A 57,671-nucleotide genomic window follows, 5' to 3' on the forward strand; every position below is an offset into this window, starting at 1 on the left:
ATACAAAGATGAGGATTAATATAGTGAAGAGGTGTCAATCATCGTTAAACCATGTTAAAGGTTAGAGTTGAGGGCAAAGAAAAAGGACAGATTGAGAAACCTGTCCTTACCCTTAATCAGTTCGTTAACTAAATCCAAAATCTATGAAAAAAAATCTACAGTACAAAGATGAGGATTAATATAGTGAAGAGGTGTCAATCATCGTTAAACCATGTTAAAGGTTTAGAGTTGAGGGTAAAGAAAAAGGACAGATTGAAAAATCTGTCCTTACCCTTAAATCAGCTAACTAAATCCAATTTTATGAAAAATCCTTGATGCAAAAGTCGCAATAATATTTGAGATATTACAAATTGATGCAGTTAAGAATTGTTAAATATCAAATTAAAAGAATTCTTGCCGTAATAATTATAGTTGACTTCGTTTCTAAACAAATGCCCGTTGATAGTATCTGTTTAATTAAAACTTCAAAGTAATCAGGCTTTATGAATATTGTATTATTTTTGTAACAACCTATCCACAATCAAGAAGTAAGCTCATTAACCTCAATTTGTATTAAAGCATTTATATCTATGTACAGAAGTATTCGCTTTTTTTTGCTTTTCACCCTCTTTTGTAGTCATATAATTACTACCGCTCAGTTATCGAATTATACCACTACCAACATCACCACAAATGATGGGCTGGCTGATAACAATATACACTGTATATTGCAAGATTCATATGGTTTTATGTGGTTTGGTTCTGAAGAGGGTTTGCACCGTTACGATGGATATAGTGTTGAAGTCTATAGAAATGAGCCGAACAACAGCAATTCAATAGCTGCTAATATTGTAAGAGCTTTATATGAAGATGCTTATGGGCGTCTGTGGATTGGTACTGACGGAGGCGGTATCAGTATTTTTGATTTGCAAAAAGAGATTTTTATTGATGTGCAGGATGATGAGAATTTTAGATTGACATCAAATGAGGTGTTTTGCTTTGCTCCATCGCGCGATAATCATCTTTGGGTAGGCACAAAAAACGGACTGAATCATATTGCTATTGGTGCTGATAATGACAAGCCGATAGTGAGTGTTACTCACTATTTGCATGATCCGGAAGATGAAAAAAGTCTAATTTATCCACATGTGTATTCGGTATTGGAGGATGCCAATGGTACCCTTTGGGCCGGAACGACCGAAGGCGGATTGAGTCGCTTAGACGCTGGTTCAACTCAGTTCATAAACTATTACGCCGAAGAAAAGACAGGGGCCATCAGTAGTCCGGCTATTATGAGTATTTATGAAGACAGGCGAGGCGATTTATGGTTTGGAACCTGGGCACATGGGCTCAACTATTTTGACAGGGAAAATGATTCGTTTATAACGTTCCTCCATAATCCTAAGGATTCAACCTCTATCAGTCACAACAACGTTTATTCTTTGTGCGAAGATGAGGATGGTTATCTGTGGGTTGGTACCTACGATGGCGGTATCAATCAGTTGGTAAGAGGAGAATCTGTAAAGCAGAGCATTTTTATGCGCTTCAAGGAGCGTGAAGATGCACTAAAAAGCTTATTCAAGAATAAAGTGAAGGTGATCTATCCCGATAATCAAGGGAACGTATGGGCTGGAACGCTCGGAGGTGGTGTTATTGAAATGTCAAAGAAGCGAGACAACTTCATTCAAATAAAGAATGAGCAATACACCTATCATCCCGATGAGCTTAATCGCATTAATCAAATTGTTTTGAGTGATGCCGAGGAATTGATGCTGGCTACCAAAAGTGGCCTCTATGAAGTCAACAAATTACCCAATAACAGTTTTGAATTTGCTGAAGTTCTGGCCGATTCAACGAAATCGCCTAACCTGTTTAAGAAAAATATAACGGCTGTATATAAAAATGCCAATGGTCATTTATGGGTAGGAACCGAAGGAGAGGGCCTAATGCATATTGTATTGGAAGATGGAGTGCTGACATCATTCAAGCAATATACTTTGTACAAGCCGGCACCTCATAAAATTAATGGTAATCACATACTTAATATTTTCGAATGGAATGGGCTCCTTTGGGTAATTACCAATAATGGCATTAATATTTTTGATAATAACCATCAGCAGTTTGTGTATGAAAAGCCAGATGGGGGAGCGCTATTTGATGTAGGCGAGCAGTTTATGGCGCATTATATTGATGAGCAAAACAGGCTGTGGGTAGGCACTGAGTTTGAAGGATTATACTGTTTCTCCATTGAAGGTAACCTTAAAGGAGGCAAGCTTCTGTATCACTTCAATGAAGACTCGAAGGATATTGCTTTGGCCGATCGTCAGGTCCTGGTAATTGATGGCGCCGGCAATGGCGATATCTGGGTGGGGACAGCCAAAGGTTTGCACCGTATCAATCCTGATAAAGGAACGAATGTGGTGTATAAGGAAAAAGATGGATTACCATCATCGGCAGTAAGTCAGATATACCAGGGGGCTGATCAAACTTTGTGGCTGGGTACCTTGCAGGGACTGGCACGCTTCAGTACCGAACTGGGGGTTATTACACCATATTTTATGCCTGGTGGTTTCCTAAGTAACTATTTTACCCCTGGCAAAACAGTGATGCTGGGTGATGGTTTGGTGGCTATGCCAACTTATGATGGCATATGGGCTTTTTATCCCGATAGCGTGCATCGTAATCCATACGTGGCCAAACCGGTTATCAGAAAAATTAGTTTGTCGGGTAAGGAGATTAAGCCTAATGTAGAGGTTAACAACCGAATAATATTGAATCAGGCAATTGCTTTAACTCGCGAGATAGTGCTGAGGCACAATGAGAACGTGATTCAGATTGAGTTTGCTGCCCTTTCGTATTTTGAGCAGAATAAAAACAGCTACATGTACAAGCTGGATGGATTGGAGGAAGAGTGGAATGTAACCAATGCCGACCATCGGTCTGTAATATACTCTAATTTGTCGCCTAATACCTATACTTTCAGGTTAAAAGCCGCCAACAATGACGGTGAGTGGAATCCGGAGGAAGCAGTATTAACCATTATTATCAGACCACCATTTTATAAAACATGGTATGCGTATCTGAGCTATTTTGTATTACTTATTGCAGGTTTTGTATTTACCCAGCGTTTGATTGTTTTAAGGGTTAAAGAGCGTGAACGACTGAAGCGCGAGAAAATGGCACGGGAAAAGGAAACCCTGATGCATCAGATGAAAATTCGTTTCTTCACCAATATTTCTCATGAATTCAGAACACCCCTGACACTCATTAACGGTCCTTTGCAAGAGATGCTGGAACATGACAGCACCCTGTCTGCCGCTACGCGCAGTCAGCTGAACCTGATGAAGAACAATACCGACAGGCTCTTACGTTTGATTAATCAGCTGATGGACTTCAGGAAGGTAACGCAGGGCAATATGCATCTCAGCATCCGCCAGCGGAACATCACCAGTTTTATTAAGCGCATTGCCGAATCGTTCCAGGGCATTGCCGATCAGAAGCATATACACTTTGATTGCCATATCGATTCAAAACCATTAATGGTGTGGTTTGATTCAGAGAAGCTGGAGACCATAATATTCAATTTACTGAGTAATGCCTTTAAATACACTCCAACAGGCGGTCATATCAAAATAGAAATGTTGCAGATGAAGAATAAACAGCTGCAACTGAAGGTGAGTGATACAGGCAGTGGCGTACCTGATAAGGATAAGGAGCGGATATTTGAGCGTTTCTTCCAATCGGATCAAAATCAAAGCATTGGAGGAGCAGGTACCGGAGTTGGATTATCGTTGGTGAAAGAGCTGGTTGACATGCATAAAGGAGCCATATGGATTGAGGATAACGAACCGGTTGGTACAGTGTTCATCATTGATTTATGCGTAGATAAAACCATGTTTAATGCTGATGAAATCATTGAAGAATCGCAACAACAAGATACAACTGACTATAGAACTGAGGATGTAAAAACAGAGGTGGCTCAACCTATTGTAAACGAGACTGGTGATAAGCCTAAGGTGCTGGTGGTAGAAGATCAAAGTGACCTGCGTGCCCACTTGTGTAATGTGTTAAAAATGCACTACCGTGTGGATGAGGCAGCCAATGGGGTGGAAGGTCTTGAAAAAGCCTCATCATCCTTACCCGATATTATTATTACCGATGTGATGATGCCTGAAATGGATGGATTCACCTTCTGTGGCAAGTTGCGTAAGAATGTTATTACCAGTCATATCCCGATTATCATGCTGACGGCACTGGATAATGTTGACTCGAAGCGTGAAGGGCTGGAGACCGGTGCCGATGCTTATGTGGTGAAGCCATTTGATAAGCAGTTGCTGGTATCGCAGATTCAGAACCTGCTAACTAATCGTCAATTGTTGAAAGCACGCTTTAAGGAGCAATGGGATTTTGTGGAGGAAATTGCCACCACGTCAACAGACCAGCAGTTTGTTAACCGGGCTATCCAAACAGTGGAAGAGAATATGGCCGATGCTAATTTTAACGTATCGGAGCTGGTGAAGAAGATGAATGTGAGCCGCACACTGCTGCATATGAAGCTGCGTGAGCTGACTGGCCAAAGTACCAGTGAGTTTATTCGCACCATTCGCCTGAAGCAAGCTGCCAAGCTGCTGAAACAAGGTGAACTGAATGTGTCGGAAGTCACCTATCAGGTGGGCTTTAACGATCCTAAATACTTCTCAAAAAGCTTCAAGAGCCTGTTTGGTGTAACTCCAACCCTCTTTCAGAAAGGGGACGCATCGGGTGGCGAATTAACAAAATAAGCTAAAAGGATCGCATCTTAGAGTCTAGTCTTTAAGGTGCGATCCTTTTTGTAATACCGATTACGAATTAAAACGATTGATTAAAAACCAATCTGTGATGCTATTTCGGCATTAACCCATGATATAAGCAAAATGCTTTATCAATCATTTTGTTATTCATTTGGTATAATACCATTAAGTCAATGGACTAATTCTATTTCTCGCTATACACTTCTTTCTCATAGTAGCGGCAAAAGGCCTTTAAACCACAGCGCGTACATTTAGGTTTGCGGGCAATGCAAACATAGCGACCGTGTAGTATCAGCCAGTGGTGGGCGATGGGTAATAATTCCTCGGGGAAATACTTGACCAGCTGCTTCTCAGTATCCAATGGCGTTTTGGAGTTAGTGGTTAAGCCAATGCGGGCTGCCACCCTAAATACATGCGTATCTACGGCCATGGCAGGTTTTTCATATACCACCGAGGCTATTACATTGGCTGTTTTACGGCCAACGCCAGGCAGCTTCTGCAGTTCTTTTATATCATCGGGCACCACTCCCTTAAAATCTTCAATCAGCATTTGAGCCATGCCTACCAGGTGCTTACTTTTATTGTTGGGGTAGCTGCACGAGCGGATCAACTCAAATATTTCTTCGGGCGTGGCCAAGGCCATATCTTCTGGTTTAGGGTAGCGTTCAAAAATAGCCGGTGTTAGCAAGTTCACGCGTTTATCGGTGCACTGAGCTGACAGGATAACGGCCACCAGGAGCTCATACGGATTGGTGTAATGTAATTCTGTTTCGGCAACCGGCATGTGTTCCTGAAAGTAATCAATGACTTTATTGTAGCGTTCTTTCTTTAGCATGTTCAGATTGATTTTGAATAGCAGTAAAGTTATCTTTTTCTGTTCATCCCCCCAAGGGCGCGGAGATATCCCTTTGGGGATATTGGCCGTTCTTAAGGATATCATATTCATCTCCAGGGTCAGCAACATTATCCCCACGGTCATAAAGATGATCCCTTGGGTCAGAAGCATCCTGACCAAGGTCATATGGATGATCCCATAGGTCAGAAGCATCCTGACCGAGGTCAGCAACATTATCCCCACGGTCATATGGATGATCCCATAGGTCAGAAGCATCCTGACCAAGGTCAGCAACATTATCCCCACGGTCATAAAGATGATCCCTTAGGTCAGAAGCATTCTGACCAAGGTCAGCAAATTATCCTCTAAAGATTCATCAGTTTAAGGCCAAAATAGATGGTGCGTGGGCGAGCAGGGCCATACACATAGTTACTGTCGCGGTTTTTACCCTTGTCAAAATCATCCTGATAGGCATTAAACAGGTTCTGAACACCGCCAAACAACTCAAGGCCAACGCCTACATATCGCCAATCAAGTGCATAGCTCAGTTTGATGTTGGTCTCCATAAAGGGGTCTGATTTAACCAGTTCATCGTTAATAGGATTACCTGTTTCATCACCCTCACCAGCTCCAAAGTGGGGTACCAGCATTGAGCCGGTGTAAACGCCAGACAAAGCGGCTTTAATGCCCCACACCGGGTTGTAGGTGAGTGTGTAATAGCCATACTGCTCTGGTGTGCGCAGGTAATCTTTAGTGCCTTCAATGCTTTCCGACCATTCTACCACCTCGTCGTATTTGCTCGACTGGATGGTGTAGCCAGCTTCGAGTTGCCATAGTTTATTATAATTGGCGCGTCCTTCAAGAGTTATCCCTTTCACAGTTGAGTTGCTGCCATTGCGTTTCTCAAGTATCACATTGCCTTGGCTATCCGTCCCGTTTTCTTCCAGAATAAAGGCATCATAAAGGGTAGTGTGAAAGCCTTCAAGCGTAAATCCCCAGATGTATTTCTCGGTTGGTTTATCGTAGTTAATGGATGCCGTCCAGCTTTGTGAGCGCTCCTCTTCCAGGTCATCGGCCAGCTGTATGCGTTGGATACCACCACCTGCAAAGGCAATGTGCATATCTGAGTCGAAGGCCTGTGGTGCTCTGAAGCCCGTTGACCAGCTACCTCGCAACTGCATGCCGTTTTGTTTATACAACAGCGATACGCGCGGACTGAATATGAGTTTGTCCACCATGTTGTGCTTATCGGTTCTGACACCGGTTAGTAAGTTCCATTTTTTAGCCAACTCCCAGTCACTTTGGATATAGGCACCCACGTTACGTGTGGTTTGGTCTAGCAGATAGTCATATGCCTTTATCTCATCCACCACCATATCATAGTTGTATTCACTGCCAAAAGTGAGGTTGTTCTTGCCACCCAAAAAGTCGGGTAGCATATGATTGAGCTGTACACCTCCCATATAGGTTTCATTTTCTGTTAAGCCGTAGGGCGGGTTCTCCAGGTGTTCCTGATAACCCGGTTCATCAGCTTCCGGTTTAATGCCTGTATAGTGGTCGCGGTCGGTTTTTTGCCCGGCTACGTATATGTCCAGCGACGACAGGTTGTCGTTAAATGAGAAGCTGTAATCTAATCCACCCATCAACACATTATGCGTACGTTCCTCTGTTTGCTCAGCCAGAAAGGCAGGCAAATCTTCGCGGTCGCCACCCCGGCGATACTCATACATGCTCGAGAAGCTGGCTTCCAGCTTATGGTTAGGGGCCGGCAACAGGAAAGATGTGAAACCAAAGGAATTGTTCTTCAGCTTTGGTAGTTCGCTAAAGCCGTCGCCGTTATGATCGTATGATTCGCGGTTGCGATTGGTGGCAAAAAGGGTTAACCCGGCATTTTTACGATCCGATAGAATTCCCGCATTGGCAAATACCTGGCTGTCGTTGGCATCGCCGTTGATGACCGATTGTGTAGTGGATGCCGAAAAACTGCTCGACTCAGGTACTTTGGTTATTACATTCACAGTGCCTCCAACAGCCCCGGCGCCATAAAGTGCTGAGCCGCCGCCACGCACTACTTCAATGCGCTCTATCATGTTGGTCGGTATTTGCTCCAAACCATACAAACCAGTGAGTGGACTGAATACCGGGCGGCTGTTGATCAGAATTTGAGAATAAGCACCACCCAGACCGTTCATGCGCAGTTGCGTGTAGTTACAAGTCTGACAATCTGTTTCCATGCGCAGACCCGGCTGAAAAGCTAAGCCTTCTGATAAGGTGCCTGCCTGCAGCATCTCCAGCTTCTTCCCTTCCATCACGTTCACCACTACGGCCGATTCGGTTTTGCGCTTAAAGGTTTTGGTGCCGGTAATAACAATGTCATCCAGCGACATGACCTGCTCTTCCAGTATAAAATTGATTTCCTGCGACTGGCCTTTGGTGATGTTCACCTTTTTTTCAACCGGCTTATAGCCCATGAGGCTGGCCACTAGTATATGTTCGCCTTCAGGCAGGTTAGTCAGCATGTAATGACCGGATAGGTCCGTCATAGTGCCGTATTGTGTATCTTTTAAGTAGACGCTGACAAAAGGGAGGTGTTCGCCTTCGGCTTGTACATCTCCAAATATATTGGCGTCTGTTTTTTGAGCCTGAATAATAATATTTGAAAGCAGAATTAAGAATAGTAGGTTTAAAAACTTTTTCATTGATAAGATAATTGATAATTACGATTACCAATTATCAACGCTGTAGCCCATGAAAAGTTTAGTAGGTGACAAGAATCAGATTAACAATGATTGATTGTCAAAAAACCTTCTATGCGATTTCATCAAAGCATGAGCCAGCCTATTGTTGAATAGGCACAGCCATCATAAGAACATTAGTAAACTTACCGCCATCACAGCCATGCCGGCAAACAGTCCATAGATAGATAAATGATGCTCACCATATTCGCGTGCCGATGGCAGCAGCTCATCCAGACTAATAAATACCATGATGCCTGCTACTCCGGCAAATATTACTCCAAATGTGAGGGGAGTCATAAAAGGCATCAGTATGAGGTAGCCGATAAGCGCTCCAATGGGTTCTGACAGACCGGAGAGGAAGCTTAAACGGAATGCCTTACGGCGACTGCCGGTGGCATAGAAAACAGGTACCGACACAGCGATACCTTCAGGAATATTGTGAATGGCAATGGCCACAGCAATGGCAATACCCAGGTTGGGATCCTGCAAGGCGGCCGTGAAAGTGGCCAGACCCTCGGGAAAGTTGTGGATACCAATGGCCAGGGCCGTAAATAGTCCCATACGCATCAGTTTTTTATCCTTAATAGCTTTGGGCTGATCTCCCATTTCTTCAATGGAGTGCAGTTCGTGCGGGTTCTCTGCCGAAGGGATAAATTTATCGATTAGGGCGATAAACAAAACGCCCCCAAAAAAGGCAATAACCGTGTACCAGGTACCGGGCATCTCACCATAGGCCTCTACCATGGTGTCTTTGGCCTTCATAAATATTTCAACAAATGAAACATAAATCATTACACCAGCCGAAAAACCAAGTGACAAGGCCAAAAAGCGTGTGTTGGTGCGCTTGGCAAAAAAAGCCATGGCACTGCCAATGCCCGTGCTGAGACCGGCAAACAAGGTTAAACCAAATGCGAAAAGTATAGTGTTAAAATCTAAATTATCCATAGTAAGTGAACGCTAATCGCAGCTGTGTTTACGGCTGCCTATTAAATTTGGCGAAAGTTAATAGTTATTTATGAATTGTATGAAAATAGCTGCGAATACAATGGAATATCGCATTAAAATATTCGATAATTAAAGCAAGTCAGTATAATTTTTTATACATTGCATTTCGTAATTTTTTAACCTAAATCAATATGAAGGAATTAGTTCCATATGTAAACCTAGAAACCGTTAAGGGTACTAGCGGTAAAATAGAACAATTTATTGTGCGAACGGTATCTTACCTGCCTGATGACAGCACCATTACAAAAAGCGGCGAAGGCGAAGTAGCCGATAATGTATACTACCGGCCATTAACCATCACCTACACTGGTACATCTTCTACATTTAAAACTTTTGATGTTGATTTTACCATCAACCGCAAAGATGTTGGTTTGCTGGAGCGCGGAGTGAATGTAAAGCTTAAAAGTGCTGTTGTAGTTGCGCAATCTGCAGATGTGGCGATGTTGAGTGATGATGATGATGGACAAGGGCAAGTAGTAGAATATGATGATCTGACAATGCCATAGTTAAATTGAGAAAAAAATTATTTATGAAAGCAGTCAAATTTATATTTATAAATATATTATCAGGCTGCTTTTTTATTTTTTTAAGTGGCATAAGCAATATTAATAATACAGAGGCCATTCAGTCAGTTGAGTCACTAAAAGAAATAATTAATGATTCTAATATTTCATGTGATTCAATAAGTAATTGGATATTAGTCTGTAATGGCGAATTGGATAGAGATGAACTGGCTACTTGTTTGGTTGAATATGGGAAAAAATTGTATAATGACGCTTGTTTCTATAAGGCCGATTCTATCTTTAACATTGCATTGAACAACTTAATTGATGATGATTTACAGAAGTTAGCCTCCATTTATTTTTGGAAAGGAAAAGTAGCGTCAAAGATAGATAAAAGTGAGAGTGTTCTGGATTTTTTCAATTCTGCAGCAAATTATTATAAACGATTGGAGAATTGCAAAGGAATTGTTTTTTCGTATTTAGAGAGTGGAATTTTTTTTTCTAAACAAAAGAATTACACAGTTGCTTATATGCAATTCGATAATGCTCTTTCGTTTGCACTCGCTGAAAACAATCAATTATTTATAAATCTATGCTATCTAAATTATGGACATTGCAAATTAGAGCAATTCAAGTATAATGAAGCATTGAAATACTACAACAAGGTTGATGTAGAAAAAGCTATATCAAAGAAGAGTCTTGCTATCTTGTATAACAATTTATCGCATATCTATATAAAAAAGAATAATTATAAGATTGCAGAACACTATCTAATACAAAGTATAAAAATTAAAGAATCTTTAGGTGATGTTTATGGAGTCTTTCATTCTAAGCTTAATTTGATTAATTTTTACATCAAGTCTGGCAAGATACAGAAGGCAGAACTTATTGGTAAAGAAATCGGTGAGCTTAAAGTTAAGTTGAGCAATGATCAAAAACTAGATTCGATTTATACTTTTGCTGAATTAAGACTCAAGACTGGTCATACAAATGATGGTATCAAGCTATTAAATAGGTTTTATCAGTTAAAAGATTCTCTTTCTAATATCACTTTCTCAGACAAGCTTATAGATATGCAGAAAAGCTTTGAATTAAAAGAGAAAGATCAGGAAATTGCCTTGTTACATAAAGAAGATGCCTTAAATCAGGCTCGCCTCAAGACTAAAAACGTATTAATAGCCGTAATTGGTAGTTTTCTATTGATACTTATATTGGTTGGTTATTTAATCAATCGGCAGCGCAAGGAGTTGGCACAGTCGCGCCGCAGGCTGTTGCGTCAAAAGGAAGATATTACCGGCATGAACGAGCAGCTGCGTGTATCCAACCTGGCTAAGGATCGTATTTTATCGGTCATTGGTCACGACTTACGCGGGCCAGTAGGTGGTTTAAAAGAACTCATAGAGCTTTACATGGAGTTGCCGGAGTATGAGCCCAACGATATTAAGAACCTTTTGAAAGCAGCACGCGAATCATCTACCAGTACCTACCACCTGCTCGAAAACCTGCTGAGTTGGGCCAACTCACAGCGCGGAGACATTGTGTTTAACCCGGTAGCTACGCCATTGGCGCCACTTATTAAGCAAAGCGTACAGTTGTTAGATCGTTCGATTAACGTGCGCAATGTTCGCTTCGAATACGACATTCCTAAAGCATTGGTGATTCAGGTGGATATGAATATGCTGCGCACCATCATCCGCAATCTGGTATCCAACGCCCTTAAGTATTCGCCTGATAATGGTTTAATCAAAATTATGGTGATTGAAGACGGTAAACAGGTTAAGTTCTGCATTTGCGACGAGGGCAAGGGTATGACAGCCGATGAAACCAAGAGCATCTTTAAAAAGAAAGAGACTTACTTTATTGGCTCTGAATTAACGGCTAAGGGAACCGGGCTCGGACTGATTCTTTGCAAGGAATTTGTGGAGCGGCACGGAGGTGTCATCTGGATTAATTCCAAAGAAGGTGTTGGTACCCAGGTATGGTTTAGTATTCCACAAAAAGGTGTTTCTACCACTAAGGTGAATGAGTTGCAATCTTCAGCTGCTCAATAACACGTCTTCACATATTAAAATATTTTGTATTTTGATGCGACAAAAACAGGCTGATAGATCTTATTGGCTCAAACGGGTTTTCTTATGGCATCAAAATATGGTTACCTTCTACTGATTCTTACCTTTTGGTATATTGTTCCGGTATCGCATGCTACAGAGCAGGATTCGCTTAGCACCTTATACCTGCAAGCTAAACAGGAAGCCGAACTATTTGTGAAAAGCTTTGGAAAGAATGTAACGTTTAAGCATCAGTTGGACTCATTAGAAGCCAAAGTACAATCGGCAGATGGTACTAGAAACGGGGCCTACTATATTCAATTCGCCAAGAAGTATATTAAGCACACAGAGGTTATTGATTCAATCCTATTGATGGCCGAAAAGCACTTAAGAGCAAGTAACTGTCAAAGAGGTCTCGGTGAAGCTCTTTTTTACAAGGGAGTAAGGGCCCTTGATACGCAAAAGGTGGAAGAAGCACTTGGTATATTCAATGAAGCAGCCCATATTTTTAAATTAGCCAACAGTCCGGAAGGAGAGGTGTATTGCATCACCCGCGTGGCTAATTACCACTCCAAATCACGTAACTATCAACTAGCCGAAAAATATTATAAAGAACTTTTGAAGCGAACCGAAGAGCTGGGCGATGTGAATTTATCAGAGATGGCTTATTTAAATGTGGCCAACTTTTATAATCAGCAAGGCAAAACAGATGAAGCCATTAGCTATTACTCTTTATTGGAAAAGAGCCTGGAAAAAAGTAATAACAAAAAGCGATATAAGCCGCTCTATAATAATTTAGGCGTTATTTATATTTACAAGAAAGACTGGGCTAAGGCGAAGGAGTATCTGCATAAATCCATAGCCATTAAGCAAGAAGAGGGTGATTCGCTGGGGATTTTTTCAAGCTACCAGAACTTATTCAGAATTAGTGTGCAAACAAGACAGTTAGATGAGGCGACTCATTATTCTTCGTTGATGTTAGATTTGGCTCAAAAACTGAATGTCCCACCTAACCAGATGCTTGCGTTTAATTATAACAATACGCAGTACCTTATATTGGCAGGTGAGCCTGAAAAGGCCCTCAATCAGTTTGACGAATATGTAGCGGTTAAAGATTCGATCAATAAAGCTGCCTTTTCTGATAAGTTGTTGCAAATTGAGCAGGGTTATGAGATAGAAAAGCGTGATCAGGCAATAGCCCTGTTGCAGCAAAAAGATGAATTGCAGCAGGAAAAGCTGGGCAACCTCAAGGTGGTAATTGCCATTGTTGCTTCGTTTGTAATTATCCTTCTTTTTAATGGTTTCTATATGAAGCGGCAATGGATGAAGCTGAATGAGGCTGATAAACGCCTTAAAGAGAAGCAGCAGCAGATATTGACGATTAATAAGCGGCTGGAATCATTGAATAATTCTAAAGACCGAATATTATCAGTTATTGGGCACGATTTGAGGGGGCCGGTTGGCGGACTAAAGGAACTGGTTGAGTTATATATGGAGCTGCCTGAGTTGGAGCCGCAGGATATCACTAATTTGCTAAATACGGCACGAGAGTCATCCAGTAGTGCTTATTATTTATTGGAGAACCTCTTAACCTGGGCCAATTCACAGCGTGGTGAAATAACTTATAAACCGCTGCTAACGCCTGTATTGCCGGTAATCACAAAAACCATTGAGCTGCTCGACCAATCTATTAATAGCAAGGGCATACGTTTTGACATCAATATTGAGTCTTCTTTATCGTTGAAGATTGATATTAATATGTTTAGAACAATAATCCGTAATCTGGTCTCAAACTCAATTAAACATTCACCTACCAATAGCTTGATTGAGATAAACACGGAAGTTCTTAAAAATGGAGTGCAGTTCTCCATTATTGATCAGGGGCATGGCATGACAGCCAGCGAAGTACAGCAGTTGTTTACTAAGAAAGAAGCCTATTATATCAGTTCAGATGTGTCAGCCAAGGGCACTGGATTAGGGCTCATTTTGTGTAAGGAGTTTGTGGAGCGACATGGTGGTAGCATTTGGGTGCAATCAGAGGAGGGAATTGGTACACGAGTGCATTTTGTTATACCGGCAGGTCAGGTAACATATAATCCTAAAGTCTCAAAAGAAATATATTACTCAGACTGATAGTTATTATTGGTTTGAAGCTATGAAGAAAGGCCTTTTTCTAAAGGCCCTTAATCATTTTACCACAATAATTGCTTCTCTCCATCTAATCCGGCTCTATAATAATGATCGTCTTCTATCAGCAACAATTCACCATTCTCTCCCTTTTTTATTGAGGTGTCAGCTGCCAATATGCGCTTGTCAAACAATACCTCAATCTGTTCCATGGAAGTGTGTCCCACCACGATGTGATTCGCCTCAAAATGATTTAAAATTGAGTCGATGTGGATATTAGTCAGAGTGGTGTCTTTAAAGTAGCCACGGTACCAGATGGGACCATTTGAACGTGCAAGGATCGATAGATGCTCATTGGCGCGAATGCTGTCGCGGTGATTGTCTATTATCTGTTCTGCAAAGGTGGTATTGATAGCTTTGATACTTAAATTATGCCTGACCATCTCCATTGATAAGCCTGCATGGTTAAATACAATATCATTGATTTTAAGCACCACCGGGCAGGCTCTTAGCCATTCGCCCATCAGGGTTTGAGGGCCAAAAAGCTGGTCGTAGCTATGATGGCTTACTTGCTCTACTGCAGTATATTTCTCATTGATGTAGCGTAGGTCGGTATTTAAAACCATTACATCATGGTTGCCCAACAGGTAGTGTACCCTTCCGCCTGCTTGATGGGCTTGTTCGCTTAGCTTGATTATGTGCCACAAGGTTTCGGTTACTTTATCGCCCCGGTCAAAGGCATCGCCAATAATCACCAGGTGACCTTTAGCGAAATTCCAATTGCCTGTTGCGTCGATGATGTGGTTGGCTTTAAGCAGTCTGATGAACAGATCGTACTGGCCATGAATATCACTAAGTACAGCTATGTTTTCAACATTGGAAAATTGGGCGGGTACATCTGTTAGCAAAGTAGTCAGCTCATCGATATTGAATGTGTAATCCACATCGGAATGAATGCGTATATCATCGGATGCCAGCAGAGTGTGGGTGTAAGCAGAGTCGTTAATGACCCATTTTACCTGAGCATCCTCCTTACTCAGGAAGATATAGGGGCCGTCGCTGATGCCGGTTGTGTTTTGTAAATTTACTTCTAATGCAGGCTTGGAAGCTTTTGGCCAGAACTTGACGGTAAGCACAATGGCTGATGCAACTATGGCTACGATGATAAGCCTAATGCGTGTTGTTTTGCTCATGGATAAATAAATTTTTCAACTAAAATACAATCAATGTTTCAAATAGTTAAGCTTTAAAGGGCATAGAAAGCTGAAGGCAGAGTGTTTGAGCAACTAAAAAATGCCGAAGAAGCGCGTCACACTATTGCTTCTTCGGCACATAATCCTTGTTATGCAGGCATTAATTAACTAAACCTTTAGAAAAATATGACTCTACTGTCCACCTGTATACGGTGCATAACCCGGATTTTGCTGGTCTCTGATGTTTGGATTAGCCTCCATTTCGTTCATTGGAATGGGGTAAACCACCTGAGGCTGCGTATAATCGATATAGGCCACATCATTACTTACGTTACCTTCAGCTTCGCGTTGGAACGGAATGGCTCGGCGGAAATGATCCCAAAATGTATGTCCTTCCAACACCAGTTCTTTGCGGCGTTCTTTTAAAATATCAGCAATCAACAAATCAGTGGTTGCCGGTGCTGTGTACTCAATATTGGTGCGGGCTTCATACACGTGATTCATGTATTCAGCGGCCTTTGCCATATTTGTACCTTGCTCCGCATAGGCTTCGGCCAGCGTAAGATACACCTCGGGCAGGCGCACCATGTAGATGTTATGCACCGAGTGATTGCCGTCACCAATGTATTTGCGGATACCGGTATCGTCGCCCAGTTCATTATCACAAATCAGGTATTGACGCACGTCGCCATCTACTTCGTTTAATACTTCTCTCAGGTACACATTACCTCCGTAACCGGCGTAACCAATTTTGTCATCGGCAATTTTCCCATCATTAGGATCGCCCGGAATATCAATGGTTGGATTACGCGTCAGGTGATTGAGTGAATTAGACCCCAGATTATCGGCCAACGAATACTGAAGTTCCCAGATGCTTTCGCTGTTATAAGCACTATAGTACGAACTTGTATAGCTGTCGTAAGCTAACATAGAAGTTCCACCAAGTGCTTTTTCTCCGGTAGCAATGGCATTATCCCATTGGCCCATGTATAAGTAGGTACGGGCAAGTAGTGCATTAACAGCCTGATAAGAAATAGTTCCGTCACTGGCTGAGATGCCGTTTAGCAATTGAGCCGCTTCATTCAGATCACTTAGTATTTGTACATAGCAATCGATTGCTTCCTCACGTGCAGGCGGATCAATAGATGCAGCACTATTATCTTCCTGAGATAGTAATAAAGGTACTCCCCATTTATACATATCGTGGTAGTTATCGCCACTTGCGATGGAGAAGGTGGGTGGATAAGCAAATAAACGCATTAAATCGAAGTAGGCTAAGCCTCTAAGGGCCAAGGCTTCTCCCTTTAATCGTTTAAGCTCGTTAGCTTCACCTTCTGCATTATCGATATTAGATAGCATTTTGTTACAAAGGAAGATGGAGCTGTAAATTTTTTCCCAGGCAGCATCGGCATAAGCATCTAATGTAGATGATTCGCGATAGCCATTTTCCTCCTGGAAGCGGTTACCCGTATCTTCCACATAAAAATCAGGTCCTTTGGAACCTTCAAAGGCATACATCAATCTACCATAATAGTCTTCATGAGAGATTTCATTGTAGATACCATTCAAAGCTTGCTGAGCCCCTTCTGTATCGGTAAACATGTCAAGGTCAGGTATCGATGTAAGAGGTTCCTTGTCAAGTACATCATCGCACCCGGCGAATAGGGCCATCACTAATGTGAATATTAATATTTTATTTTTCATGTTGTTGCGTATTAAAAGTTAAGCTTTACACCAAACGTATAGGTTGTAGCGGTTGGATACTGGTCGGCGTCTCTGAATCCACTTAAGGAAATTTCAGGATCAAAACCATCTAATTCAGTGGCTACCCATAAGTTTTCTGCTTGGGCAAATACACTTGCGCTGCGTAACTTCAGCTTTTGAGTGATTGACACAGGAATGGTGTATTGTAGTTTTATATTTTTAAGCTTCAGGTAGTCACCTTTGTATACATACCTTGATGAACGGTAGCGGTTCCAGGTGCCTGATGAGTTAACACGGATAGGGTTTGTTCCACTCGTATTGTCGGGTGTCCATCGGTCCAGCTGGCTACGTTCGATGCCTCTGTAGTCGCGGTAACCATCGTTTTTAGTGGCGGTTCTTCCGGTATAATCCATCACATGGTGGCCCATGCCATAGGTAAACAGGAAGCTCAGATCAAGACCTTTCCAGCTGAATGAAGACGAAATACCTCCGGTTACTTTAGGCAATGCTGTACCAAGGATGCGGCGTTCTGCGTCATCGTAGTCTTTTACAATTATTTCATTGCCGTCTTCATCACGGCCATACCATTGCTGTTCGCCTGTTTCATGGTCGATGCCAGCCCACTCGGGCATGTACCAGCTGTAGTAGCTTTCGCCGTTGCGCTGAATTTGCGTAGAGCCAATAATATCGTTATCCAGTCCTGAGAATCTGTTTTTAAGTGTGGCTGCGTTTACATTAATATTCCAATTGAAATCAGAATTGCGAATAATATCAGCATTCACATCCACCTCGATTCCCTGGTTAGTTAAACTGGCGTTAGAATTGATTAGCATAGATGAGAAACCAGCTGTTCCTGAAATAGGCAGGTCTTGCAACAGGTTCTTGGTTTCGCGGTTGTAATATTCCAGGTTGAAATTGATACGGTTAAACCAACGCGATTCAAAACCAATGTTATACACCTGGTTTTCCTCCCAAGTCAAGTCGTTGTTGGCAATGCTGGGCGGAGTAGCTCCCGGGGTTTCTTTGTAGTCATAACCAAATGAATAAACCGATTGCCAGGCATACAATTCAGAAGGAAGCGTACCGTTGGTACCGATACTGGCTTTCAGCTTCAGATTATCGAGGAACGAAACATCGCTTAAGAATGCTTCATCTGAAATGCGCCATGCCCCGGATAATGACCAGAAGCTGCCACGGCGGTTTTCTGGAGAAAAACGCGATGACTCATCAGTTCTGAATGATGCTGATGCATAATATTTACCATTGTACACATAGTTAACTTGCGACAGGATGGAAAACATGCCATATTCATGGCCTGAACCAAAAACACTCTCAGGCGTTGCCGCAGCACTTAAATAAGGTGTTTTGTTGGTCGGGAAATTAATACCCGTTGCGCCTGTATATTGGTAGCGTAAATCTTCCACTTCGGTACCAGCATAAGCTGTTATACTATGCACATCGTTAAACGTTTTGTTGAAATTAAGTAAGGTGGTGTTACTAATTTTCCTGCTACGGGCATCGCGCTCATAAAGCGAACCGTTGTCCGACTTACCATCTCCGAAATCTTTGTTATACCAATTACGACGACGGGCATGCGTGTAATCAAGGTTCGTCCGGCTGTTAACATTTAACCAATCTGTAAAATTCAGCTGAATCCAGCCTGAAGTAATGATCTTTGTTTGAGGGCGCAGGTAATAGTTTTCATTAGCTACTGCCACCGGGTTTTGGTTATTGTTAACCCCTTTTGGCAGGCTCAGGTTGTAAGAGCCATCTTCGAGATAAACCGGTGCAACGGGTGCAATGGCCAGTGCAGTATATTGTGGCATGGCATAACCATAGGCATTGGCACGTGGTCCGCTCTGGTCGCTGTATGACACCATACTGTTAATGCCCCAATGGAATAAGGCGCCTTTAGGTTTGGATGATAGGTTAGTTCTTAGTGAGTAACGCTCCAGTCCACTGCCAATGATAATACCTTCCTGATTGAAGTACTCCAGTGATGCATAGTAGTTAAAATGGTTATTACCGCCATTGGTTGATACATTGTATTTCTGGAATGGGGCCACACGGGTTACTTCATCATACCAGTTGGTATTGGCCAGTTTATTGTAGTCAGCACCCGGATTACCATCCTCATCAAAGAATTCATCGTAATAATCATCGTTGTTTGGACTGTATATTGCAAAGTGACTGTTAAACTGTTCTTTGGCATAGTTCTGCCATTCGTAGAAATTGCGTCCACTCACTTGGTAACCTTCCTTATCAGCATACAGATTCTTTATCTCACTAAAGAAATCATCGTAACCGGTTTTGCGTCTTACCTGATAGTGCATTTCGCCTTCCAGCCATAATTCCATGTACTCATCTTTATTTACCAAATCTGGTTTGCTGGCATTAAATAGTTGCGATACACCCATTTGTACATCTACACTGTATTGTGGTTTGTCGGTATTTCGGCCCTGCTTGGTGGTGATAACAATCACACCGTTGGCTCCCCTTGAACCATATAATGATGCTGATGCCGCATCTTTTAAGATGGTCATCGATTTAATGTCGGACGGGTTAATGGAGTTAAGGGGGTTGGTTGCATAGTCAGAGCTTCCGGACATGTTTGATACATCCATAATAACGCCATCAATCACATACAACGGTGCATTGGAGGCATTCATTGAACTGATACCTCTTAAACGAACGGTATTCATAGCACCGGGCTGACCAGTTCCTGTAACAATAGTACCGGGCGAGTTACCTCTTAATACATCCTGGAATGAGGCCACCGGGCGTTCCTCAATTTTTTTGGCGCTTACAACAGCTGCCGAGCCGGTATAAGCTTCTTTGGTAATGGTGCCGTAACCTGTTACAACTACTTCTTCTAGTCCTATCTGTTCTTCTAGTAGTGTTATGTTGACTTGCGCACGACCGGCTATTTGTACTTCCTGATCTTCAAAACCTATGAAGGAGAACATCAGCGAGGCATCAGCATTATCAACGGTGATGGTGTAGCTGCCGTCAATACCTGTTATCACCCCGTTTTGCGGATTCGATTTGTCATAAACATTGACACCAGGTAAAGGTTCGCCATTGGCATCTACTACCTGACCTGTAACAGTCATTCGCTGTTGCACTACAGTTGTTTTGGCTGTATTGGTTACTTTGGTAATAACTACGTTGTTTTCAATGATGGTAAAGGTGTAATCAGCCTCGTTAAGTACTTGAGTCAATACCTCATGAATATCCTGGTTAGTAGCATTTACCGAATAGGTTTTGTTCTGATCAATTTGATCGTCTTTATACAAAAATCCCAAGTCGGTATTGGCTTCAATTTCTTTGAATATCTCGAGAAGCGTGGCGTTTTTTAAGCGTAATGTCAGCTTTTTGTTTTGACTTAATCCAGTTGCTGATACCGATAAGCCAAATGCGACCATCAGAACGAACATGATTTTCATGATGCGTAGAATTTTTCCAATGCCAAGGTGATCCCACCTGGGCTCTGTTTGCTTTTTTTTCATAAATTTGTGATGTTATTATTAAACATTATGAAACTGTTGGAGCAGTTTCGTAAAATCTTAAGCAGTAGCCGCTTCCACCTGGCTGCTGCTTTTTTAGTGGATCATTATTTCTTTCTTGTTTTTAGATGCGTTAATACTGTATTTAATACCTGCCGGATAGGTAATGATATCCAGCACGTGCTCAATCGAGGTGCTTTTCTGTATAACTCCCGTAAAGCGTTCCTGCTTTAGCTTATCTTCTTTAAAAGTGATGGTAACACCATACCAATTTTCCAAATCCCTGGCAATATCACTTAATGTTTTATTAACAAACTCAAACTTTTCTTCGGTCCATTTGCCTGTATAAGTAGTGTCAATAGTGTTAATCGTATAAGTGCCATCATTGATGGAATAACTCAGTTTTTGACCAGGTGCTAACACCTGGCTCAGTAGATGCGCACTATCTTTTACAGCTATTTCTCCATCAATCAGGGTCGCAGTTATTTCATTATCGTTGTTATAGTTACGTACGGTAAAACGGGTGCCCAGATCTTCGATAATTAAGTTGCGGACATTCACTATAAAGCGGCGCTTATCGTCGTGGATTATATCAAATAATGCTTCTCCAGTCAGGTTTACTTCCACTGAATTATCAGCAATGCTTACTATATCAATAGAACTATTGGAGTTGAGCCAGATGATGGAACCATCAGCTAATACAAAACTGTTTATACTGCCTTGTCCGGCTTCGAAATGCATAACCTGATTAGTAATGGGCTTACTTTTATCGGAAATATGCCACAAGGCATATGAAGCAGCAAAAGCAATTATAATGGCTGCAGCATAACCTGCAATTTGCTTAATAAATTTAGAACCAATACTTGGTTTCTGATACCTGTTTTTGAATTGTGAATAACGTTGTTCAAGCTGCTCATCAGAGAGTTGCGGCTGGCTACCAGAAAGGGACCATGTTCTTTTCAGGTCTTTATAAGTTGCCAACAGTTCAGGCGATTGTACGATTTCGTCCCAAACCTGCTTTTCTTTGTCGGTCGGCAGTTGTTTGGTTATTAGCTGCCAAATGGTGTTTTTATCCATTGTGTTTCTCTTCTTCGTTAACTAAGACAGGTAGCGGATTAAATACCCTACATTCAATTACAAATTTAACTGATGATTTCTTCAAATGAGCATCTATATGACTGTAGTCGTTTGTTGTTCAAGTATACACTGTTACTTTAATTAGCAAATTCTACTGTATTTTAGTAAAGTTTCCATCTTATTTATGCGAATTTTTTTGCCTATAAAGTCAATAATCTGAATGTCTTTGAATTCAGCTAACATACGAACAGCAGACTCTGGTGCCGCACTAATCAGACCTGCAAAGTCTTTTCGTGAGATAGATATATTAAGAAGGCGGTCTTCGTCTAATCCAAATGTGTTTTTAAGGTATAGCAAACCAGTGGCTACCCTGCCTCTAATCTGTTTTTGAGTAAGGTTAACAATAGAATGTTGGGTTTGATCTAATTCGCCGCATGCATGCCTAATCAGCTTTAGCGAAACTTGCGAATTGGAGTACAAAATATTTAGTAAGCAGTCTTTATTAATAAGTCCAATCTTGGCTTTAGTGATGGTTTTTGTAGTAGTGCAGGCTAGTTCGTTGGTCATAATTGAGCGGAAACCTAAAATTTCGCCTGCTTTGGCATAGCGGATAATTACATTTCTTCCCCTGGGACCCATTTTTGATTGTTGTATAATGCCATCTAATAACAATGTTAAACTGCTTATGTGGCAATATTCTTCATATAAAGTTGTATTTACATTTACTTCTCTGCAAATAATATTCTCGGTCAGGTAATCTAATTCTTCCGTTGTTAATGAATTAAAGATATTAAATGACTGAAGCGCAGTTGCTGATAAATCCATGTGTTTCATAGCATTTACAATTCATTGAATAACAAGTTAAGGAATGACTTCATCTGAATATAAAGACAGGTAAACGAGATAACACCCTACATTAAGGCATTAGATATTAATTGACTAGAGTAAACCCAGTAGAATACACAAGGGAAGATAGTCTTTCAGATGGATACGCAGATGTTTAAGTGCACGGGTTATATTTGCTTCCACGGCCTTGATTGAGATATGCAGGCTATCGGCTATTTCTTTATTTTTTAGGTTTTTGAACCGGCTCAGTTCAAATACGCGCCGGCACTGTTCAGGCATTTGTTCAAGTGCTTGGTATAGCAGCCGTTCAATTTCATCGAATGTGACTTCAGAAATTTCCATGTGCCCCAGTATATCTATATCTATTTTATACTGATGTAGCTGGTGGTTGTTGTAGTTTAATTTATGAGATTCTTTTTCCAGGTGATTCAGGCACTTATTTTTAAGGGTGGTGTATAGCCATGCTTTAATAGAACCGGGGGTGTTGCCTGAAAGGTTTTCTTTGTACATCCATAAAGCCAGAAAGGTTTCCTGTACCAGGTTCTCTGCGTCGGCATTTTTGTCAATGTATTGGTTGGCAAAAAAATTGAGCGAGCTATAATATGCATTATACACTTGTTCGAAAGTTGCTTCGTGCCCCGATTTTAAGAGGCCCATATCTATATCAAGCGAATACTGCATTTCAGATACTTTCCTTTTTGGATTCTATGTAGATGGATGAAATATTTTGAAAGACGTAAAAATAAACAGCGCAATTGAAAATGCAAATTATGAGATATGTCAATTTTAATAACTTCTGTTGATTTTTCTTTTTCTTTTGGTCAATTGAACCTGAAATATTAGCAGATTATCATTAATTTTAGGTGCAACACACGTACCTTAAATATTACAGTGATGAAAAATAAATCAGAACTGATCGATAGTATCATTAAGCTATTAAATGATAACCTAAGTGTTTATATTCAGCGAGGTAGTAACCGAATAGTCGCTTTCCCCGAAACTGAGGAGAAAATAGACTTTATGGATTTTGATGATCAGGATTATGAGTTACTGTATGCTGAAATAGAAGAAAATCCGGATAGCTACTTTAAAATAGAACCTCTTACATCCCGCGAATTATTTAACCTGATGATGGATTTTGCGACTGAGCAGGAAAGGGTTGACAGTGTTAGGTTGGTGAAGGCCTTGCGTACCCGCACGCCTATTGAGCAGTTTCAGGTTGAAATACGGAAAATAGGAAGTGACATGGAAGCCGCATGGCAAACCTATTACAATGATCAGTTGCGGACCATCTTACGAGGAAGGTTTTGCAAAGCTCGCATACATATGATATCCGAAAATTGCAATTAGACTTATATTAGCTTTCGAAATAAAATAATACGAAAGAAATCAATTTTAAATAATAAGAATACGACAGCTTTCTGTTTAAAGTGTATATTTGCCACATCAATAAACTAAAACAAAACTATTGAATATGGCAAGTACTAATACTCATAACCAGAAAAGCTTTCTGGTGCCTATAACGATTATTGGGCTAATGTTCTTTGCAATCGGGTTTGCATTGGGCATTAACAGTTATTTAATTCCTTTATTAAACTCGGCTCTTGAGATCAGCTCCACAGAATCTTACCTGGTTCTGGCTGCCACTTTCTCGGCCTTCCTATTGTTTGGCTATCCGGCCTCTTTGGTAATTGGTAAGATTGGGTATAAAAATACCATGGCATTATCTTTCTTAATGTTTGCAGTGGGTTTCTATCTGTTTATTCCATCTGCTAACAACGAGAGCTTAGCCTTATTCCTTGTGGCTTCTTTTATCAGTGGTATGGGAAATACTTTTCTACAAGCTTCCGTAAATCCTTATATTACTATACTTGGCCCCATCGAGAGTGCTGCTAAACGAATGAGTATAATGGGTATAGCCAATAAGCTGGCTTGGCCAATCGCTCCTTTGTTTTTGGCGCTTGTCATTGGAAAAGAAGTAGATATGGTGCAATTGACGGATATCAACCTGCCTTTTATGATCATCATTGGTGTATTCTTGCTTTTAGGCCTATTAGCACTATTAGCTCCACTGCCGGAGGTAAAGGCAGCTGGCGAAGATGATGAAAATGGTGAAGATTGTCCGTATGCAGCCAGCAAAACTTCTGTTTGGCAGTTTCCACACCTTCTATTGGGCGTTCTGGCTCTGTTTTTATATGTTGGGGTAGAAACCATATCACTGGGTACACTGGTCGATTACGCTACTACACTTGGCCTGGCAAATGCCGAATATTATGCCTGGATTGCACCAATTGGAATGGTCATTGGATATATTTGTGGAGCTCTGTTAATTCCAAAGTATATTAGTCAGGATAAGGCTTTGCGCATTTGTGCCTACCTGGCCTTGTTTGGGTCTGTGATGACCGTAGTGGTGCCCGAACAATATTCCATTTATTTTATTGCTTTTATGGCATTAGGATGCTCGTTAATGTGGCCGGCATTATGGCCCCTGGCGATGACTGAGTTGGGTAAATTTACCAAGGCGGGATCTTCATTGATGGTTATTGCCATTGTTGGTGGAGCTTTGATACCAACAGCTTTTGCCTCATTGAAAGATGTATTTGGCGCTCAAAATGCTTATATGATTTGCATTCCTTGCTTTTTGTTCATTTTGTACTATGGCATAAAAGGACATAAAATCAGAACATAGATTAATACAAGCTAATGTATATGGAAGGGTGTTCGTAAGAGCACCCTTTTCTGTTACCGATAACTGTTCATTAGTTGAATGGCCTGACTTCTGTAGGATGTTCCAAACAAATTCAGATGGTTGAGTACATGATACAGGAGGTAGATATTTTCACGGTACTGATAGCCTTCTTTTAGTGGATAAGTATTGAAATAGCTGCTATAGAACTCAGCACTAAAACCTCCGAAGAGCTTTGTCATGGCCAGGTCCGCTTCCCGGTGTCCGTAATAGACGGCCGGATCAATTAATACTGGTTCACCATTGGGGTCAACCATGTAATTGCCTCCCCATAAATCACCGTGTAAAAGACAAGGCTTTTCCTCGCTGCCATCAAGTATTGCAGGCAGCCTTTTTTCGATGATATGGAACCCATCTCTCATATGTTCATCTGCATAGCCCTTTTGTTCGGCCAATTGATATTGATAGAGCAAGCGGTGATTAAAATAAAACTCCATCCAGCTTGTAGATACCGTGTTTATTTGAGGCGTTGAACCAATGTAGTTATCTTCAAAAAAACCAAATTGAACATTGGTGTATTGGTGGAGGTGGGCAAATGCCGCACCAAATGCAGTAAAGAAGCTATTTTCTTTATTACCTGGTTCTATGGCTTCAAGTAAAAGAAAGTTATTAGTAACCATAATAACCTCCGGTACAACAAAAGCCTTCGCTTTGCGGAGCTCAATCAGGCCATTGGCTTCTTTTTGAAATAGGTCGCCTTCAAAGCCTTGTTTTAAAAAGTACTTGCGACCGTCATTGGTTGTAATGATCGAGGTTTGGGCAATGCAACCACCACCAGTAGTTTCTTGACTGGTGATGCTGCACTGCAATTGATCTTCTATTTGCTGAATAATTGAATTATTCATGGCTTTGAATATGTTCCAATAAACCTTCGCAAGCATCTTCAAGCAAGTCAAGCACCAGCTCAAAACCAGCTGCTCCGCCGTAATACGGATCAGGTACAGAATCGTGTTGATGTCGTGTGCAGTAATCGGTCATTTTACTAATCTTCTTTGCCAGTTGCTCGTTGGGCGCTAACTGGTACAGATCATCAATATTTTGGTTGTCCATACCAATTATATAGTCAAAGTGCTCGAAATCAGCAGGACTCTTAACCTGCCGGCTAATGCTTGTCAGATGAATATCTCTGTTGAGTGCATGCCTTTGCATCCGTTGATCAGCGGGCTCGCCAGCATGGTATCCAGTGATGCCAGCCGAATCAATCTCGAAAAGTTCTTCTATTCCTTTGGCTTTAATCAAGCTGTTCATTACCGCCTCAGCACTCGGGCTCCTGCATATGTTACCCAGACAAACAAAGAGTATCTTGGTCCTATCCATTAGAAAGTTAATTTGAATTAAAAAAGTGAATTTGCAACAAACAATATAAACAAACCAATAAACTTGTTGTTTTTCTTAGTGAAAAGTGATTTTTTTACGCTTCCTTTTGAATTAATAGGAAACGACTATTAAAATAGAATTGCCTGGACAATTAATATAAAGTAATGAACTTTCAATATGAGAAATTTTAGAACAGCCTTCGTAGCCCTATTGGTATTGGCTTGTTTCACAGCTAATGCTCAGGAAGATTATAAAGATCTTCATGCTAAATATGAGTATACCATTGAGAATACTCATGAAGTTTTAACCATTAACTACGATGATATTCGCTTTAAAAAGCGTCCTAAAAATATTATTCTTTTTATTGGCGATGGCATGGGTGTATCTCAGGTTTTTGCCGGAATTACAGCTAACAACGGTTTAAATATGGAATTGATGCCATATATTGGATTCAGTAAAACACAAAGTGCAGATAACTATGTAACTGATTCAGCTGCCGGGGGAACAGCCTTATCGACTGGTACAAGAACCTATAATGGCGCCATTGGAGTGGATGTTAATGGTGAAAATCTCACTACAATTCTGGAGTATTCAGAAAGGAATGGTAAAGCAACCGGGTTAGTTTCTACATCGGCAATAACACACGCTACCCCTGCTTCTTTTATAGCACATCAGCCAAAAAGAAGCATGTATGAGGAGATTGCGGCAGACTTTCTTAATACGGATATTGACGTGTTTATTGGTGGCGGTGGTGATTTCTTTACCAAGCGCACCGACGGAAGAAACTTAGTGCTTGAACTCAACCAAAAAGGCTATAGGGTAGGTTACAATGTTGAAGAGGTGGACAACTTCACAAGTGGTAAACTGGCTGTATTAACTGCCGTTGGTCATAATGCGGGGTATCGCGACAGAGGCGAAATGCTTACAAAATCAACAGCTAAGGCTATTGAAGTTCTTGATAATGCTGATAGCAAAGGCTTTTTTCTGATGGTGGAAGGTAGCCAGATTGACTGGGGAGGTCACCAAAATGATGCTTCATATGTGACCGGAGAAGTGCTGGATATGGATAAGGCACTGGCTGAAGCGCTTAAGTTTGCAATGGAAGATCGTCGAACTTTAGTGATTGTAACCGCTGACCATGAAACAGGTGGAATGTCGGTATTAAATGGTGATCCTAACAAGGGACATGTTAAAACAGGTTTTACTACCGGTGATCATAGTCCTGTGATGGTACCAGTTTTTGCTTTTGGTGCCGGGGCTGAGCAGTTTTCAGGAGTTTATAATAACACGGAGATTTTTGAGAAAATGTATAAGCTCTTTAAGTTTAAAGAAGCCGATAAAGACTAGTTCTTACTAGCTAATAAAATAGAAAGGTGCCCAATTAGGCACCTTTTTTTATATGTTCATCTTAATTGTTAAAAAATGTTGCCTCTTAGAATAAATTTCTATTTTTACACAGGCAATAAAGTTTAAAAGTGAATCAAACCATAGGACCTCAGATCAATAGCGGCAATATTGAGAGGCATAAGGACGTATATGAGTATTTGTTTAATACCTATTACTCGTGCCTGTGCGCATATGCCTTGCGCTATGTTGAACGAAAAGAGTATGCTGAAGACGTTGTGTCGGATACGTTTTATAAGATGTGGCAGAAAGGTGATATTTCTATAAAAACGTCACTGCAGGGTTACCTTTTTCAGGCAGTTTATAACAACTGCATGTATTTCATTCGCCAGCAAAATAGCGAACAGCAGAAACATCTGGAAATTCAAAAGGAATTTGAGAATACTGCTTCAGGTAAGTTATTAGGTGAATTTACAGACGAGGATAGTTTGATACTAAAAGAGATTGAGGAGGCCATTGAAAAGGCTATCAATGACTTGCCTCAGCAGGCTAGAACTGTTTTTATTCTCAAGCGTCACCAGGGATTGAAAAACAAGGAAATTGCCAAACAGCTGGATATTTCGGTTAAAACAGTGGAGATGCATATGACCCGGGCACTTGCTTTCCTGCGTGATGAGTTGAAGGGGTATTGTCCTGTTATTGTGGCTTTTTATCTTTCAGTTATTCAGTAGTTTATTGTTTTATTTCAAAAAATTAAAAAAAACATACAGGGTTTTTGTGTGCTGGTGCATTATATAGTAAAAGGCACACTCAATGGACCATCATTATAAAGAATCATTAGCCATAAAGTACTTATCTGGTGAGGCAAGCATCACTGAGCTTGAAGAGCTTAAAGCATTGCTGAAGAGTGATGCTGCTTTTAAAAAGCAGTTTGTGGAGTTGCGCGATATATGGAATGTGGCTCATCCAAATGAATATAATAGTCATAAGGCCTTTTTAAGATTTAAGGACCGCATTAAGCAGTCCGAAATCAGGGAGAAAAAGTCAACATCATTCCAATGGCTGAAATATGCCGCAGTTGCTGCTCTTATAGCTATTTCATTATTAGTGGGTAAAATGTTTTTGCCAAGCCCTCAAGAGGAGCTAAAATACTACACCTTTCAAACTATAGCCGGAGAGCGTCAAAAAGTTCAATTGCCAGATGGTACTATCGTCTGGTTAAGTGGTCAGACGGAGCTTACCTATACTTCTGCATTTAACGACATGAACAGAATCGTCAATTTAAATGGTGAGGCGTTTTTTGATGTGAAGCATAACGCTCATAAACCTTTTGAAGTGTATTCGGGCAATCATGTGGTAAAGGTATTGGGAACGCGTTTTAAGTTGGAAGCGCGTGCCGATGCGTCCATAGTAACAACAGTGCTGGAAGAAGGTAAAGTACAAATAACCATACCCGAGCGACAGCTAAGATGCGTTCTATTGCCAGGGCAAAAATCGGTTTATGACAAAAGGCTTAAAGAATTGCGAAAAAGGATTGAGCCGGATATGGAGAAATATACGGCCATTACCCGGGGGCAGTTGGTATTTAAAGATGAACCGTTGCACGTACTGTCAGAACGTCTCGAAGATTGGTTCGGTGTTACCATAACAGTTGATTCTGCTATTCAAGACTTGCGATTCACCGGCACATTCGAAAATGAAAGTATTGAGGATGTTCTGAATATTCTTTCAATGTCCAATGGGATAAAGTTTACACGAACTAATGAAGCTATTAATATAACCCTTAATTAGATAAGGCCTATGTAATAAAAACTAAAAACCGGAAAGTGCTGCCACACCATCCGGTCTTATTAAAAGTTAAATCCTGTTTAAGTTTAACCTAAACATTACAAATCTATGAAATTAAAATTGGATCGTCATGCCATTTTCGAAAAGAGTGGGGTGATAAAACTGTACCGAATTATGAGACTTACATGCCTACTGCTTGTCATTGGTTTACTGCAAGTTTCGGCTAATGGTTTTTCACAAAAGAAAACCATTACCATTTCTTCAGCAAAAATTGAATTAGCTCAGCTTTTCAAAGAGGTTGAAAACAAGACTGAGTATAAATTCTTTTTTAATAATGATGATGTAGATGCCAGCCTGACCACCAAAGTCAATGCTGCAGATGCCGATGTTTATCATGTGCTCGATGAGGCCTTTAAAGACTTGCCATACGCCTATAAAGTGTTGGATAATAATCTGATATTTGTACATAGTCTTAATAGAAATCAAGAATCTTTACAGCAGACAATACGTGTGACAGGTAAAGTGACTGACGAATTAGGAGAGCCTTTGCCAGGTGTAAATGTGTTTGAAAAAACCTCACCCACAAATGGTGTGATCACTGGTTTTGATGGCACTTATAGTATTGAATTATCTAATCCTGATGCTGTAATCGTCTTCTCTTACATTGGCTTCGAAAAGCAGGAAGTGAATGCAGCAGGGCGAACTAGCCTGAATGTGACGCTGGTGACTGAAAGTGAGCAGCTGGATGATGTAGTTGTCGTTGGTTACGGCGTACAACGCCGCGAAGCTCTAACAAGTTCTGTTTCCACAGTTAAGGGCGATGAGCTTCAGCGTGTTTCTACCTCGAGCTTCGATAAAGCGCTTCAAGGTAACACAGCTGGTGTAGTGGTGAGCAGTGCTGTTGGTAACCCGGGTAGTTATGCCGAAGTTGTAATCAGGGGAAGTGGTAGTATTAATGCTTCAAATTCACCTTTGTACATTGTTGACGGAGTGCCTGTATTGACTGGGCGTGTTGGCGACTGGGCTGATGATAGCCGCTCTAACTTTTTGAGCTCGTTGAACAGTAACGATATCGAAAATGTGACGATTATGAAAGATGCTGCCGCTACAGCTATCTATGGTTCCCGTGCAAGTAATGGAGTTATCATCATTACCACAAAAAGTGGTAAAAGTGGTAAAACAAAAGTGAATGTTAATGTCGAGAAAGGTGTATCAACATTGACTAACGCCAAAAATAAGAATGCCAACAGCGAGGATTTGGTTCAGTATTTTCAGGATGCTGCCAGAAATGCCGGAGAGCGCTTTGACCCGGATGGCAATTACGCCGATTGGTATGATCCAATGGTAGAGGAGGGACTCTATTTCCCCAATTCACTGGCCGATACCAATTTTGATTGGTGGGATGCCTATACACAAGCAGGTTCGTATGATAACTACAATGTGAGCTTAAGCGGTGGAAATGAGAAAACAGACTTCTTTGTAAGTGCTGGTTACCTGAATCAGGAAGGTACTGTGGTGGGCACTAATTTCGACCGTTTTAGTGGGCGCATTAACCTAAATCATCAGTTAAATAAATTCCTCAAGTTTGGGAATAATATTCAGGTGAGCCGAAGTAAACAAAACTTTGTAATGGATGGCTGGGCCTGGGCCAACCCGGTGGCAGCGTCATTCTGGACTTTACCATTTTATTCGTCGCACAACGAAGATGGCGAGTATAATCACGATCTTGGCGGTTCTAACGGTAATTACAATACCCTGCATATTATTGATGTTAATTCAATGCAGAACCGCACCGTAAGTATTGTTAACTCAACCTATGTAGAACTTGACATTACTGATAATATTAAGGCTAAAAGTGTATTTGGTCTGGATTGGAAAGATGTTGATGATGACCAATATTTTGATCCATCCGCCGCCAATGCTATCGATTGGGGAGGTGGTTACTATGCTGTTAATAATAAGTATTATAAGTGGAATATTAGTAATACCCTCACCTATAGCAAGGTGTTTAATGGTGCACATAGCCTGAATGTGATGCTTGGGCAGGAAGCTCGCGAATATAACAACTGGTGGGTATATGCCGGCGGAACTAAAATAGATCCGGATATCCCAAATCTTGACGGCACTTCTGATGAGCAGGAAGTTGGAGGCTCACGCATTGAGAATTCAGGTATCTCTTATTTCTCAAATGCATCCTATAGCTTCGACAGTAAGTACTACTTAAGTGCCAGTATTCGCCGTGATGCCAGCAGTAAGTTTGGTGCCGATAATAAATGGGCTACCTTCTCCTCGTTCTCTTTAGGTTACACCTTATCCAATGAAGATTTCTTTAATGTTTCATGGATTAATAACCTGAAATTAAGAGCATCATATGGTGAAACAGGTAATAGTGGTATTAGCAGTTATGCCAGTAAAGGTTTATATCAGGCCGATAAATATAACTCGGGCTTAGCACTTTACCCAAAACAAATAGAAAACACCAATTTGCGATGGGAGAGTGCCAAAACCACCAACATAGGTGTTGACCTGGGTTTGTTTAATAGAATTTCAGGTACTATTGAATACTACTGGAGAAATACCAACGATCTGTTGTTGAATGAAGAAATATCGCAAACATCAGGTCAGTCATCTATCCTGGTCAATAGCGGTGAAATTTTGAATAAAGGTTTAGAGGTCGCGCTTAGTTCAGTTAATTTCAATGGCAATTTTAAATGGACAACTGACCTTAATTTCACATTGCCATCCAGTGAGATTATCAGCCTTGGCGAAGGAATGGAAGAAATGAATAATGGTTCGTTTCAGAAGCGACGCGTGGGAGGTAAGTACACCGAATGGAACCTGTTTCAGTATGCCGGGGTGAATCCAGATAACGGAATGGCCTGGTGGTACGATGAAAACGGTGACAAGACCGAGAACTACGGGGAGGCAGCGCGCGATTATTGCGGAAGCCCTGAGCCAGATATTTATGGTAGTTTGACCAATACATTAAGCTTTAAAGGCATTGAATTGAGCTTTATGTTTTATGGCGTAACGGGTAATGAGGTGATGTTCTCAGAAAGGGTTTACCGCGAGCACGATGGTTCGGATGTGGGGACACGCAGCTCAGGACCTGTGACGGCTTATGTGGCCAATAACTACTGGAAAACACCAGGACAGGTGACCGATGTACCAAAACCAATCGCATACAACGATACGCAAAGTAATGAGTGGGTAAGCTCAAGGTGGCTGGAAGATGGCTCATATCTGAGACTGAAAACGTTACGATTAGGGTATGCTATCCCTAAAAACTGGATACAGAAAGCGCATATCCAGAATGCCAATATCTACTTTCAGGCCACCAACCTGATGACATGGTCCAATGTAAGCGGTCTCGATCCGGAAGTGGGTATCAATGGCTACTCGTATAACGCAGTGCCAAACCCGCGTACATTTATTTTTGGAGTTAACTTAGATTTTTAATCTAACATAAAAATACAATGAAAAAACTACTATATATTATTTCATTCATCTTTTTACTTGGATGTTCAGAGGACTTTATTGATAGAAATCCATTTGGGGATATCGATAAAGATCAGGCCTTGTCAACCTTTTCTAAATTGGAAAGCAGCACCAATGGCCTGTATGTTTACTTAATGCGTACCGACCTGTATGGCGGATTTATTCCTATTTCGGGTTCGTGCAAAGCCGATGATTTGATTCGTAACACAGCCGCCGAAACAGATCGATATTCTGATGAGTTGAATATGATTTTCTTTCCAACTTCAACGGCATCGGGTTTGTGGAGCAATGCGTATATGGCTATTACTTCGGCCAATAATGTGATTGATGCGATTGATGCCGATAACTTTGATAAAGAAAATGCACCACAATCATCCATCGATAATTTAAAAGGTGAGGCTCTGGTCATCAGGGCATTGATGCACTTTAACCTGGTCAATTTTTTTAGCCAGCATTATACATTTAATGATGCCAGCCTTGAGGAAGGTGCCAACGGCAACGGTGGCCATGTGGGTGTACCTTACAAATTCAATAGTGCCGTTGAAGAACCAGCCCGTAATACAGTAAAAGAAGTATATGACTATATCATTGCCGATTTGCAGGCGGCCATCTCTTTACTGGAAAACACTAAAGGATGCGTATATATTTCGCAGACTACCGCTAAAGCTCTGCTGGCGCGTGTAGCACTCTACAAAGAAGATTGGGCTTTGGCAGCTAAAATGGCTGATGAGGTTATTAAGTCAAACAGGTATCAATTATTAGATGTTGATAACTACACCGAATACTGGTCGCTGAAACGAGTTGATGGTTTCGAAAGTGTATTTGAAATTAACATGGATCCTAGTGACAGTAACTTTCCTGGAAGAAGCGAGTCGATAGGAGGTATTTATCTTAGTTATCAGGATCTTGGTGTACCGGTTAGTCTCTTGTCGATGTATGAAGATGACGATGTGCGCCGAAGCGTGATTCAGGATAACGGAGCTGATGGATATAGCATATACAAATATCCGGGAGAAGGCAATAATACCAATGTGAATAATACCAAGGTAATCCGTTATTCGGAGATGTACCTGATTAGAGCTGAAGCTAACCTGAGAGCGTCTACTTCAGTTGGTGATACGCCGCTAAATGATCTGAATGTTATCAGAAGTAAACGTGGTGCTTCTACACTGATATCAGTTGATGCAGAAGTGATTTTGAAAGAGCGACAACTTGAATTTGCATTTGAAGGATTGAGGTTATTTGATTTGGCCAGGTATCAAAAGGATATTGTTCGTTCCGAAATACCACAGAAACCATTGGTGTCGTATCCAGATAAATCATTCGCTTACCCCATTAGTGAATACGAGATGCGCAACAATACCAACATGAAGCAGACCGGAGGGTATTAATTCACGAAGCATCTCAACCCATAAAAATTGAATGAACATATATGAGGGCGGTAATGATACTGCCCTCAAATATCTACAATAATGAGAAAGATACTTTTGTTAGCTTTATTTTTTAGTGCGCTGGCTGGCTATGCGCAGGATGTTAAACCAGAACATGTTTGCAGTACAACCGATGTGCACGTTTTACCAGTTCATGCCTTAAGTATGTTGAAAGCAACTGGCCGGGAATATCATATACCGGTTGTGTTTCATGTTTTTGATCCTTATAATCCACAGAGTAAGTTAAGCCTTGATAAAGCACAAAAGGTTATCAAACTGCTTAATGAGAATTTCGCTGCAAAAAATCCATTGATAAGCCAGGTGCAGGATGTTTTCAAGCCGCTTATTCAGGATAGTAAAATTGTATTTCACCTGGCGCAGAAAGATCCTTATGGCAATGCAACCAATGGCATCACCTATCACACAAGGGATATAAAAGGTGATAATCCCGGATGCAATGCCACCTTAAAAAGACAGGCCAACTGGAATATGGGAGGGGATTATTCGGGTATACAACGTTATCTGCAGATTTGGGTAACCTACAATGTTAATAGTTCCAATAATGGAACAGGCTGGTCATATTTGCCTGATACAGACGGAGGCGGTAAGATGGCCGGCATTGTTTATAACCATAAGTACCTGTATGGAACATCTAGCGACAATGTATTAGCTCATGAGGTGGGACACTACCTGGGGCTCTCGCATACCTTCGGCAGTAGTTACGATTATTGTGGTGACGACGGTATAGACGATACACCTGAAACACGCTGTTACACCTGGGAATGCCGAAAAGGAAATTTGTGTAATGACGGGTTGGTCAATACCGAAAACTTCATGGATTATTCGGGCTGTACGTCCATGTTCACCAAAGGACAGATTCAGTATATGCATTACTGGCTCGAGCATGAATACCGCTCAAATTTGTGGTCTGAAGACAATCAAAAGTTTACCGGTATTTATGAAGAGGTGACTGTTGGTATCAATGATGAACTTAACACCCGTATTAGGGTTTATCCCAACCCTTCAAAAGGAGTTATAAATATTACCGGCCTGCCTGGATTTAAAGCTGAACTTTACGATGTGCTCGGTAAGCGCGTAGCACATTCTCATAATCAGCCCGTTTATTTTCATGTGCCGGGAATGTACTTTCTGAAAATTATTGTCGGCGAAAAGTCTGTAACAAAAAAAGTAATGATTCAATAGGTATCTGTATTGAAATATTAGTGTGTGATTTGGATTTATACTGAGATGAGAGCCTGCAAAGGTGGGTTCTCATCTCAAAAATCTATGACAACAAAAAAGACATTTACAATAATCCCAAAATCATCTGTCTGAAGATAGTTAAGCCTCGCAAACGTGCGCCGGCACTATCAACATTAATCATAGAGACTAAAGGTTTAGAATATTCTGAGATGATTAATGGAAGGTGGCTTTCGGGCCACCTTTTTTATTTTTACATTCGCAGCTAAACTTTTTGATTATGGCTAATACCTACGATTACGAGCTGGAGTTTAAAGTGCGTGATTACGAATGTGATCTGCAGGGGATTGTTAATAACTCGGTCTACCAGAATTATCTGGAACATACGCGTCACGAGTTCCTCGACTCGCTGGGAGTTAACTTTAAAGACCTGTATGATAGAAATATTGTAGCAGTAGTCGCACGTATCGACTTGTCTTATAAAACACCCTTGAAAAGCAATGATCGTTTTGTGGTGCGCACAAGAGTGGAACATAAGGGGATCAAATACATGTTTTACCAGGATATCTATCGCCTGCCAGATGAAAAGTTGTGTTTGAAGGGCATCGTCACCACTACCACATTAATTGAAGGCAAACTGGCTGTTTGTAACGAGTTGGCTGAGGCTTTGACGAAGGGCGGACAGTAAGAAGAAATTAGTTGAGGATGCTACTTTGCTGTCAGCAATAATGTAGCATCCATTAAGACTTCTGCCTTCTGACTAAATATCTTCTGCCAGAGCTTACAGCTCAATGCCAACAGGGCAATGGTCAGAGCCCATAATGTCATTGAGAATAAAGGCATCCTTTAACTGAGGAAGGAAACCCTCGCTTGCCAGAAAATAATCAATTCTCCAGCCTACATTTTTGCCACGTGCACCGGCCCGGTAGCTCCACCATGAGTACTTATCAGTTACATCAGGGTAAAAATGACGGAAGGTATCCTTAAAGCCGCCTTGTGTAAAGCGATCCATCCCATCAATCTCCTCTTGCATATAGCCGGCCGACTTATTGTAGTTGGGTTTTGGGCGTGCCAAATCAATTTCCGTGTGAGCAACATTAAAATCTCCGCAAACCAGAACCGGCTTGGTGGCTTCAAGGTTCTTCAGGTAGTTGAAGAAATCCTCGTCCCAGGTCTGGCGGTAATCCAATCGCTTTAATTCACTTCCCGAATTAGGAACATATACCGTTACCAGATAAAAATCCTCATATTCGGCACACAGTACACGTCCTTCCTGGTCGTGCTCTTCAATGCCCATATCTTTTGTGATGCTCAATGGTGCCTGCTTACTGATGATAGCTGTACCTGAGTAACCCTTTTTAACTGCTGAATTGGAATAAATATGATAGTCTTTAAATTCAGCCAGAGCTTCTCTTACCTGGTCATCCTGCGCTTTTGTTTCCTGCAGGCATAGGATATCGGCCTCCATGGATGCGAACGATTCTGCGAAGTCTTTTTTTAGAACCGCCCTGATACCATTGACGTTCCACGATACAATCTTCATAAAGTCATTAATTTTGGTTGAGTTGCAAAATAGTGAATCTGCCTTAGGCTGCAAAATGCTATTCTTTATGCCGTTTGATTTGGTCGATGAAAGCGTTTCCCTCTTTTAAATACCAGTCGTTGTCCCAAAGCTTCTTTCTCATCCTGCGGCGCCAGAAAGTACGTTTGACAATCATCGCCACAGCAGCCATCATATTTGGTTTTGCAGCTTTCACATTGAATAAATAACAGGTTGCAGCGTTTGTTGGCACAGTTAGTATGCGTATCGCAGGGTTCACCACATTGGTGGCAATGGCTGATAACATCATCACTTATTCGTTCACCTAAACGATTGTCAAATACAAAGTTCTTACCAATGAATTTATTCTCTATCTGCTCAGTTTCAACCTGACGGGTGTAATCAATAATACCACCCAGTAGCTGGTTAACATCCGAAAAACCGTGGTGCTTAAGGTAGGCGCTGGTTTTTTCACAACGTACGCCACCAGTACAATAAAGCAGAATCTTCTGGTCTTTATTGTTTTGTAGTTTGCCAACAACCTCAGGTAATTCCTCCTTAAATGTTTCTGCATCGGGAAGTATGGCACCTTCAAAACGGCCGATTTCACTTTCGTAATGATTGCGCATATCTACCACAATGGCACCTTCTTCAATGGCAGTGTTCCATTCTTTGGCTGTCAGGTGTTTACCTACGTTGGTTACGTCATATTCATCGGGTGTTAAACCATCGGCAACAATTTGTTCACGTACTTTAATCTGTAGTTTCAGAAACGACTGGCCGTCATCTTCAACGGCAATTTTGAATGGTATGTCTTTAAACTGTGGAATGGCATGTAGTTGCTCTTTAAATTCCTGCCAGAAATGGTCAGGAACACTCATCTGTGCATTTATTCCTTCTTTGGCGATGTATATACGTCCATAACACTGCAGCTTGTTCCAGGCTGAAAAGAGCTGGTCGCGCATTTCAGCCGGATCATCAATAATCACATAACGGTAAAACGAAACAGTAGTGCGTTTAAAGGTTTCGTTGGCCAAACGTTCTTTTAATTCTTCCGGGCTGAGACGGTTAATCAGGTGCTTTTTGCTGCTATTCGGATCCATAATTTTCAAATTAGAGCACAAAAATATAAAAATACCTTAAAGTCTGAAAATGGAGCATCCAACAAAAGAAGAGGCTGCTTTATCGGCAGCCCCTTGCTCTAATCATGTGTTAGATATTTTTAAATACAAATTATTAGCATTATAGCCCGCTAAAATCAATATCCTTAAATACAAGGGTAGGACTAAGAATGCTTGAGTACTGGTATGGATCATTGCCCAATTCAGCCAGCTGCTTCCAGAATTCTTTCGCATTACCGGATATATTCATTTCATTGACAGGCTTAATAATTTTACCGCCTTCAACGAGGAAGCCTGAAACTCCGAACGAGAAGTCGCCGGTAGTTGAGTTAGAGTTACCTCCGTTAAATGAAGTAACAAAAATACCCTTGTTAATGTCTTTAACAATGGCATCAAAACCGCGCGTACCCAAGTCGAAGCGTATATTGGAGGTTGAGCCGCCATTAGGGGTCATGCCCAGCTTTTTACCATAGTAGTTATCAACATAGTACTCTTTCAATACGCCATTTTCAATCATGGTGCGCTGTCGGGCAGCAATGCCTTGTCCATCGTAAAGCCTTGAAGCAAAACCACCTTCCATCAAAGGATCGTCAATTACGGTCAATACAGGAGATGCAATTTCCTGTCCCAGCATACCATCTAGGTATGAGCTCTTCTGCTGAAGGGCACGTGCTGACATGGGCCTTACAAACATATACAATAAACGACCGGCTGTGCGATTTTCAATCAGCATATCGTATTTGCCAGATGCAATTTTGGTTTGACCCATTTTACGGATGGCATTTTCTGCTGCTTTACCACCCAGTTCCTCAGGAGTGGGCATGGTTTTAAAGTGACGACTGCCACCCCAGTGCCAGCCCTCAGGTCGGGCATCACCATCTCTGACGGTTACTTCACCACCTGCCCAGAATGAGGTAGAGGCACGTTCGGCAATCAAACCATTGCTATGTACCAATACGCTTTCAGAGTAATCATCACTAAAACCTCCGGTTGCCGAAATGATTTTATCACTCTTTGAGCGGGCGACCTGCTCTATTTCTTTGGCAATTTGAACACGTTGTTCAGGTGCAACACTATTGTAGTTTTTATCCTCAATTTTTAAATCACGATTTAAATCAGTAGGATAGAGTGTAGGATCTGGCAATTCGCGGAATTCATCTGCAGTCAGGTATTTTGTGGCCTCAACCGCCTCAGTGATAAATTTCTCCAGGTCTTTTTTATTCAAATTGTTGGTTGAATGTCCTGAGTACTTATGATCGCGATAAATATTCAACGACAACCCATTTGTGGTTGATTCTTTGATCTTTTCAATTTTCTGCTCACGTACCTCAATTTCTACCGAGCGCGAGTTGTTGATAGATGCAGCTACTTCGCTGGCACCTTTTTGTTTGGCGAATTCAACGGCCCACATGGCCAGTTCTTTTCGTTCTTTATTGTTCATTGTTGTTCGTTTTTCGGGTTAGATAGATTAAGCATTTACACCACCAACTGTTATCTTCGATACTTTTACAGTTGGTAAACCTTGCGATACCGGCACACCTTGTCCGTTTTTACCACAGGTCCAGCCGCCTTCAGCCATCTTCAGGTCATCAGCCACCATTTCGATATCAGCCAATACTTTTGGTCCGTTACCAATGATGTTGATGTCCTTAATAGGACGCGTTAGCTTACCATCTTCGATGAGGTAACCCGATTTAACGTAGAAAGTGAAATCACCGGCGCCAATCATCACCTGACCATTGGAGAATGATTCAGCATAGACACCATATTTCACGCTCTCAATGATTTCATCTTTCTTATGCGGACCATTTTCCATGTAGGTGTTACGCATACGAGGCATTGGCATGTGACGGAATGATTCGCGTCGACCATTACCGGTTGGTTTCACGCCATAATGCTGGGCACTGATGCGGTCGTGCAGGTACGACTCCATGGTACCACCAGCTACCAGGTAAGTTTTTTCGGTGTTATTGCCTTCATCATCTACATTAATAGTGCCTCGAATATTTGGATTCGTTCCATCGTCAACAATTGTTACAAAGTCCTTGGCCACTTTCTTACCAATCTTATCACTAAAAATCGAAGTCTCCTTTCGGTTAAAGTCCGCTTCCATACCGTGCCCTATGGCTTCGTGTAACAAAATGCCTGAGCTACCTGCTGCCAGAACAACTGGTAATTCGCCTGCTTTGGGTTTAACGGCATCAAACAATGACACAGTACGTTTAACAGCTTCGGTTGCCAAGGTATTTATGGCTTCAGGCGTAAAAAACTCAATACCACGTCGGCCTGAGTAATCAAAATAGTTTTGTTCTTTCTGACCATTTTGCTCAGCCGTTACACTAACCGATAACTGTGCCATAGGCTGGTAATCGCAAGTCATGCGGCCTTCGGAATTGGCAAACAGCACGTAAGAAGTTTCATCGTTAAACCACACATTAGATTTAATCACACGGCTGTCCATGGCAAAAACTTTGTCATTCACCTGTTGCAGGTATGGTATTTTTTCGTTGATAGATATTTCTTCCCATGGCGTTTTTATCATGTAGTAGCTGGGTAGCTTTGGTGATTCGAATGCTACTGGCTCAACGGTGGCACTGCTGTTGGCAATGTTAGCTGCTGTGCGGGCAGCTGACTTCATAGCGATTAAACTAACCTCCTCGCTGAATGAATAACCTGTTTGGTCGCCTTTTAATACACGGATACCAACACCAAAGCTGATGTCGGAGTAGGCTCTGTTAACAGCATTGTCTTCTAAACCAATGTAATTGCCAATGCTGTGCTGGAAGAATAAGTCGCAATAATCGCCGCCTTTTGACAGGCCTTCTGCAATGATTTGCTGAATCATCTGCTCGGTTACACCAAAGTGCTCCAGATAGTCGTGAATAGTCATGTTACCTCCGATTTTTGCCGGCCCGGTTGTGCAACCGGAAAGAACGTGGGGAAGAACAGCTGCACCAACAGCTGTTACCGCTCCGGCCTTTAAGAAATCTCTTCGATTAATAATTGCTTTCATTTTCAAAGATTTTAGGGCAAAGCAACAGAAAAGCAAGGCTGCTTCGCTCATGGGTTTGTAGATAATAAGGCTATAAAAATTCTGACTGCAAATGCAGATTCACATTTGCAGCAGAATAAAATAAGCTAATAAATGGGACAGATTAGCTTTATGTTGTTTAAAGATATTTTTTATTGATGTGAAAAACAAGCAACTATGTTGGTGAAATTTAATGCTATCAACTATAAGCGATGAAAAGTATCGCCCACAAACTTAAGACCATGGATGATATTTGTGCGCCAATAGGTCCAGTTATGTGCCCCTTCGCGAATACGAAATTCATGCTTAATTTTTAAGTCGCGCATTAATACATGCAGGGCTGCATTACCTTTATACAGAAAGTCATCATCGCCACAATCAATATAAAACCTAACGCGTTTAACCTGGTCAATAGAGTTGTTTTGAAGTGCATTAAGGATGTTATAGTCCATCCAGTGTTGTGGTAGTTCACCATTCTTATTCAAAGGGCCATAGATGGGTTCAAACCATGCTTTGTAGCCTTCCTGCAGATTATGCTTCATTTCTTCATTGGTATAAACGGCTGCACTAAATGCTGCACAGGCACCAAACATTTCAGGATGCCTGATGGCGTATAGCAATGAACCATTTCCGCCCATTGACAAACCACTAATGGCTCTGAATTCTTTTTGTGAACGAATGCGGTATTGCTGCTCCACCTGAGGAATGAACTCTTCAAAGAACATGTCCTCGTAGCGATCGCTGCCATCAAATTTATTAACATACCAGGTTACTTTGGCATTGGGCATAATAATGATCATAGGCGGAATAAGCCCTTCTTCGATGGCTTTGTCGGCTGAGCGATTGACTTCTCCAAATTGCACCCAGGCAGTTTCGTTATCACTGTAGCCATGCAAAAGGTATAATACGGGGTAGGAGCGTTCCGAAGAGTCATAGCAAGGTGGCAGGTAGACTGAATAGTTAACATCGTAGCCGGTTATCTTACTTGAGATGGATTGGCCTTCGATTACTTTGCCTTTATGTATTTGGGCGCTGGCGCTGATCGTAACTAATACAATAGCCAGAAGAAAAAGTTTTTTCATCGTATTAAATATTTTAGAAAACCTAAGATAAAAAAAAGGCGCTTACCTGTTTAAGGAAGCGCCTTGTATATTTAGTGATAATTTATTTTACCACAGCTTTTCAGGGTAAATGCCATTAGCAATTAGCTGATTCAACTGCTCTTGCACCATTGGTTTGTCTTCTTTGTAAGTAACTCCAAACCATTTAGCATCGGTGCGTATAACTTTAGTGCTGGCTTCACCTTTTTTGATTAAGCCATCAACCACCGCATTAAAGTAAAATTCAGATTTCATCTCAGTTCCCTTCTCTTTCAGGAATTCAACAAAGGCTGTTTCCAGATGCTGGAAGTACTCTGGTTTGAAAGCCCAAAAGTTCATTGACACGGCTTCACGGCCTGTAAGTTCAGTTTTGCTATCTTCTTCATAAAAGAAGATTTTATCGCCTTCGTAACCGATTTTGGTACGCTCGGTAATGTTAACCAGGTTGCCGTTGGCATCAGTCTCACAAACACCTCTCGATACAGTTCCATGCTCTGATAATGTGTTGTTCAAAGCATAACCGACCATGGCATATTCGTTGGCATCTGTACTCTGAGCTACAAAATCGAACACTTGCTTATAGGCTTCTCTACCATAAAAATCATCTGCATTAACAATTGCAAAAGGTTCGTTGATAACATCTTTGGCCATCAGTATGGCATGGCCTGTTCCCCATGGCTTTTCACGACCTTCAGGTAAAGAGAAACCATCAGGCAGGTCGGTTAATTCCTGAAACACATATTCCGTTTTTATTTTTCCGGACAAACGGGGTTCAAAGCGCTCTTTAAAAGCCTCGGCAAAGGACTCGCGAATTACAAATACTACTTTTTCAAAACCCGACTGAATGGCATCATATACTGAATAATCAATAATTGATTCGCCATGTGGCCCCAGTTCATCCATTTGTTTCAAGCCTCCATAGCGGCTTCCCATTCCTGCTGCTAAAATCAAAAGTGTTGGTTTCATTTTGTTTTCGTATTTGCGTGTGTTAGTATTCTATTAATTGTGTTGCAATAATCACTTAGTGCATGATTAAAATTTTACGAAAGACAAAAATAAGGATTATTTCTTATTATTTCTTTCAAAATCTTTCTTTATTCCCTCGTATAACCAATTGGCAAGTGCTTGTCGGTTGTCTGCTATCACAAAGCGCTGCTGATCACGATAATTTTGAATATTACCCAATTCAATGAAAACCGATGATGGTGTTGTGTGGCGTAGTAAATAAAGATTGCGAGTGCTGACAGTACCTGAAAATCCCCTTGAAGGCTGGTGTTGCTTGTATTTTTCGTCAAAGGTATCGCGGAGCTGGTAAGCCAGATTTTTCCCGCCCGAGCTGTTTTTGTGGTGGTAAAAGAAAACATCAATCTGTCGCCGTTTACTTCTGCTGTCCAAATGAATGATGATGCAGCGTCGGTAGGCTTCGCTATCTTTTTTATAGAGCTTGTTAACCTCCCGGGTGCGCTGTTTTAATCGTTGGTTCTGATCCAAAGGTATGGTTTCGCTACCGCAGGTTTCATGGTTATCATACTTCAGAATCTGCTCGTCGCGGATACCGTCATCTTCATCCTGTATAATTAAATGAACTTTAGACCCATTCTCCATTAATTTTTTGGCTAAGCGCAAGGTGATGTCATAGGCATACTCATCTTCGTGCAGTTCATGGTTGCCATACTGACCAATGGCACCAGGATCGGGTCCTCCATGACCGGCAACAAGGTAGAATGCTGTTCCTTTTAGCTCATTTGATTCGAGGGGAAAAAACGCTCTTTCTTTGCCAAACAAAGGTTCGTGCAATTCAATAGTTGCTGAAGGTATCAAATAGGCATGATGTGCAAGCAAGGAATTGTTTTTGCCAAATTTTCCTTTGTTGAGATCAATAAAGGCCTGCTGATGTTCTTGCGGCGATAGCTTGTGGCGGATCAGGAAACTGTAAAGTCCTTCACCTGGTTTGGGTTTGTCTGTTGCTAATTCGCTTGTGCTTTGAGCTGAAACGGCCAAGCTGTATAGCAATGCGCCAATAAGTATGATGTATTTTCTTATAACTGCCTTATTCATGGGCTACAAAAATAAGTTTTTTCATTTTTCGGCCATAAATAAAAGAAAGGCATGTCTGATTTATTTACAGATAGCCTTATTTACGCGATGAATTTTACATCTTTGATGATTATTATTAGACCACTAACAAGATTATCATGCATAAAGAATCATTTTTGAAGCAGAAAAAAGATGTAGCCAAATGGATGCGTCGTCTGTATAAGAAAGGGCTGACTACCTCTTTGGGCGGAAATATAAGTATGCGACTGGATGATAATCATATTGCCATTACGGCATCGGGAACCGATAAAGGCAGGATAAAAAGTAGTGGTATAGCCATTGTATCGATGGATGGTGAACAAATTGATGGTGATCATGTAATAAGTATGGAAACAGGGATGCATCTGGCTATCTATTCGGCAAGAAATGATGTGAACGCCATTGTTCATGCGCATGCTCCAATGGGGAGTTTGTTTGCTGTTGTTCCGCGTGGTATTAATACATCGTTACTGGCGGAAGCATATACTATTTTAGGTAGGCCCATGCTTGCAGCATATGCAGCGCCCGGTTCTGAAGAGCTGGCAATGAATGTTGCCAAAGTGGCCATGGATACTAATGTTGTTTTAATGGCCAATCATGGTGTTTTAGCCGTAGGAAATAGCTTACTCGAAGCATTCGATAGAATTGAGGTGCTTGAGAATGCCGCTAAAATGACTTTTCTTACTTCTTTGATAAACGAAAAAACAGAACTGACAACTGAGCATTTAGCAGAGCTGAAGTGCCTGTTTGGATAATATTAATTGCCAGTTATTCTAAGATAAAGCCGTTGTTTGACGTTTTGTAACTAAAAATTTCGTTTGTAAACGAAAAAAATAGTTGGTAAAACGAAATAGTTAGTTATATTTGTTTTGTCAATACAATCATGGTACAAAATTTTAATGCAGAATAATGATTTCGAAACGATTAACAAAACGCGAGGAAGATGTGATGAAGATATTATGGGAAGCAGGCAAGGGATTTGTAAAGGATTTGCTAAAGCAGCATCCGGAGCCTAAACCGCACTATAATACCTTTAGTACTATTATTCGCGGTCTCGAAGAGAAAGGGTATGTGGCGCATAATTCATATGGCAACTCCCATGAATACTATCCTGCGGTTAGCAAGGAGGCATATCGTAAGTTGTTTATTAAGAATGTGGTGTCGGATTACTTTGAGTCATCTTACAAAAATGTGGTATCCTTTTTTGTGAATGAGGATAAACTGAATGTAGATGACCTGAAAGAGTTAATTGAATTAATTGAAAAGAAAAAACAAGACTGATGAATGCTTTTCTCGAACTGCAATTAAAGTCCGCTATTATTATTGCGATATCTGTACTGGTGTATTTGGTGTTTTTGGCGCGCGATAGTTTTTTTCAACGTAACAGAATTTGGTTATTAACCACCTTGTTTGTACCATGGTTGATGCCATTATTGGCCATGCCCCTGTGGTTGAAAGAATTGTTGTTTAAGCCTGAAATTAATACTGAGCCGTTGGCATTAACATTTGATGTGCCTGTGACAGAAATAGTGGCAGCGCCCGCTCCAACTCCTATTAACTGGACAAACTGGGGACTGGGATTTTATGCAGTGGTGAGTTTATTTTTTCTGATGCGCTTGTTATGGGGATATTACAGTATCAGTCGCTTAAAGCAAGGTGCGCGTGTTAGCTCTTACAAAGGTTACCAGCTAGTATTGCTTAATGATGGTGATGTTAATCCCTTTTCATTTTTCAAAACCATTTTTATGCCCGCTCATTTGGAGAGAAACAAGCATGGGCGTATGATTTTGGAACATGAACGCACACATTGTGCACAGTTGCACTCAATTGATATATCCCTGGCCGAATGGTTATTGGTAGTGCAATGGTGGAATCCGTTTGTTTGGTGGCTGCGTAAGCTGATAGCTCAAAACCATGAATATTGTGTTGACAACGCGATGGTGCAAAAAACAAAGGAACCACAGGCTTATCAGTATTCGTTGCTGAATTTATTGCAAAGCAACAGAGGGGTGCAATTGGTGAATAACTTTAATCAAAGTTTAACGAAAAAACGAATTGTCATGATGAATAAAAAACATACCAGCCTGATAATTGGATGGACAAAGAACCTGCTGCTGATTCCGCTTTTGGGCTTGGCTCTGCTGGCTTTCACCAATCCAGATAAGACAGAGAAAAAGGCTAAAGAGGTAGTTAAGATAGAGAATACAACTGATTTAAGAAATGCGATTGCACGCAGCATCAAATACCCGCTGGTGGCAAGAGATAGAGGCGTTGAAGCTACAGTGACGGCCAATTTTAGTGTCAATAAAAAAGGCAAGATTACTGATGTAGCTATTGGTAGCAAACCAGGGGCTGTTAAACTTGAAAATGTGGTGGTGGTTGCCTATGCCGGTGAAACAGAGAATGCCAAGCAAATGGAGGTTTCACCGGATGATGGCAATAGAGCCTTGGAGGATGAGGTGGTAAGGGTTGTGCAAAAGCTCCCCCAAATTCATGATCCTGCACTTCTTGGCAAGCAATTGCAAATGGATTTTGAATTCAAGCTGCAAAGTAAAGTAAGCAAAAACGATAGTAGCCGCGCAGATGAGTGGGAAGGACGAACAACTAAACTGACCAATTCTAAAGGAGAGGAGTTTGCCCTTGTAGCTACAAATGGACGTATAAAACTGGATGGACCAGCCAGCAATCAACCTGCTTTAATACTTGATGGCAAGGAAGTATCCATGAAGGAAATATCAGCTTTGGATTTGAATGAGGTAAAAGCCATTGGTCATTCGCCTGCTGGCAATCCACTTAAGTTTCTTCCATCAACACCCGAAAATGGGGCCTTTATTATACATACAGAAGCTTTTCTGGCTGAAAAAATAAAGGCTGGCAAGGCTTATGCATCAAGTGAACCTTCAATGTATATTGTTGATGGCAAGGAGGTAGATAAGGAAGTGTTTGGTAAGATTGCTCCGGATCAGATTGCAAGTGTGAATGTACTTAAAAATAGCGCTGCAACCGATAAGTATGGCGACAAGGCTAAAGATGGTGTTGTTGAGGTCACAACTAAAGGCAATGCAGAGTCAATGCCATTCTTTAAATCAACGGATAAGGTGAAGATTAGCTCCATGAAATTAAGTGTGACTGCCGATAATGGTGAAACTCCACTATTTGTGGTTGATGGAAAAAAGCAGGAAAAGAGCGAGGTGGATGAGAAAGATATTGAGTCAATAACCGTGCTTAAGGAGCAGTCAGCTATTGATTTGTATGGAGAAGAAGGCAAGAATGGGGTGGTTAATATCAATACGAAAAAGGGAAAGTCACTTGATATGCTCAAGGATGGTGGAGTAAAGATCAACACCACCAAAGACGATCCGCTTTATATTGTAGATGGTAAAAAATACTCGGGAGGTGGAGCTGTCAACGCTAAGGATATTGAATCAGTTAATGTTCTTAAAGGTGATGCAGCGATTGATTCGTATGGCGAAGAAGGTAGAAATGGGGTTATTCTTATCAATACTAAAAAAGGAACGGTTGAGCATGATGATGTTGTAGTATCTGCTGAAACGGTTGATATAAAGCCTAACGATGCTGATGAGGTAGTAGTGGTTGGTTACGGTTCGATGAGAAAGGGAAATTCATCTACGATGGATAATATTCTGGTTCGTCGAGGAGAAAAGGCAGAGACTGTTCGAATTAAAGGAATGTCGGGTGATCAGCAGCCCTATGTTATTTTAGATGGTGAGGAATACACAGGTTCTATGGAAGATTTAGATTCTGAAAAGATTCAATCCATCTCAGTCTTAAAAGATCAGGCAGCTGAATCGCTTTATGGAGATAAGGGCAAAAACGGCGTTATCATCATCGAATCGAAAAAATAAGAAAGTAAGGCGCTGGAAGCTACTCTTGAATAGCTAGCTTCCAGCAGCTTGATTAGTTATCTTCAACCTGAATGCTTTTTTCATCGAAGGACCAGGCTCTGAAATAACCCAGAATATCTTTCCCCAGGTTGGATGTCGGATTAAAAGGCGTTGAACTGCCTCCTCCACGTTGGTCAATTATTTCATCGAGTTGAGAGTAATAGTCATAGGTACCCTCATCAATTGAATAAGCCTTTACGGTAACAAAATCGTCTTTAGTGAATGAAAATCTGAGTGGTGAGAACTCAATTAATTCATCATTAGGAAAAAACTCATGTGACCACAAGCTATAGGTTTCCTCCTTGTCAGAGCCGTTCAGGTAATATTTAACCAAGTAATAGTTGTCTTCCTGTGGGTTGTTTTTAAGTACTATCTCTAAGTTGTATTCGTCTTCGTCGTTAGAAGACCCAAAGCCATCGAATTTTGTATAGCTGAGGTCAACAATTTGAGTGGGTGTCATAAGTCTGCTATTGCCAGCGTGGATCTTTCCATCAACTACAACAGATAGCTCATATTCAATGCCTACTTCGCCCAACAAGCTCTGTCCGATGTAATATCCATTGCCAACATGAGAAAGTATCTCGCTTATGCCCCTTTTATTCGTTATCTTAATTGTAGCATTGGTTTCGTAGATTGGCGGTTCATCAGCAAAATAGCTGGTAGTATAACTTAGTTTTACTGTTGCCGCACTGTTGAGGTTAATGACTCCGTCCATCGTTAGTTTAGGTTCTGCATCATTGAGTGTTATATCAATCACTTCTTCGCACGATGCGAATACCAGGCTGATAATTAACAGGTAGCTTAGGCCGAATATATATTTCTTTGTTGTTTTCATAGTTAGTCATATTAGAATTTAAAATTCCAGGTTACGGAAGGGACAATGCCGAACAAGCTTAATTTAACAGCCTCTGTGATATTTGGATTTGTTTCATTCTCGCGAAAATTAATAGTGTAGGCATTCATCCGGTTATACAGGTTGTAAAGCGAAAAGTCCCAACTTGAATTTATGCGTCGTTTGCCTTTGCCTTCCAGGTGTATGTTTAAATCCAATCGATGGTAGTCAGGCATTCGATAGCCATTTCGTTCGGTATAATAGGGCACCTGGTTGCCATCAAATTCGTACTTGCCACTTGGGAAAGTTACAGCATTTCCGGTATAAAAAATCCAGTTTGCAGAAACCGACAGACGTGTGGACAGCTGATAGCTTGACACAATGGACACATCATGGGTTTTGTCATACGACGAGCTGTACCATTGACCATTGTTAATACCATCAATCTTATTTTCGGTATTCGATAGGGTGTAGCTTATCCAGCCGGTGAAGTTGCCGTACTTTTTTTTCAGGTATAGCTCCAATCCAAAACTCCGGCCTTCGCCCTGAAGCACATACGACTCGATATCTTCGTTAAGCATTACCTGGGTACCATCCTTATAATCACTGATGTTATTCATTGTTTTGTAGTATGATTCGGCAGAAAACTCGAAGGTATTATCGAAGAAGTTTCGGAACCAACCGACTGAATATTGGTTAACTGTTGTTGGTTTAATATTATAAGTACTGGGAGTCCATGTGTCAGTTGGTTGCCCCGAGGTGCTGTTTGATAGCAGGTGCAGGTATTGAACCATTCTGTTGTAAGATGCCTTAAAGGAACTTTGAGGCGTCAGCCGATAATTGATACCCAAGCGAGGCTCCAGGCCATAATAGCTTTGCATAACCTGACCATTGCTGAAATACTCTTTGTCGATGATGTTATTGTCATCATCGTAAGTGATATTTTCGCCTTTACCTACCTGGTTAAACATAGAGGCTCTCAGTCCGTAATCCAGCACCAGTTGTTGACCTAGCTTTTGCTCGTTACTAATGTATAGTGACGATTCAAAGGCTTGTTTTTCGGCTACTTTAATGTCAGATATGGATTGATCTTCAAATAAAAATTCGCCTGGATAGAATGTGTGATAGGTGCAGTTAAGTCCATATCTAAGCGTGTTTTCGGGACTGGCGTACCAGGTAAAATCCTGTTTCAAGCTCACATCTTTAATACCTGACTGCATGCTCCCATTATCGCCAAAATTAAAGCCATAATCGTATTCGCTGTATAGGGCTGTAGTATTCGAAAAAAGTTTGGCACTAAACAGATGGTTCCAGCGTAGAGTGGCTGTTGTATTACCCCAATCCATCCCTAGATCGTCAAAGCCAAAATCATCTTTACCAAAGTATCCGGAAAGAAACAGACGGTTGTTATCATTTATTTTATAATTGAGTTTGGCATTCAGATCGTAGAAATACATTTTTGTATCCCCATCAATCTGGTTGGCACCCTTCGCCATCAGGTCGGCATAGCTGCGGCGCCCCGAAACTATAAAGGACATTTTATCGGCTACCACAGGCCCTTCAAGGGTAATGCGTGATGCCAATAGGCCGATGCCTCCTGAGCCTTGTAGTTTTTTCATGTTCCCGTCTTTCATAGTAATATCGAGCACCGATGCTGCCCTGCCACCATAATTGGCCGGAATCCCGCTTTTGTAAACCGTCATGCCTTTAATGGCATCAGCATTAAAAACCGAGAAAAACCCCATCAGGTGTGAGGCGCTGTAAACAGGCGCTTCATCCAATAAAATCAGGTTTTGGTCGATAGAGCCACCTCGCACGCTAAAGCCATTACCGCCTTCAGATACTGTGCTAATGCCTGGTAATAACTGGATGGTTTTTAACACATCGCGCTCACCAAAAAGGACAGGGAGCTTATCAATGGTTTTCATATCCAGCTTTTCGCCAGCCATTTGTGTTGAAGTAATGTTCTTGTCTTTCTTTTCGGCTTTAACTACCACTTCATTTAGAGCCGTTTCATTGGTTTGTAAAGCTATTTTAATACTTTGGTTAGAGTTGAGAAGTAATTGTTTTTGCTGGGTTTCATAACCTACAAAACTAAAATAAATGGTTTGCTGACCGGCAGGCAAAGTGAGCGAATAAAAGCCATAGGTATTGGTCATGGTGCCGATCATTTTATCAGCCGTGTATATGGTGACACCAATCAAAACTTCGCCTGTTTCAGCATCGGTTACCTCACCGCTTATGGTGTATTTATCCTGTGCTGTGACAAGTAGAACAGATAGCCAATAAAGTGCGATTATTAGCCATAGGTATTTTTTTAAATTCATTGATAAGATTTAGGTTGTATAATCTTAGATTATTTTGTTGTTACAATGCTTTGGCAATGTATTAAAAATTACATAGTGTATTTACACTACATCTCTCCACTGTCAAATGTATGTCTTTTATATGCTATCAAAGTTTAAAGACTAATCAATCAGGAAAAATCAAGGATGAAGTTGTTTGCTCATTTAATGGTATGATCCAATAAATGTGATTAAAGGTCGGCCCATATTCTGGCAAGTGAGAAGCCCGGAGCATCTATTTTTAGATCCAGAAAATAGCCAAAAGGTGTTTGAGCCACCTTGTAGTCCGCATTTTCTAATCTCATTTGGGCATCATCAAATAGTTGCTTCGTAAAATCAACCGAAGCTTTTGAATCAGAAAGGTGTGCAAAAGAATGGAGTACAATGTTATTGGTGTTGTTTTTACGGGCGGCCCATTTCAGGTGGTTGGCCAGCTTTTTCTCTCGGCTTCTGACACCTTTGGCTTCATCATTTTGTTCTACCTGAATACATGCCAGAAGACAATCGGCGAATGCTTTAGGAGCGCCTGGTTCCGGGGCATTCTCCAGATTTTTTTCTGATGGCGTGTAGGCAAACTCTTTGGTATAGAAGATAAGTACTTTCATAGGGGCTTAATTATTGTTCTTTGCTAAATTAACAAAAAGATTAGTGATGAATAGAAAACCAAGCAGATAAGCGTTGTGAGTGATGTCTGTAAAAGAATGTAATGCCTTCTTTGCTTTTGGACTCTTTGCCATAGATGTAATAAATAACATAAAGAAACTTGGTGGTGTATTAATGATCTTAGAATTTTCTTAAAATCTGTTTTTGTTGTTTCTTTATAAATCATTAGCACTCCAACATCATTTAACAAATGTTATTGGGAATTATTAGTTGAAAATTGTCTTATAACCCAGCAAAAGCGTAATTTTGGCCATACTTGATAATAACTTACACACCATGAGCAATAGAAAATTACTTCTGTTCCTATTTACTATATTTAGCATATTAGCTTGTAAAAAAGAAAAAGACCCCGACCATCCTGCAGTTGTTGTGGCATCAGTCGAAAGAGAAGATGTAAAATTGTTTGGCGAATACGTTGGACGCATACGAGCCTATCGTTATGTAGAAGTGCGTGCAAGGGTTGAAGGTTACCTTAATCAGATGATGTTTGAGGAAGGAAAACGTGTAGAGCAAGGTGAAGTCTTGTTCTTAATTGATCCGTCTCAGTATAAGGCACGTATGGATAAGGCCGAAGCACAGTTAAAGCGCGATATAGCATCTTTTAATAAGGCCAAACGTGATTTGGAACGCCTCAGGCCGCTTTATGAGCAAAATGCTGCGAGCCGCCTTGATTTGGATAATGCTATCGCAGCTTATGAAAGTGCCGAGGCCAATGTTGCTATGAGTAAAGCTGATCTGGCTCAATATAAACTCGAATATGACTTTACTACTGTACGCTCACCGTTGCATGGTTACATAAGTGAGCGATACGTGGATATAGGTGCCCTTGTTGGTCCGGGTAATAATTCACTTTTAGCAACAGTGGTGCAGAGTGATACGGTTTTAGTTGATTTCAAAATGACCGCATTAGACTACCTGCGAAGCCGTGAGCGTAATGTTAACATCGGACAAACGGACAGTACCCGCTCGTGGCAGCCAACAGTAAGAGTGACTTTAGCCGATAACAGTGAATATCCGCTGGAGGGTGTTGTTGATTTTGCCGATCCTCAGGTAGATCCCAAAACCGGTACTTTTGGCGTAAGAGCCGAATTGGCCAACCCTAACCAGGTGCTATTGCCGGGGCAGTTTACCAAGGTTAATTTCCTGCTGGATGTGCTCGAAGGCGCAGTAGTAGTGCCGCGCAAATCGCTTATCATCGAAAAAGGAGGTAGTTTTGTATATGTGATGAGGCGCGATAGTGTAGCTGAGAAGCGTTTTGTTGAAACAGGCCCCGAGATTGATAATAATGTGGTTATTGAACGAGGTTTGGGCTACAATGAAAAGATAATTATTGAAGGTCAGCAGAAAATAAATCCGGGTATTAAAGTGAACCCGGTAGCTCCTTCTAGCAATGACAGTATTAATCAGGATAAAAAGTAAGGCAAGATGAAACCAGGATTTTTTATTGAGAGGCCGGTCTTTTCATCCGTTATCTCCATTCTGATTGTATTATTGGGACTCATTGGCCTGATGTTTCTGCCCATCGATCAGTATCCTAAAATTACACCGCCTGTTGTAAAAATAAGTGGTTCATATCCGGGAGCCAGTGCAATAACGGTATCTCAGGCTGTTTCAACGCCTATTGAGCAGGAGCTGAACGGTACGCCGGGAATGATTTATATGGAGTCAAGTAGTTCGAATTCGGGTAGTGTTTCCATCAATGTAACTTTTGATGTGGGTGTTGATCCTGATTTGGCAGCCGTTGAAATTCAGAACCGTGTAAAACTGGCTGAGTCAAGGTTACCTGCCGAGGTGGTGCAGAACGGTTTGAAAGTAGAAAAACAGTCGGCCAGCCAGCTGATGACGCTCTGCTTAGTATCTGAAGATCCCAAGTTTGATGAGATATACCTCAGTAACTTTGCTACCATAAATGTATTGGATGTATTGCGACGAATACCTGGGGTAGGGCGCGTATCTAACCGTGGTAGCCGTTACTATGGTATGCGCATTTGGGTGATGCCCGACAGGCTGGCGAGTTTTGGATTGACCGTGAAGGATCTGCAGGATGCCCTGAAGGATCAGAACCGCGAATCGGCCGCTGGTGAGCTGGGACTGCAGCCAATGGATGGCATTGATGTAACCATGCCTATCTCTACCAAAGGACGTCTGGAGACCGCCGCAGAGTTTGAGCAAATTGTAGTTAGAGCCAACAGTGATGGAACCATCATCCGTATGCGTGATGTGGCAAGGGTGTCACTCGAGTCATCGTCCTATACACAAGAGAGTGCCATTAATGGAGGTAATGCCGCTATGCTGGCCATTTATCTTTTGCCAGGTGCCAATGCAGTTGAGGTGGCTGAAAATGTGCGTGCCGCCATGGAGGACATCAGCCGGAACTTCCCTGAGGGGTTAGAGTACCTGATTCCGTTTGATATGACCGATTATATAACGCAGTCCATTAAAGAAGTGTATGTTACCCTATTTCAGGCATTATTGCTGGTAGTAATAGTTGTATTTCTTTCACTTCAAAATTGGCGAGCAACGGTTATTCCGGTTATAGCTGTACCAATTTCCCTGATCGGTACCTTTGGTTTTATGCTGGCCATGGGCTTTTCGCTTAATATGCTTACCCTGCTAGGGCTGATTCTAGCCATAGGTATTGTAGTGGATGATGCCATTGTTGTGGTGGAGAACGTGGAACGCATCATGGAAGAAGAAAAGATAGGTGCTCGTGAGGCCACTCATAAAGCGATGAAAGATTTGTCGGGAGCACTTATTGCAACATCATTAGTGTTGGCTGCGGTGTTTATTCCGGTAAGCTTTTTAAGTGGTATTACAGGAGAATTGTATCGCCAGTTTTCGGTGACGATTGTTGTCTCAGTGCTTATTTCAACGGTGGTGGCTTTAACATTAAGTCCGGCCATGTGTGCCATTATTTTAAAGCCAGGTGATTCCCAAAAGAATATCGTTTTCAGAACAATTAATCGCTGGCTCGATACAACAAATAGTAAGTACCAGGGAATACTAGGTAAGGCAATTGGGAATCCTAAACGCATGTTGGGTGGTTTCGGAATGGCCATGGTTTTCATTTTTGTGTTGGCAAAAGTCATCCCGACCTCATTTATACCAGAGGAAGACCAGGGGTTCTTTACAGTTGAGATTGAGCTGAATGAAGGAGCTACGCTTGAACGCACGCGTGTGATAACCGATTTGGTTGTTGATTATTTTCAAAAACAGGAGGCTGTTGAATTTGTGCAGAGCATAGCTGGCACCAGTCCACGTGTGGGCACCAACCAGTCAAGGGCTGAACTGACAGTAACGCTAAAACCATGGGACGAACGTGAAGATGATGAGCTAAGTCTTCAGAGTGTTATTGATAAGGCCCGAAAAGACTTACACGATATACCAGAGGCTCGTTTCTTCTTTAATAAACCGCCTGTTATTCCAGGTCTTGGAACTTCTGGTGGGTTTGAGTTGCAGTTACAGGCTAAATCAGGTGCAACCTGGGAAAACCTGGTGGATGCCACTGACACCTTATTGTATTATGCCGAACAAAGAAAAGAACTAAATAATATCTCATCGGCATTGCAGGCCGATATTCCTCAGCTTTATTTTGATGTTAACCGCGACAGGGTGAAACTGTTAGGTATACCGCTTTCTGATGTGTTTTCAACCATGAAAGCATTTTTGGGTTCAGTATATGTGAACGATTTTAATATGTTCAACCGTATATATAAGGTTTATATACAGGCCGAAGCGCCTTATCGTGCCAATAAAAATACGCTTGGATTATTCTTTGTAAAGGGAGAGAATGGCGCCATGGTGCCACTTACGGCATTAGGCAATGCTTCTTATACCACAGGTCCGGGTAATATAAAGCGTTTTAATATGTTTTCATCTGCTGTTGTTAGAGGCACGCCGGCAAGTGGCTATAGCTCTGGTCAGGCGATGGAAGTGATGGAGGAAATTGTACGAGAGAAATTACCGGATAATATTGGTTTAGACTGGAGTGGTTTATCCTATCAGGAGAAGCAAGCCGGTGGCCAAACAGGCATTATAATGGCATTGGTGTTCTTATTTGTTTTCTTGTTTCTGGCTGCACAGTACGAAAGCTGGCTGGTGCCAGTTGCTGTCATATTATCATTGCCAATTGCGGCTTTGGGTGCCTTTGCAGGTATCTGGGTAACCGGACTTGAGAATGATATCTATTTTCAGATAGGATTGGTGACTTTGATAGGACTTGCTGCGAAAAACGCCATCTTGATCGTTGAATTTGCCAAGGTTGAGGTAGATAAGGGTATGGATGTAGTGCAGGCCGCGCTTTTAGCTGGTAAGTTGCGATTCAGACCAATTGTGATGACCTCGCTGGCCTTTGTTTTAGGGATGCTGCCGATGGTGCTGGCTACTGGTCCTGGTTCAGCAGGACGTCACTCAATTGGAACAGGCGTGTTTTTTGGTATGCTGATAGCCATCACGGTTGGTATTGTTTTAGTCCCATTCTTTTTTGTGGTAACATATAAGGTAAAAGAGTTATTTGCTCAAAAATTAAATAAAGCAGGGGGTAATGAAGAATAATAAGCTGTTTTACATAGTGCAGCAAAAAGCAGTTGTTTTGTTGCTCATTGGTTTAATCGCATTGGCTTCGTCGTGTAAAGTGGGTAAAAAGTATGTGAAGCCTGAATTGGATTTACCGGATAAGCTCGAGGTGATGAGTATTGACTCAACTACCATTGATGATTTGCAGTGGTGGGAATTATATACCGACACTGTGCTGCAGCAATTGGTGTATGAAGCACTAGAAAGTAACAAAGATGTATTGATAGCCAGTGCAAGGCTAAAGCAATATATGGCGGCCAAGCGCATTGCTTCTGCCGATTTGTTTCCGCACTTGGGAGCTGATTTTCATGCTGAACGTGAAATGGAGAATTATGGAGGGGATAATGAAAGTGCATCAACAGAGTTGGAGGTAAGGGCATCTCTAACCTGGGAGATAGATTTGTGGGGTAATATACGTTGGGGGCGAGAAGCAGCAATTGCTGACTATCTGGCTACGCAAGAAGCTCAACGAGCTTTACAGATGTCTATCGTGGCCGAAGTGGCCGAAACCTATTTTGTGCTTACCGCACTCTATGATGAGTTGAACATTGTTCAACAAACACTAGAGGCCCGGCAAGAAGGGGTGCGTTTGGCAGATCTGCGCTTTCGTGGAGGTTTAACTTCTGAAACTTCTGTTCAGCAGGCCGAAGTGGAACTGGCCAAAACAATGACATTGGTGCCTGTATTGGAACGAAAGATACGTATCTCCAAAAACAATCTGGCGCTATTACTGGGAACTTATAAAAGTGAATGGGTAAGAGGTAAAGGACTGGATGAACAATATATACCTGATGCCCTGCCTGCCGGAT

The 57,671-nt window shown here is 41.4% G+C and carries 40 protein-coding genes (1 of these 40 running past the window's edge); 19 read left to right on the forward strand and 21 right to left on the reverse strand.

Annotated features, from left to right (window positions below):
• Window positions 1-569: 569 nt before the first annotated feature.
• Window positions 570-4,760 carry a hybrid sensor histidine kinase/response regulator transcription factor gene (locus KDU71_RS12230; protein ID WP_212191363.1) on the forward strand — a complete coding sequence of 1,397 codons (4,191 nt, stop codon included), beginning with the start codon at window positions 570-572 and terminating at the stop codon, window positions 4,758-4,760.
• A gap of 193 nt (window positions 4,761-4,953) precedes the next feature.
• Here KDU71_RS12230 and nth read toward each other — a convergent pair whose 3' ends face one another.
• From nth to zupT, 3 genes are all read right to left on the reverse strand, one after another.
• Window positions 4,954-5,916 (reverse strand): endonuclease III, encoded by a 963-nt coding sequence (gene nth / locus KDU71_RS12235; protein WP_244828460.1) that lies wholly within the window; start codon window positions 5,914-5,916, stop codon window positions 4,954-4,956.
• Window positions 5,917-5,969: 53 nt separating this feature from the next.
• Window positions 5,970-8,303 (reverse strand): TonB-dependent receptor, encoded by a 2,334-nt coding sequence (locus tag KDU71_RS12240; protein WP_212191364.1) that lies wholly within the window; start codon window positions 8,301-8,303, stop codon window positions 5,970-5,972.
• A 162-nt stretch (window positions 8,304-8,465) separates the two neighbouring features.
• On the reverse strand, window positions 8,466-9,287 hold the full coding sequence (zupT, locus tag KDU71_RS12245) for a zinc transporter ZupT (RefSeq protein WP_212191365.1): 822 nt from the start codon (window positions 9,285-9,287) through the stop codon (window positions 8,466-8,468).
• A 191-nt stretch (window positions 9,288-9,478) separates the two neighbouring features.
• On the opposite strand from zupT, the gene KDU71_RS12250 reads away from it, so the two are divergent.
• The 3 genes from KDU71_RS12250 (at window position 9,479) to KDU71_RS12260 (ending at window position 14,031) form a co-directional block, all read left to right on the forward strand.
• A complete protein-coding gene (locus KDU71_RS12250) occupies window positions 9,479-9,853 on the forward strand; it encodes a hypothetical protein (RefSeq protein ID WP_212191366.1) in 375 nt (124 codons plus the stop codon).
• Between the two features lie 23 nt (window positions 9,854-9,876).
• On the forward strand, window positions 9,877-11,901 hold the full coding sequence (locus tag KDU71_RS12255) for a tetratricopeptide repeat-containing sensor histidine kinase (protein WP_212191367.1): 2,025 nt from the start codon (window positions 9,877-9,879) through the stop codon (window positions 11,899-11,901).
• A gap of 84 nt (window positions 11,902-11,985) precedes the next feature.
• Complete coding sequence (locus tag KDU71_RS12260) at window positions 11,986-14,031, forward strand: tetratricopeptide repeat-containing sensor histidine kinase (RefSeq protein ID WP_212191368.1); 2,046 nt, start codon at window positions 11,986-11,988, stop codon at window positions 14,029-14,031.
• 59 nt (window positions 14,032-14,090) lie between these two features.
• On the opposite strand, the gene KDU71_RS12265 is transcribed toward KDU71_RS12260, so the two are convergent.
• The 6 genes from KDU71_RS12265 to KDU71_RS12290 form a co-directional block, all read right to left on the reverse strand.
• A complete protein-coding gene (locus KDU71_RS12265; protein ID WP_212191369.1) occupies window positions 14,091-15,218 on the reverse strand; it encodes a metallophosphoesterase family protein in 1,128 nt (375 codons plus the stop codon).
• Window positions 15,219-15,410: 192 nt separating this feature from the next.
• Window positions 15,411-16,922, reverse strand: a complete 1,512-nt coding sequence (locus KDU71_RS12270) for a RagB/SusD family nutrient uptake outer membrane protein (RefSeq protein WP_212191370.1) — start codon at window positions 16,920-16,922, stop codon at window positions 15,411-15,413.
• Between the two features lie 11 nt (window positions 16,923-16,933).
• Window positions 16,934-20,431 (reverse strand): TonB-dependent receptor, encoded by a 3,498-nt coding sequence (locus KDU71_RS12275; protein WP_212191371.1) that lies wholly within the window; start codon window positions 20,429-20,431, stop codon window positions 16,934-16,936.
• Between the two features lie 93 nt (window positions 20,432-20,524).
• Complete coding sequence (locus tag KDU71_RS12280) at window positions 20,525-21,505, reverse strand: FecR family protein (RefSeq protein ID WP_212191372.1); 981 nt, start codon at window positions 21,503-21,505, stop codon at window positions 20,525-20,527.
• 141 nt (window positions 21,506-21,646) lie between these two features.
• Window positions 21,647-22,339 (reverse strand): Crp/Fnr family transcriptional regulator, encoded by a 693-nt coding sequence (locus KDU71_RS12285; protein ID WP_212191373.1) that lies wholly within the window; start codon window positions 22,337-22,339, stop codon window positions 21,647-21,649.
• A 105-nt stretch (window positions 22,340-22,444) separates the two neighbouring features.
• Window positions 22,445-23,032, reverse strand: a complete 588-nt coding sequence (locus KDU71_RS12290; RefSeq protein WP_212191374.1) for an RNA polymerase sigma-70 factor — start codon at window positions 23,030-23,032, stop codon at window positions 22,445-22,447.
• Window positions 23,033-23,245: 213 nt separating this feature from the next.
• On the opposite strand from KDU71_RS12290, the gene KDU71_RS12295 reads away from it, so the two are divergent.
• Together KDU71_RS12295 and gluP are read left to right on the forward strand one after the other, a co-directional pair.
• Window positions 23,246-23,701 (forward strand): UPF0158 family protein, encoded by a 456-nt coding sequence (locus KDU71_RS12295; protein WP_212191375.1) that lies wholly within the window; start codon window positions 23,246-23,248, stop codon window positions 23,699-23,701.
• Between the two features lie 124 nt (window positions 23,702-23,825).
• Window positions 23,826-25,040: a glucose/galactose MFS transporter gene (gene gluP, locus KDU71_RS12300; RefSeq protein ID WP_212191376.1), complete on the forward strand. Its 1,215-nt coding sequence runs from the start codon at window positions 23,826-23,828 to the stop codon at window positions 25,038-25,040.
• A gap of 53 nt (window positions 25,041-25,093) precedes the next feature.
• Here the strand turns inward: gluP and KDU71_RS12305 are convergent, their stop codons facing one another.
• Both KDU71_RS12305 and KDU71_RS12310 read right to left on the reverse strand, forming a co-directional pair.
• The gene (locus KDU71_RS12305) at window positions 25,094-25,942 is read right to left on the reverse strand and encodes a fructosamine kinase family protein (RefSeq protein WP_212191377.1); all 849 of its coding nucleotides are present in this window, start codon (window positions 25,940-25,942) and stop codon (window positions 25,094-25,096) included.
• Complete coding sequence (locus KDU71_RS12310; protein WP_212191378.1) at window positions 25,935-26,414, reverse strand: low molecular weight protein-tyrosine-phosphatase; 480 nt, start codon at window positions 26,412-26,414, stop codon at window positions 25,935-25,937. The genes KDU71_RS12305 and KDU71_RS12310 overlap by 8 nt, the downstream gene beginning before the upstream one ends.
• Before the next feature lie 177 nt (window positions 26,415-26,591).
• On the opposite strand from KDU71_RS12310, the gene KDU71_RS12315 reads away from it, so the two are divergent.
• From KDU71_RS12315 to KDU71_RS12345, 7 genes are all read left to right on the forward strand, one after another.
• Complete coding sequence (locus KDU71_RS12315; RefSeq protein ID WP_212191379.1) at window positions 26,592-27,761, forward strand: alkaline phosphatase; 1,170 nt, start codon at window positions 26,592-26,594, stop codon at window positions 27,759-27,761.
• A gap of 128 nt (window positions 27,762-27,889) precedes the next feature.
• On the forward strand, window positions 27,890-28,489 hold the full coding sequence (locus KDU71_RS12320; RefSeq protein WP_212191380.1) for an RNA polymerase sigma-70 factor: 600 nt from the start codon (window positions 27,890-27,892) through the stop codon (window positions 28,487-28,489).
• Window positions 28,490-28,571: 82 nt separating this feature from the next.
• A complete protein-coding gene (locus KDU71_RS12325; RefSeq protein ID WP_212191381.1) occupies window positions 28,572-29,549 on the forward strand; it encodes a FecR family protein in 978 nt (325 codons plus the stop codon).
• Between the two features lie 105 nt (window positions 29,550-29,654).
• On the forward strand, window positions 29,655-33,005 hold the full coding sequence (locus KDU71_RS12330; RefSeq protein WP_212191382.1) for a SusC/RagA family TonB-linked outer membrane protein: 3,351 nt from the start codon (window positions 29,655-29,657) through the stop codon (window positions 33,003-33,005).
• Window positions 33,006-33,022: 17 nt separating this feature from the next.
• The gene (locus tag KDU71_RS12335) at window positions 33,023-34,435 is read left to right on the forward strand and encodes a RagB/SusD family nutrient uptake outer membrane protein (protein WP_212191383.1); all 1,413 of its coding nucleotides are present in this window, start codon (window positions 33,023-33,025) and stop codon (window positions 34,433-34,435) included.
• A gap of 81 nt (window positions 34,436-34,516) precedes the next feature.
• The gene (locus tag KDU71_RS12340; protein ID WP_212191384.1) at window positions 34,517-35,677 is read left to right on the forward strand and encodes a zinc-dependent metalloprotease; all 1,161 of its coding nucleotides are present in this window, start codon (window positions 34,517-34,519) and stop codon (window positions 35,675-35,677) included.
• Window positions 35,678-35,954: 277 nt separating this feature from the next.
• Window positions 35,955-36,362: an acyl-CoA thioesterase gene (locus KDU71_RS12345; RefSeq protein ID WP_212191385.1), complete on the forward strand. Its 408-nt coding sequence runs from the start codon at window positions 35,955-35,957 to the stop codon at window positions 36,360-36,362.
• Between the two features lie 93 nt (window positions 36,363-36,455).
• On the opposite strand, the gene KDU71_RS12350 is transcribed toward KDU71_RS12345, so the two are convergent.
• The 7 genes from KDU71_RS12350 to KDU71_RS12380 all read right to left on the reverse strand — a co-directional run bounded on the left by KDU71_RS12350 (window position 36,456) and on the right by KDU71_RS12380 (window position 44,524).
• Window positions 36,456-37,217 (reverse strand): exodeoxyribonuclease III, encoded by a 762-nt coding sequence (locus KDU71_RS12350; RefSeq protein WP_212191386.1) that lies wholly within the window; start codon window positions 37,215-37,217, stop codon window positions 36,456-36,458.
• Between the two features lie 65 nt (window positions 37,218-37,282).
• On the reverse strand, window positions 37,283-38,317 hold the full coding sequence (gene trhO / locus KDU71_RS12355; protein WP_212191387.1) for an oxygen-dependent tRNA uridine(34) hydroxylase TrhO: 1,035 nt from the start codon (window positions 38,315-38,317) through the stop codon (window positions 37,283-37,285).
• Between the two features lie 139 nt (window positions 38,318-38,456).
• The gene (locus tag KDU71_RS12360) at window positions 38,457-39,776 is read right to left on the reverse strand and encodes a TldD/PmbA family protein (protein WP_212191388.1); all 1,320 of its coding nucleotides are present in this window, start codon (window positions 39,774-39,776) and stop codon (window positions 38,457-38,459) included.
• A 27-nt stretch (window positions 39,777-39,803) separates the two neighbouring features.
• Window positions 39,804-41,348: a TldD/PmbA family protein gene (locus KDU71_RS12365; protein ID WP_212191436.1), complete on the reverse strand. Its 1,545-nt coding sequence runs from the start codon at window positions 41,346-41,348 to the stop codon at window positions 39,804-39,806.
• Between the two features lie 221 nt (window positions 41,349-41,569).
• A complete protein-coding gene (locus tag KDU71_RS12370) occupies window positions 41,570-42,448 on the reverse strand; it encodes an alpha/beta hydrolase (protein WP_212191389.1) in 879 nt (292 codons plus the stop codon).
• 87 nt (window positions 42,449-42,535) lie between these two features.
• Entirely contained in the window at window positions 42,536-43,432 is an 897-nt protein-coding gene (locus KDU71_RS12375) for a nucleotidyltransferase family protein (protein ID WP_212191390.1), read from the reverse strand.
• Between the two features lie 96 nt (window positions 43,433-43,528).
• Window positions 43,529-44,524 (reverse strand): N-acetylmuramoyl-L-alanine amidase family protein, encoded by a 996-nt coding sequence (locus KDU71_RS12380; RefSeq protein WP_212191391.1) that lies wholly within the window; start codon window positions 44,522-44,524, stop codon window positions 43,529-43,531.
• 137 nt (window positions 44,525-44,661) lie between these two features.
• Between KDU71_RS12380 and KDU71_RS12385 the strand changes: the two genes are divergently transcribed.
• The 3 genes from KDU71_RS12385 to KDU71_RS12395 all read left to right on the forward strand — a co-directional run bounded on the left by KDU71_RS12385 (window position 44,662) and on the right by KDU71_RS12395 (window position 48,408).
• Window positions 44,662-45,297, forward strand: a complete 636-nt coding sequence (locus tag KDU71_RS12385) for a class II aldolase/adducin family protein (RefSeq protein ID WP_212191392.1) — start codon at window positions 44,662-44,664, stop codon at window positions 45,295-45,297.
• 154 nt (window positions 45,298-45,451) lie between these two features.
• The gene (locus KDU71_RS12390) at window positions 45,452-45,823 is read left to right on the forward strand and encodes a BlaI/MecI/CopY family transcriptional regulator (RefSeq protein WP_212191393.1); all 372 of its coding nucleotides are present in this window, start codon (window positions 45,452-45,454) and stop codon (window positions 45,821-45,823) included.
• Window positions 45,823-48,408, forward strand: coding sequence for a M56 family metallopeptidase (locus KDU71_RS12395; RefSeq protein WP_212191394.1), 2,586 nt, complete (start codon window positions 45,823-45,825; stop codon window positions 48,406-48,408). The genes KDU71_RS12390 and KDU71_RS12395 overlap by 1 nt, the downstream gene beginning before the upstream one ends.
• A 52-nt stretch (window positions 48,409-48,460) precedes the next feature.
• Here KDU71_RS12395 and KDU71_RS12400 read toward each other — a convergent pair whose 3' ends face one another.
• The 3 genes from KDU71_RS12400 to KDU71_RS12410 all read right to left on the reverse strand — a co-directional run bounded on the left by KDU71_RS12400 (window position 48,461) and on the right by KDU71_RS12410 (window position 52,229).
• Window positions 48,461-49,282, reverse strand: coding sequence for a DUF4249 domain-containing protein (locus tag KDU71_RS12400; RefSeq protein WP_212191395.1), 822 nt, complete (start codon window positions 49,280-49,282; stop codon window positions 48,461-48,463).
• An 11-nt stretch (window positions 49,283-49,293) separates the two neighbouring features.
• Window positions 49,294-51,606, reverse strand: coding sequence for a TonB-dependent receptor (locus KDU71_RS12405; RefSeq protein ID WP_212191396.1), 2,313 nt, complete (start codon window positions 51,604-51,606; stop codon window positions 49,294-49,296).
• Between the two features lie 209 nt (window positions 51,607-51,815).
• On the reverse strand, window positions 51,816-52,229 hold the full coding sequence (locus KDU71_RS12410) for a threonyl-tRNA synthetase editing domain-containing protein (RefSeq protein ID WP_212191397.1): 414 nt from the start codon (window positions 52,227-52,229) through the stop codon (window positions 51,816-51,818).
• 334 nt (window positions 52,230-52,563) lie between these two features.
• Here KDU71_RS12410 and KDU71_RS12415 point away from each other — a divergent pair, with 334 nt between their 5' ends.
• The 3 genes in view from KDU71_RS12415 to KDU71_RS12425 are tightly spaced (at most 6 nt apart) and all read left to right on the forward strand, a layout consistent with a single transcriptional unit that may run on beyond the window.
• The gene (locus KDU71_RS12415; protein WP_212191398.1) at window positions 52,564-53,706 is read left to right on the forward strand and encodes an efflux RND transporter periplasmic adaptor subunit; all 1,143 of its coding nucleotides are present in this window, start codon (window positions 52,564-52,566) and stop codon (window positions 53,704-53,706) included.
• A 6-nt stretch (window positions 53,707-53,712) separates the two neighbouring features.
• The gene (locus KDU71_RS12420) at window positions 53,713-56,841 is read left to right on the forward strand and encodes an efflux RND transporter permease subunit (protein ID WP_212191399.1); all 3,129 of its coding nucleotides are present in this window, start codon (window positions 53,713-53,715) and stop codon (window positions 56,839-56,841) included.
• A protein-coding gene (locus KDU71_RS12425; RefSeq protein WP_212191400.1) for an efflux transporter outer membrane subunit crosses the window boundary here: on the forward strand, window positions 56,831-57,671 show its 5' portion. Its footprint extends 563 nt past the window's final position; only the first 841 of its 1,404 coding nucleotides appear in the window; the start codon lies at window positions 56,831-56,833; the stop codon falls past the right edge of the window. The genes KDU71_RS12420 and KDU71_RS12425 overlap by 11 nt, the downstream gene beginning before the upstream one ends.

The organism is Carboxylicivirga sediminis, from assembly GCF_018156225.1.
Taxonomy (GTDB): Bacteria; Bacteroidota; Bacteroidia; order Bacteroidales; family Marinilabiliaceae; genus Carboxylicivirga; species Carboxylicivirga sediminis.

Excerpts from the sequence above, each read along its gene's own strand:
- KDU71_RS12305 (WP_212191377.1), bottom strand. The coding sequence starts at position 25,942 with ATGAATAATTCAATTATTCAGCAAATAGAAGATCAATTGCAGTGCAGC.
- KDU71_RS12250 (WP_212191366.1), top strand. The coding sequence starts at position 9,479 with ATGAAGGAATTAGTTCCATATGTAAACCTAGAAACCGTTAAGGGTACT.
- KDU71_RS12230 (WP_212191363.1), top strand. The coding sequence starts at position 570 with ATGTACAGAAGTATTCGCTTTTTTTTGCTTTTCACCCTCTTTTGTAGT.
- trhO (WP_212191387.1), bottom strand. The coding sequence starts at position 38,317 with ATGGATCCGAATAGCAGCAAAAAGCACCTGATTAACCGTCTCAGCCCG.
- KDU71_RS12380 (WP_212191391.1), bottom strand. The coding sequence starts at position 44,524 with ATGAATAAGGCAGTTATAAGAAAATACATCATACTTATTGGCGCATTG.
- KDU71_RS12385 (WP_212191392.1), top strand. The coding sequence starts at position 44,662 with ATGCATAAAGAATCATTTTTGAAGCAGAAAAAAGATGTAGCCAAATGG.
- KDU71_RS12270 (WP_212191370.1), bottom strand. The coding sequence starts at position 16,922 with ATGAAAAATAAAATATTAATATTCACATTAGTGATGGCCCTATTCGCC.
- KDU71_RS12265 (WP_212191369.1), bottom strand. The coding sequence starts at position 15,218 with ATGAGCAAAACAACACGCATTAGGCTTATCATCGTAGCCATAGTTGCA.
- KDU71_RS12410 (WP_212191397.1), bottom strand. The coding sequence starts at position 52,229 with ATGAAAGTACTTATCTTCTATACCAAAGAGTTTGCCTACACGCCATCA.
- KDU71_RS12370 (WP_212191389.1), bottom strand. The coding sequence starts at position 42,448 with ATGAAAAAACTTTTTCTTCTGGCTATTGTATTAGTTACGATCAGCGCC.
- KDU71_RS12335 (WP_212191383.1), top strand. The coding sequence starts at position 33,023 with ATGAAAAAACTACTATATATTATTTCATTCATCTTTTTACTTGGATGT.
- KDU71_RS12310 (WP_212191378.1), bottom strand. The coding sequence starts at position 26,414 with ATGGATAGGACCAAGATACTCTTTGTTTGTCTGGGTAACATATGCAGG.
- KDU71_RS12415 (WP_212191398.1), top strand. The coding sequence starts at position 52,564 with ATGAGCAATAGAAAATTACTTCTGTTCCTATTTACTATATTTAGCATA.
- KDU71_RS12360 (WP_212191388.1), bottom strand. The coding sequence starts at position 39,776 with ATGAACAATAAAGAACGAAAAGAACTGGCCATGTGGGCCGTTGAATTC.
- KDU71_RS12285 (WP_212191373.1), bottom strand. The coding sequence starts at position 22,339 with ATGAAACACATGGATTTATCAGCAACTGCGCTTCAGTCATTTAATATC.
- KDU71_RS12315 (WP_212191379.1), top strand. The coding sequence starts at position 26,592 with ATGAGAAATTTTAGAACAGCCTTCGTAGCCCTATTGGTATTGGCTTGT.
- KDU71_RS12390 (WP_212191393.1), top strand. The coding sequence starts at position 45,452 with ATGATTTCGAAACGATTAACAAAACGCGAGGAAGATGTGATGAAGATA.
- KDU71_RS12255 (WP_212191367.1), top strand. The coding sequence starts at position 9,877 with ATGAAAGCAGTCAAATTTATATTTATAAATATATTATCAGGCTGCTTT.
- KDU71_RS12330 (WP_212191382.1), top strand. The coding sequence starts at position 29,655 with ATGAAATTAAAATTGGATCGTCATGCCATTTTCGAAAAGAGTGGGGTG.
- KDU71_RS12350 (WP_212191386.1), bottom strand. The coding sequence starts at position 37,217 with ATGAAGATTGTATCGTGGAACGTCAATGGTATCAGGGCGGTTCTAAAA.
- KDU71_RS12340 (WP_212191384.1), top strand. The coding sequence starts at position 34,517 with ATGAGAAAGATACTTTTGTTAGCTTTATTTTTTAGTGCGCTGGCTGGC.
- KDU71_RS12365 (WP_212191436.1), bottom strand. The coding sequence starts at position 41,348 with ATGAAAGCAATTATTAATCGAAGAGATTTCTTAAAGGCCGGAGCGGTA.
- KDU71_RS12275 (WP_212191371.1), bottom strand. The coding sequence starts at position 20,431 with ATGAAAAAAAAGCAAACAGAGCCCAGGTGGGATCACCTTGGCATTGGA.
- KDU71_RS12420 (WP_212191399.1), top strand. The coding sequence starts at position 53,713 with ATGAAACCAGGATTTTTTATTGAGAGGCCGGTCTTTTCATCCGTTATC.
- KDU71_RS12280 (WP_212191372.1), bottom strand. The coding sequence starts at position 21,505 with ATGGATAAAAACACCATTTGGCAGCTAATAACCAAACAACTGCCGACC.
- KDU71_RS12290 (WP_212191374.1), bottom strand. The coding sequence starts at position 23,032 with ATGCAGTATTCGCTTGATATAGATATGGGCCTCTTAAAATCGGGGCAC.
- KDU71_RS12260 (WP_212191368.1), top strand. The coding sequence starts at position 11,986 with ATGGCATCAAAATATGGTTACCTTCTACTGATTCTTACCTTTTGGTAT.
- KDU71_RS12325 (WP_212191381.1), top strand. The coding sequence starts at position 28,572 with ATGGACCATCATTATAAAGAATCATTAGCCATAAAGTACTTATCTGGT.
- gluP (WP_212191376.1), top strand. The coding sequence starts at position 23,826 with ATGGCAAGTACTAATACTCATAACCAGAAAAGCTTTCTGGTGCCTATA.
- KDU71_RS12395 (WP_212191394.1), top strand. The coding sequence starts at position 45,823 with ATGAATGCTTTTCTCGAACTGCAATTAAAGTCCGCTATTATTATTGCG.
- KDU71_RS12240 (WP_212191364.1), bottom strand. The coding sequence starts at position 8,303 with ATGAAAAAGTTTTTAAACCTACTATTCTTAATTCTGCTTTCAAATATT.
- zupT (WP_212191365.1), bottom strand. The coding sequence starts at position 9,287 with ATGGATAATTTAGATTTTAACACTATACTTTTCGCATTTGGTTTAACC.
- KDU71_RS12295 (WP_212191375.1), top strand. The coding sequence starts at position 23,246 with ATGAAAAATAAATCAGAACTGATCGATAGTATCATTAAGCTATTAAAT.
- nth (WP_244828460.1), bottom strand. The coding sequence starts at position 5,916 with ATGACCGTGGGGATAATGTTGCTGACCTTGGTCAGGATGCTTCTGACC.
- KDU71_RS12405 (WP_212191396.1), bottom strand. The coding sequence starts at position 51,606 with ATGAATTTAAAAAAATACCTATGGCTAATAATCGCACTTTATTGGCTA.
- KDU71_RS12375 (WP_212191390.1), bottom strand. The coding sequence starts at position 43,432 with ATGAAACCAACACTTTTGATTTTAGCAGCAGGAATGGGAAGCCGCTAT.
- KDU71_RS12345 (WP_212191385.1), top strand. The coding sequence starts at position 35,955 with ATGGCTAATACCTACGATTACGAGCTGGAGTTTAAAGTGCGTGATTAC.
- KDU71_RS12400 (WP_212191395.1), bottom strand. The coding sequence starts at position 49,282 with ATGAAAACAACAAAGAAATATATATTCGGCCTAAGCTACCTGTTAATT.